The following is a 56090-nucleotide window of genomic DNA, read 5'->3' as shown; positions in this document are numbered from 1 at the left end:
AAATCTTGCCAACTTTGGATATTGTTCGCTTCGAGTTTTTCTCGGCTAAAGCGATCAACATTAGGTGTCAGGTTAATGGCTTTTTCCTCTGCGCTTTCGCGATAATTGGCCGTTCCATAAATTGGCGCCAGTGTCGGTACAGTTTCTGCGTAGGCATAGGCGCTCATGCCACTTAGGAGCAAGATCGCAGGTAGAGTTTTGAGTACAAAGGGAGACTTGTTCATGACAATAAGAAGTTTCAAAAGGTAACAAATAATAATGATATTAATTATTATTTTTATTATAAACAATGGCTTTTTACATACAAACCCTTAAAAAACCATTGAAAGTAGATTTTTATCAAACTCCCTACTCTGAGTAATGACCCCAAGCGACAGTCAAGCGGTCTTAATAACGGCTGCAATCAGCGTAAAATAAGAAACTTCTTAAGTTAACTTAGATTTGCCCTGCCCCTTACAAAAATGTCTTCACAATTATCTTCGGTCCCTACTGCTGCGTCCCCTAAGCAAAATGGCTTTATATTTTTTGTTATCGCCCGCTTGCTTTGTATGTTCGGCATGCAAATTCAGGCTGTGATCGTGGCTTGGCAGGTTTACGATTTGACTAATGAACCGATGTCCTTAGCCTATGTAGGCCTGGCACAATTTATCCCGATTGTCTTGTGCATTCCGATTGCAGGTGATGTAGCCGATCGTTTTAGTCGCAAGACCATTATTATGGTCAGCTTGACTTTAGCGGCCGTTTGTAGTCTTTTATTAATGTTCTTGTCCTATGAAGTACTGATTCACGCAGATCATCAAGCAGAGATTTCAGTACTGTGGTTTTATGTAGTGTTAGTGATTTTTGGAATCGCTCGCTCCTTCTTTACTCCTACTTTTAAGAGTATATTGCCGCAAATTGTTGAAAGAAGTGAGCTAGCCAGAGCAATTTCCAGCACCACAGCGGTAGTCAAAATCGCTACCATTGCGGGACCGGCATTAGGCGGGGTTTTATATACATTGGGTGGTAGCATTAGCTACTTAATTTGTTTTGTGGCCTTTGCCGCCTCAGTCTTGTGTTTTTGCAAGGTGCATGTTCAAGTCGCTTTGCAAAAAGTCGCGCAAGACACTCAGAATATTTGGTTACGTTTTAAAGAAGGTCTAGTTTTTATTAAAGATCACCCCATTGTCTTGGGCTGTATGAGCTTAGATTTATTTGCGGTACTGCTCGGAGGTGTCGTAGCTCTATTACCCATGTATGCCAAAGACATATTGCACACTGATGCCAGTGGTTTAGGTATTTTGCGCAGTGCCATGGCCGTCGGTGAGATAAGTATGGCCATTATCCTTAGTCGGCGGCCGCTAAACCATCATGTGGGTTTAATCATGTTTATCGCTGTCGCTGTGTTTGGCCTAGCCAATTTAGTCTTTGCCATCTCGACCCTATTTTGGCTCAGTGTCACGATGTTGGTAATTGCCGGTGCCGCGGATATGACCAGTGTTTATGTGCGCTCCAATCTTTTGCAATTCTCAACGCCCGATTATATTCGTGGTCGCGTCACGGCCGTGAATATGCTCTTTACCAGCACGTCAAATGAATTGGGTGAATTCCGTGCGGGTACGCAAGCCGCTTGGTTTGGGGTGGTGAATGCTGGTGTAGTGGGCGCCCTTAGCACCTTATTTATTGTGGGTTTCACCGCTATGAAATTTAGTTCTTTACTCAAAGTTCAACGCTTTGAAGACGCAGAAAATCACAATACGCCAACAACGTCTTAATAACTAATCTTAACCACTAAAAAAGGTAGTTAAGCACGCTTAACTACCTTTTAGGGTGATGCCGTCCTATTTATAAGGATTGCATATGACGCCATAAATCAATCACAGGCTCGCTATAATTTAGGGTATAAAAATGCACGGAAGGTACGCCCCCTTTCAGCAAACGCTCCAACATATTAGCAATGACTTCGTGACCAAACTCCCTGATAGCTTGTTTATCGTTAGCGAACGTTTGCAAGCGTAGACGAATCCAACGAGGAATCTCGGCACCACACATTTGCGAAAAATGAGCCAATTGCGTGTAGTTAGTAATGGGCATGATCCCTGGAATGACAGGGATATTGATGCCTTTTTGTTGTAAGCGGTTGATAAACTCAAAATAGGCATCAGCATTAAAGAAGTACTGAGTAATCGCATCCGAAGCCCCTGCTTGAACTTTTTGGATAAAGTAATCCAAATCATGCTGTGGGCTTTCTGCTTGTGGATGGGTCTCAGGGTAGGCCGCCACTGTAATCCTAAACCAATCCCCATAGTGCTTACGTATAAGGGCTACGAGATCACTTGCATAGCGTAAAGAGGTATCACTAAACCCCATACCAGAGGGTAAATCACCTCTTAGGGCGACAACCCGTTTGATGCCCTTAGCCTTATACCCATCGAGAATCTCTATGAGTTCCTCGGCTTCACTACCTATGCAGGAGATATGCGGCACTGCAGCACAACCCACAGAACGTACCAGGTCTACGGTACTGGCGGTACCCTCTCTGGTTGAGCCCCCAGCCCCATAAGTCACACTAATACAGAGGGGATCTAAGGCTTGTACCAGGGCCTGCGCGTTTGACTTCAGACGCTCTTTTGAGGCGGCATCCCGTGGAGGAAAGAACTCAAGACTTACAGGTATCTGTGTGGCGATACCTGTAAGCGCTTGCGTGCTTGGCGTCGAATCGTTAGTAAGATTGGAGTTATTTGTCATTAGCACGAATTAATAATGAAGACAAGAAGCCAGAGACAATGGAGTACACAATTGAACCAAATAAAGCCGTCCAGAAGCCACTGACATGGAAACCACCTAATAACTTGCCGACAAATAAGAACATGAGGGCATTAATGACAAATAAGAATAATCCTAAAGTCACAATCGTAATAGGCAGGGTGAGGATTTGTAAAATGGGTTTAATCAGCGTGTTGACCAAGCCTAAAACTACCGCGGCCAGTAAAGCAGCGCCGAATGAATCGACAGAAATACCTGGAAAGATATAACCAACGATGAGCAGGGCAACGGCGTTCAGAACCCAAGTGATGATGAGATTTAACATATTAAGACCTTGTTCCTTTTTGAGCGAATGACCGCACAGTCGCGGTCATCCTATTCAAATGATTAATAACGGTAATGATCGCTCTTGAATGGGCCCTCTACATTGACACCGATGTAATCAGCCTGTTCTTGGGTGAGCTTACTTAATTTGACACCAATTTTGGCTAAATGTAAACGAGCCACTTTTTCGTCAAGGATTTTTGGTAGTAAATACACTTGACCTTTTTGGTATTTGTCGCCATGGGCAAACAATTCGATTTGGCCTAGCGTTTGGTTAACAAACGATTGTGACATCACAAAAGATGGGTGGCCTGTGGCGCATCCTAAGTTAACCAAACGACCTTTGGCCAAGAGAATGATTTTTTTGCCATCTGGGAAAATCACATGGTCCACCTGAGGTTTGATCTCTTCCCATTCAAGGTCTTCGATACTTTCAACATCGATTTCATTGTCAAAGTGACCAATATTGCACACAATGGCTTCATTTTTCATGGCATCCATGTGTTGACGATTGATGACATGGTAATTACCTGTGCATGTCACAAAAATATCGCCCAAGGCCGCGGCCTCTTCCATGGTAACAACGCGGTAGCCTTCCATCGCTGCCTGTAACGCACAAATAGGATCAACCTCGGTGACCCATACTTGGGCGCGCAAGGCTTGTAGCGCTTGAGCGCATCCCTTACCAACGTCACCAAAACCGATCACCACAGCGATTTTGCCTGCCACCATCACATCGGTAGCACGTTTGATACCATCTACCAAAGACTCACGGCAACCGTAAAGATTATCGAATTTAGACTTCGTAACAGAATCATTGACATTAATCGCTGGGAATTGTAATTCGCCCGTTTTAGACATGGCATAGAGACGATGTACACCCGTGGTAGTTTCTTCGGTGACACCTTTGATTTGTGAAAGACGGCTAGAATACCAGGTCTTGTCTTCGGCGAGTTTGTTTTTGATGGCGGCAAACAACGCTCGCTCTTCGGCGCTTTTTGGATTATCAAGTACAGAAGGGTCTTTTTCAGCTTTGGCGCCCAAATGCAATAATAAAGTGGCATCGCCACCATCGTCTAAAATCATATTGGCTTGTTGATCACCTGGCCAAGAAAAAATCTCGTGGGTATATTGCCAGTATTCCTCGACAGATTCGCCTTTGACGGCGAACACAGGGACACCACTTTTGGCGATGGCGGCGGCCGCATGATCTTGGGTAGAGAAAATATTGCAAGAGCACCAACGTACCTCGGCACCCAAAGCTGTCAGGGTTTCGATCAATACGCCAGTTTGAATCGTCATGTGGATACTGCCGGCAATACGAGCGCCTTTGAGCGGTTTGGAATCGCCGTATTCTTCGCGCGTCGCCATAAGACCCGGCATTTCGACCTCAGCGATGGATAATTCGCGACGGCCCCACTCAGCTAAATTGATATCGGCAACTTTGTAATCAGACATGCAAACTCCTATCGGGTATTGATGAGTTTGCAAAAAAAGAAGCAACAGCAACTCATCAACCTATGATTGATGAGCGCAGTTGGATAATGAATATTGACTTAGTCTACCCTTAAGCCTGGCAGGTGATCCTGTTGCAGCGCTCCTTAAGGGATATGTGTCAAAAATTCTAACACAAAAGCCATTATGACATTCATAATGGCTTCGTAAAACTTGATTAAAATACTTGGGTTTTATTTGATGGCGTTTTTGAGTAATTCGACCTTATCCGTATGCTCCCAAGTAAATTCAGGCTCTGAACGACCAAAATGGCCATATGCCGCGCTCTTAGCGTATAAAGGTCGCATTAAATCAAGCATATCGATAATGCCACGCGGACGTAAATCGAAATGCTCGCGAACCAATTTGGCAATTTCTTCGTCTGGAATAACACCAGTATTTTCGGTATAGACCGTAATATTAATCGGTTCTGCCACGCCAATCGCATAGCTCACTTGGATTTGGCATTGTTTGGCTAAGCCTGCTGCCACGATATTTTTGGCCACATAACGTGCCGCATAAGCCGCCGAACGGTCCACTTTGGAAGGATCTTTGCCAGAAAACGCACCACCCCCGTGTGGGCAAGCACCACCGTAAGTATCAACAATGATCTTACGCCCCGTCAAACCGCAATCACCTTGGGGACCACCAATTACAAATTTACCAGTAGGGTTAATGAGGTATTTAGTATTTGGGGTGAGTAAACCTTCTGGGAAGCAAGGTTTAATAATTTCTTCTATGGCCGCTTCTTTGATGGTCGCTTGAGTGACATCTGGATGATGCTGTGTAGAGAGCACGACAGTGTCGACCTCTTGGGCGACGCCATTGACATAGCGGAAGGTTACTTGTGATTTGGCATCCGGACGCAACCAAGCGATGCGACCGTCCTTGCGGAGCTCGCTTTGGCGCTGCACAATACGATGCGCATACCAAATCGGTGCAGGCATGAATTCTGGGGTTTCGTCGCACGCATAACCGAACATTAAGCCTTGGTCGCCTGCGCCTTGGTTAAGCAGTTCCTCATGGCTGCGATCCACACCTTGGGCAATATCTGGAGATTGCTTATCATACGCGACCAAAACGGCGCAACTCTTGAAGTCGATGCCATAGTCACCATCATCATAGCCGATACGTTTGATGGTATCGCGGGCAATTTGAATATAATCTAAGTAAGCTGTAGTAGAAATCTCGCCCGCGAGCACCACTAATCCAGTATTACATAGTGTTTCGGCGGCAACCCTAGCATTCGGGTCCTCGGCTAAAATGGCATCTAGAACAGCATCAGAAATCTGATCGGCGACCTTATCTGGATGGCCTTCAGAAACTGATTCAGAGGTAAATAAAAACTCGTTATTTTGCGCCATGCTGCAGCGTCCTTAAGAAAAGTAAATAGGTAAAATCGTTATACTGCATTTTGTATAATACATCATTTGATTATATAACTCATAGCCTCCTAAGCAAAGACAACAGCGATGAAGAATGCACTTAAGCGCCGAATCCTCGAGGGGATTTTTAAGTTTATCGGCGGTTTATCCAGAGCCAATCGCGTGCGATTAGGGGCCGTCCTATACAAGGTCGGCGCCTTGTTCCTCAAAAAACGCACCCATATTGTGCGCACCAATCTAAAACTTTGCTTTCCGGATATTTCTGAGCATCAAAGAGAAATTTGGCTGCAACAACACCTTAGAGCCTTGGCGCAGTCCGTGGTCGATCGGGGCCTGATTTGGTATGGCAGCAAAGCGCAAATTTGCGAAGATATTGAGCTCAAGCACTTTGATCGCTTACAAGCCATCGCTGCCAAAAAACAGCCATTTTTAGTGTTGGGACCTCATTTTATTGGCTTAGATATTGCCGCTTCGCGCCTGACCATGCTGGTAGACGAAGCCGCGACCATTTACACACCACAGAGCGATCCGGTGTTTGACGATATTATTCGTCGCGGTCGTGCGCGTTTTAATACTGTGCATTTAATAAGTCGCAAAGATGGTGTGCGTGGCATGCTAAAGTATTTACGTCAAGGCTTACCTGTTTATTATTTACCTGATATGGACTTTGGCCGCCAAGGCTCAATTTTTGTACCGTTTTTTGGTGTGCCAGCAGCGACACTGCCTACCACTGCCGTACTCGCTGACAAATTCAAGGCGACCGTATTACCCGTCCTCACCCATTGGGATCCCAAAACGGGCAAGTATACTGTTGATATTCAAGAACCGCTAGAAAACTTCCCTGGTGATGATAGCACCGAAGCGGCGACGGCTCGCTTAAATCGTATTCTCGAAGAATGGATTAAGCGCGACCCTAGTCAGTATTATTGGGTGCATCGTCGTTTTAAGACGCGTCCCAACCGCGAAGATCCAAAATTCTACTGACATGCAAATATCTCATCGCGCCGTGCTCAAACAACGCCAACTTCCTAGATTCCGCTCACTTGGTCTCAGTCTCAGTGTGCTGGCAGTATTGCTGGGCTTACATAGTACTCGTGTACTTGCTGCGCCACAGAGTCAAGTCGCGCCGAACAGTGATTTACGGAGTGCGCTGGGGCAGCTCACAACTGTCACGGGACAAAGTGGTCAAAACTATCTGCGGGCCGATCGTCCCACCTTAGTTAAGTTCTGGGCCAGTTGGTGTCCTCTTTGCTTAGCCAGTCTACATGAAACCAGCGCATGGAGCAGAGACCAGGATTTTGCGGCTTTTAATATCGTCTCTGTCGCCGCCCCAGGGTACTTCAATGAGTTGCCCTTAGAGCAATTCAAACACTGGTTTGCTGGGGTCGATGAGGCGGACAAAAAAGGCCTAGTCGTCTTGCTCAATGAGGGCGGTCAACTCACCCGTCGCTTGGGTATTGCGGCCTATCCTTCTTGGGCCCTTCTTGATCGGCAAGGCCGCTTACAACGTATCGTTAAAGGTCAACTCAGTAAGGAGCAAGCTCTAGGTTTGCTGACGAACAAAGATTATTCCCTTAAACCCGCACCCAAAAGTTTTTACAAAAAATCGAGTGCATCACAACAGGATTCTGCAACGCTTATGAACACCAAAACCATTTATCTCGCTGGAGGTTGCTTCTGGGGCGTAGAAGCGTACTTTGAGCGTATTCCAGGCGTGGTTGACGCGGTTTCTGGTTATGCTAATGGCAAAAGTCGCCATCCTAGTTACGAAGATGTGGTCTATCGCAACACCGGTCATGCCGAGACTGTCGCCGTCACCTATGATCCAAAACAGATTAATCTGGCGCAGCTGCTCACCCATTACTTTAGGCTGATTAACCCCACCAGCTTGAATCAACAAGGCAATGATCGCGGCACGCAATACCGTACGGGGATTTATTATACTGATACCGCCGACAAAGCGGTTATTAGCCGCGCCTTGGCCGATTTGCAACATCATTATAAAGCTCCGATTGTCGTCGAAAATCAACCGCTAGCGGCCTTTGATAAAGCCGAAGATTATCACCAAGATTATCTTGCCAAAAATCCCAATGGCTATTGTCATATTGATTTACGCCAGGCGGATCAACCCTTGAGTCAGGAGGAATTAAAACAAGTGCAACATATTCAAGACGCCACCCAGACTGATGCCTCCGCACCAAAAAGCCCAGAGCTCACACCGCAGCGCTTTAAAGTGCCGAGTCCCGAAGAACTCAAAAAAACCTTAAGCCCCTTGGCCTATGATGTTACCCAAAACAATGCGACAGAACGCGCCTTTACTAGCGAGTTAGATCATGTTTTTGAGCCTGGTATCTATGTTGATGTGGTCAGCGGCGAACCATTATTCAGTTCCACAGATAAATTTGATTCGGGTTGTGGTTGGCCGTCTTTTACTAAGCCCATTAAAGCCGATTTAATCACCGAGCATAGCGATCATTCTTACAACATGATTCGCACTGAGGTGCGCAGTCACACGGCTAATTCACACTTGGGGCATGTCTTTAATGATGGTCCCAAAGACAAGGGAGGTTTGCGCTATTGCATCAATGGGGCCGCGCTTAAATTCATTCCCAAAGACAAAATGCAAGAAGCTGGTTACGGCGACTATTTGCAGTATGTTAAGTAGTCCTTAAGCATCCACTAGACATGGCCAACAGCCCTCAAGTCTCGCCTCGAACAGCATCTGACACGTTGCCCCTCTCAGGACAAAAGCAGCAGTATCTGCAGCAATGGTTGACGTGGTTAGCCACCGAAAAACGCTATTCGCCCCATACCTTGGCCGCTTATCGGCGCGACCTCATGCATTTACACGAGTTCTACCCCGAACAGGATTGGCAACAGTTACAGCACGACCATATTCGCAGCGCCAGTGCGCGTTTACACGGACGTGACTATAGTGCCACTTCCCTGGCACGTATTGTCTCGTCTTGGCGCTCTTTTTATAAGTGGTTAATTGCCAATCACGGTCTGCAGCATAATCCTGTCCAACACTTGCGCACGCCCAAAAAGCCTGCGGCCTTGCCTAAGGCCCTAGCTGTGGATAAAACTCAGGCATTTTTAGATCAAATGACGCAATTAGCTGGTCATGATGCTCGAGCCATAGAGGACGTGGCTATGTTTGAATTGCTGTATGGTTGTGGTCTGCGTTTGTCTGAATTAATTCAGTTAGACACGCATTACAGCAAAACCAATCAGTATGAATCACAAGGTTGGATCGATTTATCCACTCAGGAAGTTAGGGTGGTCGGTAAGGGCCAAAAAACCCGCATCTTGCCACTGGGTCGTAAAGCGGCCAGTGCCCTTCAAACGTGGTTAAGCAAGCGCGCCGAATTTTTGCATCCACACGCCACTGAAAGTGACCAAATGGCGCTTTTTTTGGGGGCGCGTGGCCATCGCATTAATGCCCGCAGTGTGCAATTACGTCTAAAAGCAGCGGCTCTAAAGACTGGCGCTGATGCGCCCTTGCACCCGCATATGTTACGCCACAGTTTTGCTAGTCATTTGTTGCAGTCTTCGCAAGATTTGCGAGCGGTCCAAGAGTTATTAGGCCATGCTAATATTTCTACCACGCAGATCTATACACGCTTGGATTTTCAGCATCTGGCCAAGGTATACGATCAGGCGCATCCGCGGGCCCACCGCAAAAAATCCAAATAATCACAATGCCGCAAGCTTTATTCTAAATTTTGATTGCTCTGGTAGGCCAAACAGACATAAATAGGCGCATAGGGTTCAGCTTGGGTAATTTCGAGCAAGGATTCGCGGCTTAATTCCAAAATGGCTAAAAAATGCACAACGATAACATCTACAGTAGCACCCTCATCTAAATGCTCCGAAAACAGTGCCGTAAAGTCCATATAACGTTCTGAACTTAAACGCCGCAAAATCTGTGTCATATGGTCACGCACAGATAGTTGCTCTCGGCTGATATGATGTTTGGCATTCAGACTGGCACGTTGCAATATCGCTTGCCAAGCCCGTCGCAAATCGTCAGCATTGACCTCTGGCAATAGGGTTTCGGTGCTGATATCCATCTCGCCATGCGACATAAAAAAGTCTCGTCCTAGTTGCGGTAATTCATCGAGATGTCGCGCTGCCAATTTGATTTGCTCGTATTCGAGTAAGCGACGTACTAATTCGGCCCTCGGATCCTCAACTTCTTCTCCGGTGTCCGCCTTGGTCACTGGCAACAGCATACGAGATTTGATTTCGATGAGCATAGCCGCCATTAAAAGATACTCGGCAGCCAGCTCTAAATTGTGGTGTCTAATCTGCTCGACATAGCTTAAATACTGGTGCGTGACCTGCGCCATCGGAATATCTAAGACATTAAAATTTTGTTTACGAATCAGATAGAGGAGTAAGTCCAACGGCCCTTCAAAGGCTTCCAGAAAAACCTCGAGCGCATCAGGCGGGATATACAAATCCTGAGGCACAGTAAACAATGGCTCGCCATATAAGCGAGCCATAGCAATATTATCTACGGTATTGGGCGTACTGTCTTGACTAGGCTCAGTCAGCGCCCGCAGATCCTGATCTTGATTTGACATAAAAGACAACGTCTAACCTCAAAGTACCGGCACGTATATGAGCCGACAAATTTATGATTGATGATCTGAGGCTCGGTGCTTGTGTACTTGGAGGGGAAACTCAGGATTTATGCTCGTTTTCGTAATTAAGATAAACGTAGGGGCGTTGCGCTACGCGGGACTCTTTGAATTGGTCGAGTTTTTCGGAGTCTAAATAGACATTCCAAAGACGATTGAAACCTTTGACCTGACGTTCATGCGTACCAGGATGATCTTTTTTGTATTGTTTGAGAAATTGAGTGGTTTCGGACTCATAAAAAGGAATACGTTTAGGCATGATAATTTCCGAATGAAATTGCAAGCTGGAGGCCCCAGCCAATCGCTAGTAAGCATCACAGCAAAGTCATGATACGGCTGTATAAATGCTTTAGGTAATCGTTTAATTTTAGCAAATTTCCACGCTTTCTAGTCACAAAGCGTCGACTAATCACCACGACGGAGTCTGAATTTAATGATTTCTTTGAGAATACCAATGACTTCAGTGCGCTCGGCCTCGCTATCAAGCAAAGAGAGCAAATTGGCCACTTGGCGGGTTTGATCCTGTAAGCGCAAACTCGCATTGGTTAATAGGTCGGCGACTTCACAGTTAAATAATTCGGCGATTTCAAAAAGACGTCGCAATGAAGGATCCGTTTGACCTCGTTCTAGACGCGAAACGGCATCATTACCCAGACCTAGTTTTTCGGCGACTTCTGCTTGCGTCAAGCCAGAAGATTGCCGATAACTGGCAATCGTTTGACCTAAATCTTCCAAAGAGTAATTCAGCTTTTCGCTTGTCATCTACAGAGTCATCTCCTTTTGGGTAGATGATAAGTAAAGCCAATAGTGACTAACAGAGCTTGTAATCACGAATCTAATGGTAGTAAGTCTAATTCCTTATTTTCAATTTTTTTATGTTTAAAAAAAATTAAATATTATTTTTAATGTGCTTTTTTATGATTTAAATTACTGATAGTCTCAGACATCAATGGTTACCGACAGCAGCCTTTTGCTCTTATGATCCATCATAGTGTTCGATGGCAAAGCAATGTTAGAATAGAATTTTTTAGAGTTGCGGATGCTTTATGCTCAGTACACCGACAGCACATACAACCAATAACAACATGATTGAATTTCAGCACGTCTTTAAGTCTTATGGCCAAAGTGCCAATGTCTTAGTCGATCTGAACTTTACGATTCAGAACAAGGAATTTGTGTTTATTTCAGGGCCATCAGGTGCGGGCAAATCTACCTTACTCAAGCTTATTGCAGGTCTCGAAAAGCCTAGTCGCGGTCGCATCGCCATTAAGGATCAACGCTTGGATACGATGAGTCCTCGCGAACGGCCTTTTTTTAGGCGCAAAGTAGGTGTTATTTTGCAAGATACGCATTTACTGTATGATCGCAATGCCCTAGAAAACGTCCTACTGCCCTTAGCCGCTATTGGCTGTAGTGCCGATGAGGCGGTCAAACGCGCCCAGGCGGCCCTCTCCAAAGTCAGTTTATTTAACAAACAAAAACTCAATCCAATCGCGCTTTCAGGGGGTGAGCAGCAACGTTTGGCGATTGCCCGCGCTATTGTCAATCGCCCCGCCATCCTGATTGCTGATGAGCCCACAGCCAATTTGGATGATGACAGCGCGCAGCGCATCTTAGAGGTTTTTAGGGACTTTAATAGAGTCGGTGTCACCACGCTCATAGCCTCACATGATCGCAAACTCTTACACTATCATTCCAATCGCACCTTATTGGTGGAACCCGGCAAATTTACAGACTTGGGCAAACACTAATTAGTCATAGGACATTTCATGAAAAGCTGGCTGCAACAACATCTTTATGCCTTTCGCGTTGCTATGCGACGTCTCACGCTGACGCCTTTCTCTTCGCTGACCAATATTATTGTGATTGCCTTTGTGTTAGCCTTGCCATTGCTGGTGAGTGCTGTGATTGTATCTACAGTACCGTTTACACAACAAGTCTCGGTCAATCCAGCGATTTCGCTTTTTATGAAAGACGCCACCAGTTTGCAAGAAACACAGGCACTGGCGGAGAAATTACAACAAAAATATCCCGAACAAATCGTCAGCGCTCAAGTAGTCGACAAACAAGAGGCCCTGGACGACCTCAAAAAATCCCCGTCTTGGGCTGAAGCCATCGACACACTCCAAAAAAATCCCCTTCCACACGCTATTATTCTGACCCTGGCCCTGAAACCAGACGGCACCATCGATGCCCCCATGATTCAAGCGCTCGTGAGTGAAATCACGCCCCTAGAGCCCGTGGATACGGTGCAATATGATAGTGAGTGGCTACAACAACTCAACACCTTGCTACGCTTTGGCATAGTGATCTTGGGCTTATTGGCCACAGGTGTGGCCATTGTTGTCATCGGTACCGTCTTCAATACTGTGCGCATGCAAGCGCTAGTGCAACGTGACGAGATTGCTGTGGCGCGCTTGGTAGGTGCCACCGAGAGTTTTGTACGGCGTCCCTTCTTATATATGGGCGCCCTAACCGGCTTGGCGGCGGGTATTTTAGCGATTATTCTCAGCGCCATCGCCCTGGCTTTTACCAATTATGTGATTACCGATATTTCGCAGCAGTTCAATACAGATTTTTCGATCCATCTACCGCAATTTTATTGGCTCGGTTTTGCGATTGTCATCACTATTATTCTGGCAGCGATTGCGGCTCGTTGGTCAGTCACTAAGTACTCAAGCTTCTAGGGCATGACCGATTTTGTTGACACCCTCTGTGCCTGGCAGGTACAGCATGGCCGCCAGCATTTGCCCTGGCAACAACAGCGTACGCCCTACCGTGTTTGGTTATCTGAGATCATGTTGCAACAAACTCAGGTAGCCACCGTAATTGACTATTTTCAGCGCTTTATAGACCGTTTCCCGACCGTGCAGACCTTGGCTCAAGCCCCCCAAGAAGAAGTGATGTTGTATTGGGCTGGATTGGGTTATTACGCCCGCGCGCGCAACTTGCACAAAGCAGCGCAAATGGTTACTCAAGAACATGACGGTCAGTTCCCCATGCAAGCCGAAGCGCTCATGAACCTACCTGGTATCGGCCGTTCCACGGCTCATGCCATTCTGGCCTTTTGTGATGGACAACGGTTGCCCATTATGGATGGCAATGTGAAGCGTGTATTTTGTCGTTATTTTGGTGTTAATGGCTACCCAGGCAAAAGCGCGGTCGAAAAACAACTTTGGCAATTAGCTTTTACAACGCTGGCACAAAATCCACATGCGGACATGGCCATATATACCCAAGCATTAATGGATTTTGGCTCCATGGTCTGTAAGCGATCGCGTCCTCACTGCCACTCCTGTCCACTCAGTAAAGACTGTTATGCTTACAAGCACCAAGCTCAAGGGCATTTGCCTGAACCTAAACCGCGTCAGACCTTACCGCAAAAACATGTTTATATGTTAATACTACGGGGTGCTGACACTGTGCTGTTGCAAAAAAGAGCGGCACAGGGCATTTGGGGCGGTCTTTTTTCTCTACCAGAATTCCAAAGTCTGCAAAGCCTGCAGGATTTTGTTGAAGAACAAGGATTAGACCCTAATGACTTACAAAGTGTGGCAAGTTTTGAGCATGTGTTTAGCCACTATAAACTACGTATTTCGCCGTACGTGCTCACTAACTCTCAGACCTCTCTACGTGAACCTACGGCCGCTGTCAATCTGCACAACATCAAGCTCAGCGAGCTGGCACACACGGCATTACCCGCCCCGATCAAGACCTTGCTGCAATCATTGTTATGCAATGATGCACTTATTTCTTAGTACTCAATAACGCTTAATGTCTTAAACGCCTCTTATAACGAGCGGCGGGTCCAGGCCCCGTCGCCCCAATAATATGCTCATCATCTTTTTTGTGGGGCTTGTAGTTAGCAATACTCATCAGCATGCCGCTGGCAATGCCGAGCGTAATTAACGCCGTGCCGCCATAGCTCATAAATGGTAGTGGTACCCCAACAATAGGTAAAATCCCCATGACCATGCCCATATTGACAAACACATAGGCAAAAAACATGATCGTGAGAGCGCCTGCCAAAAGCCGTCCGTACAGCGTCTTGGCCTTTAGCGCAATAAAAAAGCCGCGACCAATCAGCAAGGTGTAGAGTAACAATAAGACGATGGCACCATATAAACCCAGTTCTTCAGCATAAACCGCAAAAATAAAGTCCGTGGTGCTTTCGGGAATAAAATTCAGATGCGATTGCGTGCCCATCATATACCCCTTGCCATAAATGCCGCCTGAACCAATGGCAATCATCCCCTGGATAGTATGAAAGCCCTTACCCAGCGGATCCGTGCTCGGATCCAATAAGGTGCATACTCGGTGTTTTTGATAGTCATGCAAAATCACCCAATCAAAATCTGGAGCACACAAAGTTGTTTGATAGGAAATAATTAAGACTAAAAATACCACTAAGGCAATAAAGGCCGGGGTTAATAATTTAAATGACATGCCTGCAAAATAAAGCACCCCAAAACCACTAAATATCACCAATAACGCCGTGCCCAAATCGGGCTGCTTCATAATCAAGAGTGCAGGAATGCCCAATAAAGCCCCCGCCACAATAAAGTCTAGGGTTCTTAATTCTTTGCGCCGTTTATCGAAATACCAGGCCAACATCATAGGCACCACGAGTTTCATAAACTCTGAAGGCTGAATCGATAAGCTGCCCGTCCCTAACCAACGCGTAGCGCCCTTATTGGTAATGCCGACTAATAGCACGGCGACTAACATCAAAATACCAATGCCATAGAGATAGGTAACCAACTTCATCATCTTCGGTACCGGAATCATGGCCACCACCCACATCACAGCAAACGCCAGTACGAAGTTTTGTAATTGCCGTGCAAAGCGCCCTTCAACACCGCCCACGGCAGAATGCATAATCATCATGCCCATGCCGAAAAAACATAGCAAGATTAAAAGCAAAGGAAAATCAAAGGCACGAAAGGCTTTGATGATGAGATTCATGATTTTTACCATCATGGCCAGGTCTCTTCCTTAGAGTTATTACTTTTTTCTTTGACAGCACGAAATAAGCCATAAAACCAATGCATGATACCCGTTTCGCCCTCTTGTTTTTGCATACGTGTCGACTTCAGTGGGTCATTTTCGGTATGTGCTGGCACTTGTGGCTGCGTATTATTTTTAGGGTCATCCAAAATCTCTGGCAAGGGTTCATTTAATTTAGAGTCAGCCTCTGCTATCCCCGGCACATCGATCGCGTCAATATCGGGTAGTGCTTGATCGGATTGCTCCTGCTCGGATTCAGGCAAATCTACAAACAAATTATTGGGACTACCATCCGTCTCAGTGTCATTGTTGTTATTTTTGTTGACGAGCCAATAATCAAATAAGGTCCGCGCCACAGGCGCGGCAACCGTCGCCCCCCAACCACCATTTTCTACAATCAAGGCAATCGCTATTTTGGGGTTTTCAGCAGGAGCATAGCCAATATATAAGGCGTGATCATGCAAGCGCTTATTCAGTGATGCGGCATTATAGCGTGCGCCTTTGAGGCTAAAAACCTGTGCCGTACCGGTCTTACCGGCAGAATGATATTGAGCGCCCGCAAAAGCGCGACGACTCGTACCGCGCACCGTCACTTCGGCCAAGGCTTTTTTGACAATATTGATAGAAGCATCATCGATATCGACCTTGTATTCGGGCTTCTTAACAACTTTTTCATCTTTATTGAGCACCGAATTTACAAGTGAATTGACTAAATGCGGACGGGTATAAATACCGTCATTAGCCAAGGTTGCAATGCCCTGTGCTAGCTGCATAATCGTAAAGGCATTGTAGCCCTGCCCTACAGCGACCGAAATCGTTTCGCCTTTAAACCATGTCTGTTGTTTCGGGTTTTTGAAGGCATGACGCTTCCAGTCAGTAGAGGGTAAGACGCCCACCTGCTCATGATTGAGATCGATACCCGTTTTTTTGCCAAAACCAAACTGCGTCGCAAAATCATGCAATCGATCAACCCCAATCAAGGGACCTAAGCCAAAAAAATACGTATCAGAAGAAACGACCAGGGCCTTGTGCATATTGGTCGGTCCGTACACAGCATGTCCTGCATTGCGGAATTTTTGACCACCATATTCGAAATAGCCTGGGTCTGGCACGCGTGCATTTGGATCGCGCACCTTGTATTTAAGGGCGGCCAGCGCGACGAAAGGTTTATAAACCGAGCCAACTGGGAAAGCCCCTGAAATCGGTCGATCCAATAGAGGATGGTCTGGCGAATCAGCTAAGCGACGCCAATTTTCGACATCAATGCCATCGACAAACAGATTGGGGTCATAGGAGGGTGCCGAGACATAGGCGAGGACTTGACCGTTACGGGGGTCAATGGCCACCAACGCACCTCGTTGCGGATTTTTGGGATTGTTATAGATGGCCTCGGCTTTGCGTTGCAGACCGAGATCAATCGACAAATGCAGATCGTCTCCAGGAATGGGGTCAATCCGTTTGAGAACCCGCACAGGTCGACCAGAGGCGGCGATTTCTACCTCTTCCCAGCCTGTTTGACCATGTAATTGCTTTTCATAACTCAGCTCCAGGCCTTTTTTACCAATGGTATCGGTGCCTCGATAATTGCCCTCTTCACCGTTTTTTTCGAGGTTTTCTTGGTCTTTAGCAGAAATCCTCCCAACATAACCGACTAAATGGGCAGCGGTTTCTTGTTGTGGATATTCTCGCACCCAACGCGCGCGCAAATTAACCCCCGGAAACTCAAACGATCTGGCCGCAAAAAAAGCCGCCTCTTCGTCGGTCAAATTGCTGCGTAGCGTCACTGAGGCGAAGCGTGTAGTGGCATTCATGCGCCGTCTAAAGCGCTTAATATCCCAGTCTGACAAGGGCATAATGGTTTTGAGTTTGTCGATAGTACCATCAATATCCTCTACCTGCCCCGGTGTGATTTCCAAAATATAATCACGATAACTACGAGCGAGTATCTCACCATTTCGATCGTAAATATTGCCTCGTTTGGGCACAATAGGCACGAGCGAGATGCGATTGTGGTCAGAACGTTCGGATAAGCCCTGAAAACGCTCAACCTGCAAGACATAAAGTCGATAAATTAAAATACCAAAACAACTCAAGATAATAATACTGGCCACGACAATACGAAAGCCAAAATTAACGCGCTCTTGAAGGTTGCTTTTATTGAAATTAAACATAAAGCAAATAGCTGCTAGACCACAGCTTTATTGTCATTGCGAGACTGCCAAGGCAGCTTCAGAACTAAATGCACCGCCAACCATAATAAGCAATTGAGCACCGCCGCACTGATCCAAAACCAACCAATCCATTGGCCAGCATGCCATGACAAGAGCATGATTTCGGGAATCTGAGCCAACAAAAACACCGGCAACATATAAATCATTTGCGCCGTCACATTAAAATTCATCATCCGTCCACGCATTTTGAGGACACAATAAATCGTAAGGACATAGGTCAGACTGCTCGTTCCCAACAAAGTGGTGTCTTGAACATCGAGCAAAAAGCCAAATACAAAAGCAGCTACTAAGCCTACGCCACGACCATTGTGGGCCGCCCAAAAGGCCAAAACCACCAATAAAATATCCGGGGTAAAGGCGGTGCGCCATGGCAAGAGTGAAGCCATCCACGCCACAATAATACTAATCCATACATAGATAGGGCGTGCACTAAAAATATATTCTGTACTGCGCAAAGGCTGTAAAGAATTAAGTTGCTTGCGGTGTTGAGCCATCTTTACTACCCTTTTGCAGTGCTGCTATTGTGATGGTTGGCTGGCATAGGCTGATCCTGTGTGGGTTCAGCCTCACTCGGTGGGATAGCCGAATTACTGTCAGATTCTTGCGGTGGGTCTGGATCAGGACTCATATCAGGCCCAGTGAGTAAGACTAAAAAATGACGATAGCGGTCGGGATGTGCAGTGGGTTTGGCAATCGCACTGACAAAACCTTGTGAGGAGTTGTTTTCAACACTGGTGACTTCGCCAATCGATAAGCCCGCTGGATAATACCCACCAATACCGCTGGTCACTAATTTGTCGCCTGGTTTAATATCGACATCCATTGATAAGTAACGCACTTCAAGCCGATTCACTTGATCAGTCCCAAAGACAATAACGCGCAGGCCAGTACGCTGTACTAGCGCTGGAATCGATACCTTCTCGTTGGTAATTAATAGAGCCTCGCTGGTTTTATTATTGACGCGCCGGATTTGACCGACAATACCGCCCTCATCAATGACTGGCATCCCCGGCTTAATACCATTATCCTCACCTTTAGTGAAGATAATGGATTGATTCAGCGGATGCGGAGGTACATAGAGGATTTCTACGGCTTGCGATGGGATATCGACTGAATTTTTGACATTGAGAAGGCGACGCAACTGATTGTTCTCGGCCTCTAGTTGCGAGGCCTTCATGACCAAGCTTGCGCTTTCGATATTGTCTTGTTGTTTGTGACTATGTTGCTTGCGTGCCAGCTCGACGGCTTCGAACCATTCGTTGACATCCATAACAAAATTGCGCGGCCATAGCACCACCGTCTGGACAGGATAGGTTGCTGCAGAGACGGCTCGACGAACCGGATTAAGAACGTTCCAGTTCGAGTCAATAAATATGAATGCCAAGCACAGTAACGTCAGAAAAAAAAGCTTAACTTCTACCGCAATACCGCGCCTGAATAGATGAGGTGATCTTTCTGACTGCATGGCTAAATAATAACAGGGTCAGCATGCTGAACCCTGTGTTTGCTATTTAATCATGGATAAAGACGGGACCGAGCTTATCGAGATGCTCGAGCGCTTCGCCGCAGCCTTTGACCACGCATTGCAATGGGTCATCCGCGACATTGACAGGCAAGCCAGTTTCCTCTTGGAGCAAGCGATCAAGATCACGCAACATGGCACCACCGCCCGTCAACGCAATCCCATTTTCGGCAATATCGGAGCTGAGCTCAGGCGGTGTGTTTTCGAGAGCGTTTTTGACCGCTAAAACGATTTGATTTAACGGCTCTGAAAGCGACTCTAGCACTTCCTTAGAGCTAATGGTGACGGGGCGTGGTACGCCCTCCGACATATTGCGACCTTTGACCTCGATTTCGTGGATTTCGGTACCCGGGAACGCGGAACCGATTTGTTTTTTGATGAGCTCGGCTGTCGGTTCACCAATCAACATCCCATGATTGCGACGGATGTAATTCACAATGGCTTCATCGAATTTATCGCCACCGACACGAACTGAGCCTTTGTAGACCATACCACCCAAAGAGATCACGGCCACTTCTGTGGTACCGCCACCAATATCGACGACCATAGAGCCATCGGCATTAGAGACGTTAAGACCCGCACCGATAGCCGCTGCCATAGGTTCCTCGATGAGATAGACCTCTGAAGCGCCAGCGCCCAATGCGGCTTCGCGGATAGCGCGACGCTCTACCTGAGTAGAGCCGCAAGGTACACACACGATAATCCGTGGGCTCGGTGAAAACAAACCACGAGGATTAACCATGCGAATGAACTGCTTAATCATTTGTTCGGTCACGGTAAAGTCCGCAATTACGCCGTCTTTCATGGGGCGGATGGCTTCAATATTACCTGGTACACGACCTAGCATTTGTTTGGCGGCTTGACCGACCGCTTGAATAATTTTGCGACCATGAGGGCCGCCCTCATGACGAATCGCTACGACTGATGGCTCATCGAGGACAATACCTTTACCACGAACGTAGATTAGAGTGTTTGCCGTACCCAAATCGATTGCCATGTCAGAGGAGAAATAACTTCTTAGAAAACCAAACATTTTATTTTCTTCTTTGGATGGGAGTACAAAAAAACGGTAGTGCAGTTTTAGTCAATACGGTCACTGCACGCCCATGGAATGTATATACGTTAGGCTTATGTGACACTAAAGTTTATAGCATGTCATACAAGACCTGTGAGGATTTAGAACACAATGAGTAGTAAAACCAGCAAAAAGCCTATGTAATCGCCGCCAATCACATCAAATAACACAAAAAGCACACATGTATGGCTATTTTGGCAAACTCTTAAAGCGCTTGCTAATCCAAGTATGAATCCAATTGTGCAATTGTGGTGCCACTTATGAATGTGCTCTTGACTGGACATGTCAATCGCTCTTTAATTCATACTTTTAAATTCATACTGAATCTAACTTCAGTGCAAACTCTTCTTACATAAGCTAAGTTAGATAACTTATAATGATAACGTATTCTATTCATTAAACGGTGATTTTAAAGGCAATATTCTAATTGTTTTTTGTGACAAAAAATACCGTTTTAACATTTAATTACTACCGAAATTTTATGTCTTTAACCACCCAAGAAGTGCAGCATATCGCTCGCTTATCTCGGCTCGATCTGAATGCCGACGAGCAAGCCCAAAGTCGGGATGAGCTCAATCGTCTATTAGCCTTGATTGATGAACTACAAGCCGTCGATACTCGTGGCATCGAGCCCTTAGCACACCCGCTCTCTGTACTCGAACAGGTGCAATTACGCTTACGCGAAGATGATGTCACTGCCGAGTCTGGTGAACAAGTGCGTGACCAACTCATGCGCAATGCACCCGCCAGTAGCCAAGGGCTGTTTTTAGTTCCCAAAGTGGTCGAATAAGCTCCACCAGATTTTTTCCTTTTTTGACTTCGAAGCGTCGCTACTTTTCGTGGTCATTTTTTTGCACAAACTGATATGTCTGTTGATTTTAAATTAGCCTCTCTAGACGATCTTCGTCAGGCGCTCGATCACAAACAGGTGAGCGCTACCGAACTCGCACAAACCGCGTTGCAAGAGGCACAGCGCCTGCAAGATTACAATATTTTCTTAGATATCAACGAATCCGCCACCTTAGCTCAAGCCCAAGCGGCCGACGAGCTCATTAGCAAAGGGCAACAAGGTCGGCTGACGGGGATTCCGATTGCTCACAAAGATGTCTTTGTGACTCAACAATGGCGCACGACAGCTGCCAGCAAGATGCTCGAAACCTACCAAAGCCCATTTGATGCCAGCGTCGTAGAAAGCCTCAAACAAGCGGGCATGGTTACTATTGGTAAGGTTAATTGCGATGAATTTGCCATGGGCTCCGGTAACCAAAACTCCGCTTTCGGAGCTTGCCGCAACCCTTGGGACAAAGACGCCGTGCCTGGTGGTTCCTCTGGCGGTTCTGCAGCCGCCGTGGCTGCGCATATTGTGCCGTTTAGTACCGGTACCGATACTGGCGGCTCCGTGCGTCAGCCTGCTTCCATGTGTGGTATTAGTGGCATTAAGCCCACCTACGGTACGGTCTCACGCTTTGGCATGATCGCTTACGGTTCGAGTTTGGATCAGGCCGGCATTATGGGACGTCGAGCCGCCGATCTCAGTGATATTTTGGATGTCATGAGCCATTTCGACGAGCGCGACTCTACTAGTTTGCAACGCTGCGGTGCGGTCGCTAACCAAAGCGGTCGGGTGCGCCAAGCGTTTGAACACGCCCAGCAACAAATGCAAGCCCAGGGTGACAAGCCCCTCAAAGGTTTACGGATAGGTGTGCCCAAAGAATGGTTTAACCCTGGTCTAAGTGCTGAAGTGGCGACGGCTATTGAGCAAGCGATTAGTCAATTTCAAGCACTGGGTGCCGAGCGGGTCGATATTTCTCTACCGAAAAACCATCTTGCCATACCCGCCTACTATGTGATTGCACCTGCCGAAGCCTCCAGCAATCTTGCACGTTATGATGGAGTGCGCTATGGCCATCGCAGTCAACACTACAAAACCCTTGAAGAAATGACGGCTCGCTCACGTCACGAAGCTTTTGGCCCGGAAGTACAACGTCGCATTATGATTGGCGCTTATGTTCTGTCCCAAGGTTACTACGATGCGTATTACTTACAAGCGCAACGCGTGCGCCGCATGATTGCCGAGGAATTTAAACAGACTTTCACACAGCATTGTGATGTCATTATGGGACCTGTAGCACCCGAAGTCGCGCCAAATATCGGTGCGAATCAGCAAGACATCACCCATGATTGGTTGGCAGATATCTACACGCTCAGCTTGAACTTAGCCGGTTTACCGGGGATGTCTATTCCTTGCGGCTTTGGTGGCCCCCAACAAAAACGCCCGATAGGTTTACAAATCATTGGTAATTACTTTACCGAAGGTCAGTTACTCGCCATCGCCGACCGTTTCCAACAACACAGTGACTGGCATTTACGTTCAGCGGAAGTATAAGTATGAATTGGGAAATCGTAATAGGTCTGGAAACTCACGTCCAGCTTGCAACAAAATCAAAAATATTTTCTGGTAGTAGTACCGCGTTTGGTGCGGCCCCCAACACGCAAGCCAATCTTGTCGATATGGCCTTGCCAGGCAGCCTACCGGTCATGAATCGTGATGCCGTCGAAAAAGCCATTCGTTTTGGCCTCGCCATTGGCGCCACGGTAGCCCCATGGTCGGTATTCGCTCGTAAGCATTACTTCTACCCAGATCTCCCTAAAAACTATCAAATCAGTCAATACGAATTACCAGTGGTACAAGGCGGGAAACTGAGCTTTTTGGTGGGTGAGGACGTCAAAACCCTTAATTTAACCCGTGCTCATCTCGAAGAGGATGCAGGTAAATCTTTACACGATGATTACTTCGGCCCAAACGGTGAACCTGCAACTGGTATCGACCTTAACCGCACTGGCACGCCTCTTCTAGAAATTGTCACCGAACCGGAATTACGCTCGGCCGCTGAAGCCGTTGCATACGCGCGCGCCCTTCACAGCTTAGTGGTGTGGTTAGGTATTTGTGACGGTAACTTGCAAGAAGGCTCCTTCCGTTGTGACGCTAACGTCTCTGTTCGTCCTAAAGGTCAGAAAGAATTTGGTACCCGCACCGAAATCAAAAACGTTAACTCCTTCCGTTTTCTGGAGCGTGCGATTTTGTTTGAAGCCCAACGCCAGATTGAAGTGCTAGAAGATGGCGGTGTCATCGTTCAAGAAACCCGCTTGTATGATGATGTAAATGACGAAACTCGCAGTATGCGCACCAAAGAGGACGCGCATGATTATCGTTATTTCCCGGATCCAGACCTGCCTCCATTGCATATTTCTGACGAGTGGCGTCAACGCGTGCAGGCTGATATGCCAGAATTGCCTGAGCAACGGCGTCAGCGTTACATCGATGAATTAGGATTATCTGCTTATGATGCGGCGCAACTGACGACGCGGCGTGATTTTTCGGACTACTTTGAAGCTACGCTAGCGCAACTTAAACCCGAACAGGCGAAGATTGTTGCCAATTGGATGATGGGCGATGTCAGTGCTACTTTGCATCAACAAGAATTGGAGTTCTCTCAGATCCCTGTGACACCGACGCAATTAGCCGGTTTGATCACGCGAATCACCGACAACACCATTTCCAACAAAATCGCACGCCAAGTATTCCAAGGTATTTGGGAAGGCCAAGGCGATGCCGATGAGATTATTGCCAGCCAAGGACTCAAACAAATCAACGATAGCGGTGCCATCGAGGCCTTACTCGATCAGGTCATCGCTAACAACGCCGATATTGTAGAGCAATATCGTGCTGGCAAACAAAAAGCCTTTAATTCATTGGTCGGTAAGGTCATGAAAGAAACCAAAGGCAAAGCCAATCCTGCTCAGGTCAACGAGTTACTTAAACAAAAATTGTCCTAAGCTCTTTTTAAAGGTCAAACCCATGGGTTTGGCCTTTATTTTGTCCGCTAACCTTGATTGATTATCATTTAAAAAGAAGACGATTATGGCTAAGTCCACACAATTTACCCCTACACTCGCTACTCTCGTATGGTTTGGGGCGGCAGTCGCCGTTACCGAAATAATGACGGGAGTGTATTTTGCGCCGCTTGGCTGGCACCGCGGTTTGGTCGCTATTTTCATCGGCCATCTCATTGGTTGTGGACTATTTTATGCCGCCGGTTTAATTGGTGCACAAACCCGTAAAAGTGCGATGCAGACAGTTCAACTGCCATTTGGTCACAAGGGCGCGGTGTTATTTGCAGGCGCCAATATTATTCAATTGACTGGATGGACGGCGATCATGATTTATGTCGGCGCCCAAGTCATCGATACCATGATGCCGAATCTTTGGGGCCCAAGCAGCTTTGCCATTTGGTGCGTATTAATTGGGTGTTTAGTGATTATTTGGGTCTATGCCGGTTTATGGCGCATTTTCAACAAAATCAACATCCCTGTTTTATTGGTTCTGTTCGTCACCACGGTATGGCTCAGCACTAAAATCTTTAGTGCTGATATGAACGCACCTGCCCCCGCTATGGACCCAATTAGCTTTGGTCAGGCCGTAGAATTGGCGGCTGTCATGCCGTTGACTTGGTTACCTTTAATCTCTGATTACACGCGCTTTGCTACTAAACCCAAACTAACCACCTTTTGCTCAGCGATAGCTTATGGGCTAACCAGTAGTTGGATGTATGCCATCGGGCTAGGTGCCGCATTATTTACGGCACAAACAGAAATTGCCAATATTTTGCTATATGCCGGCATGGGCGTCAGTGCCATTATTATCGTTGTCTTATCGACAGTCACAACCACCTTTTTGGATGCTTATTCCGCTGGTGTCAGTACTGTGAGCATTAAGCCCAAATTGTCCGAAACTCATATTGCGGCACTTGTCACCGTGATTGGCTTAATACTGGCCTTAGCGTTTAAGGCCGATCGTTTTGAGAACTTCTTATTATTTATCGGCTCCGTATTTACGCCGATGATTTCTGTACAAATCGCCGATTATTTTGTCTACAAAAATGCACAAGCACGCGCTGGCATTTGCTGGCCCAATATGCTGATGTGGTTAATCGGTTTCGTGCTCTATCACTTCTTTAATAATGTTTATGCCTTGCCTCTGGGCAATACACTAGGCGTGATGCTGATTACCTTCATACTCAGTTTGGGTAGTGGCTATTACCTCAAAAAGCAGGCGCTAAGCCAAATATAAAGAATTGTCGCGGCGCAATGCCGTTATTTAGAACTGGACTGTAGGGCTTGGGCACAAACATAGGCACTGCTCCAAGCCCACTGAAAGTTATATCCACCCAACCAGCCGGTCATATCCACGGCTTCACCAATAAAAAACAAGCCAGGCTGCGCTTTTACTTCCATGCTGGTTGCATGCATAGCCTGGGTATCAACGCCACCGCGCATGGCTTCGGCCTTTTTGTAGCCAGCACTGCTACAAGGCTGCACAGACCATTGCTTAATGTGTTGTGCGAGTTGACGCAAGGTTTTGTCACTGATTTCTGCCATCTGTGAGGCGGTATTTGGCGCAAATTGCGCTAACCAGATCTGGGCTAAACGTCTTGGTAACAAGCGACTAAGCACGGTCAGCAGCTGTTGCTTGCGGTGTTGCTTAGCCTCTAACAAAATCGTAGCCACATCTTCTGCGGGCGCTAAATCCAAGACAATGTCTGAGCCCGCTTGCCAATAAGACGAAATCTGCAAAATACCTGGCCCCGATAGGCCTTTGTGGGTAAAGAGCACGTCCTCATCAAAACTCTGCGCTTTTTTGTGAGTTCCGTTGCGGATATGGGCGTTGATAGACACACCAGATAAATTAGCGAAGGCTGCCCAATGCTGCGGATCAAACTGCAAAGGTACTAAGGCAGGAGCCACTGGGATAACATTAATAGTAAATTGTTTGGCTAGATTGAGGGCAAATGCACTGGCCCCCAGCTGCGGCATCGCTAAGCCTCCTGTTGCTATCACCAATTGTGGCGTTTTTAGCGTACCGCGCGATGTCTGCACAGTGTAATGGCGGGGTTGCTCATGGTACTGAACGGCATGGATTTTACATGGCATGAGCCACTCTACCTGGTGCTGATTGCACATATGCGACAGCATGTGGATAATGTCCTGACTTGAATTGTCACAGAACAATTGACCCTTGTGCTTTTCATGCCAAGAAATTTTATATTGCTGCAATAACGCAAGAAAATCTTGTGGGCCAAAGACGCTCAAGGCATAGCGCGCAAAACGCGGATTGTTTGACACATAGTGCTGCCAAGTGGCCCCCAAATTCGTAAAATTACAGCGTCCTCCACCAGAGATACGAATTTTTTCGGCTAATTTGCTTGCATGATCTAGCAATAAAACGTGCAACCCCCTAGCCGCCGCCTGCGCCGCGCACATCATACCTGCCGCGCCAGCGCCAATGATAATGGCATCGTATTGGCTTAACTGTTTCACTGTAATACCGTCACGCACGTTACGCAGCTATTGATCAATGGCATTTTCGAGTAAGCAATCAACATAATAACGACCATTGCCATCCTCATTTTCTTCGTAACCTAAACCATGAATAAAGGTTTCAAAACCTCGAAAATTCTTATTAAATTGCACGGCAAACTGCAAATAATCAACAATGGTTTTATTAAAACGCTCGCCTGGAATCAATAGTGGAATGCCAGGTGGATAAGGGGTTAATAAAACACCAGTGATGCGCCCTTCTAAGTCCTCAATACTGACGCGCTCAATCTCACGGTGCGCCATCTTATTAAAGGCATCGGAAGGTTTAAGGGCCGGTACCATCTCGCTTAAATAAACCTCGGTGGTCAGGCGCGCCACATTGTGTTTTTTGTAGGCTTCATGCAGCATTTGGCATAAATCACGCAAACCATAGCGTTCGTATTGCCGGTATTCCTTACAAAAATCAGGCATGCTGCGCCACATCGGTTGATTACGGTCGTAATCGTCTTTGAACTGCTGCAAAGTAGTAAGGAGCGTATTCCAACGTCCTTTAGTAATGCCGATAGTAAACATAATAAAAAATGAATACAAACCGGTTTTTTCGATAACGATACCGTGTTCGGCCAAATACTTACTCACAATCGCCGCTGGAATGCCTTTTTCTGCAAACTCGCCATCCATGCCTAAGCCTGGGGTCACAATGGTGGCCTTGATGGGATCGAGCATATTAAAGCCTGGCGCCACTTTGCCAAAGCCATGCCAATCTTCGTTTTCGTGTAAGAGCCAGTCCTCTTGCTCGCCAATGCCATCATGCACTAAACGCTTCGGCCCCCAAACTTTGAACCACCAGTCATCCAAACCATATTCGGACGCGACTTTACGCATAGCCCGCCGAAAATCCAAGGCCTCTGAGATGCTTTCTTCGACTAGTGCCGTGCCGCCGGGCGGCTCCATCATCGCTGCCGCGACATCACAAGAAGCGATAATGGCATACTGAGGTGAGGTCGAGGTATGCATTAAATAGGCTTCATTAAAGACATTGCGATCTAGCTTGCGGGTTTCAGATTCCTGCACAATAATTTGAGACGCTTGCGATAAACCGGCCAGCAGTTTATGTGTCGAATGCGTGGCATAAATCATGGCATCCTTGCTACGAGGTCTGGAGGGACCTATCGCATGCATATCTTCATAGAATTCATGAAAAGTCGCATGCGGAATCCAGGCCTCATCAAAGTGCAAGCTGTCGCAAATGCTACCGAGACGCTCCTTAATCATCTCGACATTGTAGGTAATACCATCATAGGTACTTTGGGTAATGGTCAAAATTCTGGGTTCTTTATTCTTGGCATGGCGGGCTAGAGGATTCGCCTCGATTTTTTTGTAGATATTTTCGGGTTCAAATTCCTCGAGTGGAATGGGACCAATAATCCCTAAATGATTGCGTGTTGGTCGCAAAAATACGGGAATAGCACCAATCATGGTAATGGCATGCAAAATTGATTTGTGGCAATTCCGGTCAACTAGGACCACATCACCATCGGCAACATTACCGTGCCAAACAATTTTGTTGGATGTCGAGGTCCCATTGGTCACAAAAAAACAGTGATCTGCATGAAATATCCGTGCCGCATTTTTTTCGGACTCGGCCGAAGGCCCGGTATGATCCAAAAGCTGACCGAGCTCTTCGACGGCATTACAGACATCGGCACGCAACATGTTTTCGCCAAAAAACTGGTGAAACATTTGCCCCACAGGGCTTTTGAGGAAGGCCACACCGCCCGAATGCCCTGGGCAGTGCCAAGAATATGAGCCATCTTGAGCATAATTTACCAAGGCCTTAAAAAATGGCGGTGGCAAGGTCGCTAAGTAACTGCGCGCTTCACGAATAATATGCTTGGCGACAAACTCAGGTGTGTCTTCAAACATATGAATAAAGCCGTGCAGCTCTCGCAAGATATCGTTAGGAATATGTTGTGAAGTGCGAGTCTCTCCGTATAAATAAATCGGTATATCTTCATTTCGAAAACGCAATTCACTAATAAAGGCCCGTAAATTGCGAATGGCCAAAGCCACATCTTCTGGGGAATCCACATCGAATTCCTCATCATCAATCGACAAAACAAAAGCACTGGCACGACTTTGTTGTTGTGCAAAAGACGTGAGATCGCTATAACTGGTGAGTGCTAACACTTCGACGCCCTCGGCCTCAATGGCATCGGATAATGCTCTGATCCCAAACCCAGAAGCACTTTGCGAACGAAAGTCTTCATCAATAATGACAATAGGAAAACGAAATTTCATGACTGTTTAGCCCTTAAGTTTTAGGTAGCGTCACCCCTGTTTGGTGTTGATATTTGCCACCTCGGTCCTTGTAGGAAGTCTCGCAGACTTCATCGCTTTCAAAGAACAGCATTTGAGCACAACCCTCGCCGGCATAGATTTTGGCGGGCAATGGCGTAGTGTTAGAAAACTCAAGCGTGACATGCCCTTCCCACTCGGGTTCTAGCGGCGTGACATTGACAATAATGCCGCAACGCGCATAGGTGCTCTTACCCAAACATACCGTCAAGATGCTACGTGGGATGCGAAAGTACTCCACCGTGCGAGCCAAGGCAAAAGAATTCGGAGGAATTATACATATATCCCCTTCAAAATCAACAAATGATTTTTCATCGAAATTCTTAGGATCCACCACGCTCGAATTAATGTTAGTGAATATTTTGAATTCACGCGCACAACGGACATCATAGCCATAGCTGCTAGTGCCGTAGCTAACAATTTTTCCGCCATTGATTTGACGCACTTGACCTGCCTCAAAGGGCTCAATCATGCCTTGCGCCGCGGCTTGACGAATCCAACGATCATTTTTAATACTCATTTTTATGCTCGCAACGTAGAAATTATTACCTCTCAAAGAGGATTCACAGTTAGTCTTTAAAAAAACGACGGAACAAATACTCGATACCATTGACCGTACCGACCTTGATATCGGCATTATAAAACGGTGAGAAGCGATAACTAGCACGCACGACCGTACCTGTACCACTCAAAGCTTGCTCGATATTGGCCCAAATCTCGGTACTGAGTTTTTTACCAATGGTGAGAAATTGGTTCTCAACGTTTTGGCTATCATCATAGCTGGTACTATCCGCCACGGTTTTTTTCGGCAAAATCGAACCTGTATTGCCAATATCCCCCGTGCGGATGGCTAATTCATCAATACCGAGTTTTTGGTAGAACGGTTCACCACCGCCCACAATGGAACTACCCACAGAGAATAGCAAAGACAAATCGGCGCCATTACTATCCGGACCTCGACCCATAATGAGCCAGGAGAGTTTTTCAACATCACTCACCTCAGGTTCTGAGACCAAGGAAATTTTCGGCCGCTTAGCACTGCCTTGTACCCTTACCCCAGCATTCACTTCTAGACCAGTACGCATCGCCGTGATATTGAGTACTGGATTGGTTAAATCACCGGTAAATGACACTGAGCCGCGCCGAATTTGCAGGCGTTGACCGTAGGCCTCGATAGCCCCCCCACGGGTATTGAATTCACCAATCCCGGTGAGACGGTTATCGTCCTGAACCACATTAATCGCGCCGCGTAAACCTGAATCTAGACCAAAGCCCACAATATAGAACCGTGGCCCCAGATCAACAGTAAAGTCCAGATCCAAATCCATCGGGCTGGCCTTAGGTTCCTCGGTCTGGTTTTTGTCAACGATCTCTACATCTGAATCCAAGCTCGGGGCTGTACCCTGAATATCGATACTAGCCCAGCCCGCATCGGCGACGATTTTGCCTTTGACATCAATATGCGGCAACTTAATGCTAACGTCGGTGTTACCACTCATCATGGCATAGCGATCACTACGTTGCATCACTGGGTAATGATCCATATTGACATGGAACTCACCACTCTTTTCTTTGAGGTTCCAGTGACCGTTGGCATTTAAACTACCTTGTTGGGCGACTTTATTCTTTTCTATCCAAGTCCGTGTACGCCACTCAACTGGGCGGATGCGCAACACACTTGGGAAGTAGATTTTTTCGATCACAATGTTATTGCCATTGAGGGCGACGTCAGCCGTACCATTGAGGAGTCGAATACCGTTTTCAACTTCAATAATTTTGAGGTCACGCGCTTGTACCTTACCGCTAGGCAACCATTCCTTGCCCTTGTGCCGCACGTCGACATCTAAATCGACACGGCCGCCCAACTGCACCACATCCTTCACAAAAGGTGAGAGTGCCGCCAAATCGCCAATGCCACCTTTGACATGGGCGCGGGTGCGATCATCCAACACAGGTTTGAGACCATTCAAGAGAGAGACTGCATGTGCCTGTAGCTGACCGCGTTTGCCAATATCAATATTGAGATCCAAGCTCAGATCACTATGCTCGCCCCGCGGCGTGGCGCTGAGTTTGACATCAGCCTTTTTGAGACCCAAAGGGAAGGGTTGGGGAGCAGGCACCGCAAAATCGCCGTGCTTGTAAGTTATCGCCGCTGCCCCTTTCAGCTGCTGATTAAAGGCAAAATCCCAATTAATATCAAAACTCGCGGGATCAATATGTACTTCTCGGGTTTGTTTTAGGACGACACCACTGTCAGGATCACTTTTCTGAGCTTCACCCCCAAAGGCTTTTTGTAATTCACGCACGACGTTACGCGGGAATTTAAGCCCTAAAATCTTACCCTTAGTATCCCACTTACCTTCTCCGCCTTTCGTGCCATCTTGCACTACGTCAAAATAGTAATTGCCAGGCAAGCCAACGCGAACTTTCGAGGCACCAATATCCCATTGCGGCTGATCCCCTTTACCCACGGGCGCCAATTTAATTTGGGTTTTTTGGTTTTGCAAAATTGAAAAACCCGCATGCTTAACGTCAACTAAGTCAATGGAACCATGCCAGCCCTCAATATCGCCGTCAATCTTGCCCCAACCACCTTGCATTTTGAGGTGTGCATCGATAGGCGCTTTGCCTATTTCTTGACTATTGCCTTGCTTGAATTGACTGCTTAAATCAAAGGTATAGTCACTTAAAGAGCCCACCAAATCCAAGTTCGCTTTGACGGCGCCTGGAATATCTGGCCAGAACTGCGATAGTTGGGGTGCATTCACAGACAGGTTAAATTTATCTGCTTTATGACCAAAACTACCGCTAGATTTGATCACATTGCTGCCTAATCGTAAGTTAATATCGCTTTTTTGCAAGACATAAAAATACGGCGTTTTAAAAAACTCCTGATTCATGGCCGCGTCTTGTTTGATCTGAATATCAAAATTACCCACCAAGGATTGACGATTCCAGCGGCTGTCATTACCAAAGTTGCCACTGAAATTCGCAAAATCAAACTGACCCTGGCGCATATTAGCCTCAAAATTGATGTCGCCGTTGATTTGACCAGGCGGCACAGCCCCATCACTGAGCTTTTCGAGCTTAAAGCCATGCGTTTTAAGATGGCCTTTGATATAGGAATTAGCAAAACGAGCTAAACGTTGGCTTTGCAGACGGCGAGGTTGTGGCGACTCATCGCCCTCGGTATCATCACGGGTCTGATTTACTGTTTCGCTCTCTGCGACTGTGCCCTGGCTGGCTTGCGCCTTCGCTTCGGCTTTAGCGAGCAAATCCGCGGCTTTTTCAGCGCCATGATGCACTTTTGTATCACTGATAACATCCAAGTCAATCATGGCATTGTCGGGCAATTTAAGGTCTAATTTAGCGAGGTCTACTAGCATTGGATTGCTAGGATTAAATTGCACATGACCATCCAGTACGGAGTGCGGACCTTTACCCTTGAGCGTGATGTCTTGCCCCGCTAAACCGTGCTGTGAACGTTGCCCCCAAGGTTTCACCTGCAAGGCAAGCTCACTGAAGTCCACCACGACAGGCAAATCAAACGGCCAATTGCCTTGTGCGCCTTGGCGCTGGAGACTAAGCTCTGCCGTTATAGCCTTATCTTTATGCAGCTGCCATTGACTATTGAGCTGCAGTTCTTGGCTAGGAGCCACCTTCGCTGGCGCTGCCACTATTTTCGCTGTACTCAGACTCTCGATCATGGCTTGCAAATAGTGATACAAAGGCATGCTTAGCACCAGCCCTTCAATCGAACCGGCGCTATCTATTGTTTGATTATGACCCTGACTTTGTTTGAGGTTTATAAAGGCCTGGCGCTTATCGGGGTATTGCAAGCGCAATTGCGTATCACCCAAGGACCAATCGATATCGTGCTTTAGGGCATCTTGCTTAAAGTCAATAGCTAAGCCGTTTTTGCTCTGCAATTGCAGTGCTGTGCCGGCATAAGAGGCGGCTAACTGCTCAAGTGTCCCCTGCCATGATGTTTGGGTCGTATCGAGCTGAGCCTTGCCCGCTAACGCCAGATTGAGATTTAAGGCTTGCTGTTGTTTGCTTGAGGCCGGGAATAAATCATATTTACCTTTGAGTTTGAGTGCATGTTGCGCGATATTACCGCTCAAATCCAACGCTACATTCGCCTGCCCCTTTATATCGGGCCAAAGCTGTCCTAATTGCGGCAAATCCAGCTGCAGATTCAAATGATCCTGCGGCTGACCCCAGCCCCCTTTGCCTTGAATGTGGTTGTCGGCAATGCTTAAATCAATATCGGTATCGTGTAAACGCAGCGCTTGCAGATTGACGTGGCCTTGATATAAAGGCGAATCAATCACAGAAGGTAATGGCAACACTCCTTCTAAATCCACTTGGCTGGCGAGCTGCCCAGACATCGCCTTACCCTGCCAAGTGCTGCCTTCCTTCACTAGGTAATCGAACTTAAGATCCTTGATTTCAGCGCCTTTGAGCAAATGACTCTGCAAATTGAGGTCACCATTAAGATGCGTACTTGGCAATAAACCTAGACTTAAGGTTTGCAAATTTAGCCCTTGCATTTGTGCCTGCGTTTGCCACACTTGCCATCCTGCCTCTCCGGTGTGGGGATCTTGAGCAATATTTGCTTTGAGAGACGATTGATCACTAAACTGCAGATCGATATGCCCTTGATTGACACCTAAAGCAAACTTAGGGGGTAATTCAAGCGCTATATCTACGTTTGATTTAGGTCCTTGCCCCTGAACCTGTAGTTGCAACAAAGAATGCGCAAAATCTAGCGTTTGTTCTTGTAGCGTAACGTCTAGATTTTGTAAATCCAGCGGTATGCCGTTTTGGATCGGCAACAGGCTATCGCCTGATGTCCGTTGTAGATTGACACGTAAATTAAGTTCAGGCGCTTGTGTAAATTGCCATTGACCGTTGTAACTGACGTCTTTAGCCGAGGCCTTATTAGTGCGATTTGCCTCGGTCTTAAAAGGTAATCCGAGCTGGTGCATAAAATCACTGGTCAGCACCAAGTTCTCAAAATTACCTTGGCTTTGCCAGTGCCCTTTCTCTAAGCGCGTACCTTGGTGCTGTAACAGGCCCTTATGCTGTTTGTCTATGCTGAGACTAAACTGACTTGGACTGATGGCTAATTGCATAGGCGCAGTCGCACTAGCCGCTGCATAATCGATATTGAGGGCTTGTTCTTGTTGCAACGCTAGATTGGCATGATTGACATCTAGATCGTGTAATTGGCCACGCCAAGCTAAGCGGCCTTTTGGATTCTGAGCCTGACCATTGGCATGCAGAGCCAGTTTCAGAGGCGCTTGGCCGAGGTCTTTGCTGTTTTTGCCGCTATCATAAGACGCTTTTAGATCTAGCGCGTGTTGCGCAAAGCCCCCTTTAAGGTTGATATCTGTCCTGGCATGACCACTTAGCGTCGGCCAAAAATTGTTCAATTGTGGCAAATTTGCTTTGAGCGTCAATACATCCTCTGCTTGTCCTAGTTGGCCGTTAGCCCGCAGATTGTTGTTACCTAATTGCAAATCGATGGCCGCTTGCTTGAGCCGTGCTTTCGACCAATCGGCGTTGTTAAGTCGCGCCTGCTGTTGAACTTGATCTTTTTGATCTTGGTGTTCTTGTTTTTTGTCGACCGTCTCACTCTGAGCGCTGCTGACGGCTGGATAGACCTGCGACAGATCAAGATCAAGATCAATATTGCCAGCTAAGTTCTCTTGATTCCAATGACTGCCTTTGTCAATATCAGCCTTAAGTTGCAAGCCTCTAAGATGTTGCGCATTAGCTCGAGTCGTAAACTCAATATGACTGCTTAAAGCACTGTCTTCTAGCACGCGATCAAGTTTTAGATTTTGCGTGACAATCTCGCCCGCTAAGGTCTGTTCACCTTGAGCATCGGTTTGACTATGAATATCTGTCAGGAAATGGATATGATTGGCCGCCCTAAAATCGATATTAGCGCCCGTCAACACTAGCGGTTGCTCCAGTCCAAGGCTAAGCGCGGCCTTAAGACTAGCGTTTTGGCCTGAGCCATTTAATCGAATTTTTAAGTCATTTAAATCGCCAGTCACTTGCGTCTGTAATTGCAAATCACATTGCGCTAGCATTAACGAGCTAGATTGACTAAAAAGACTATTGACGCACACCGGCGAACTGGCTTTATCACTCGCCACTTGGGTATCAAGTGTGATATCCATCGGCCAAGGTGCACCCAGTTGCCCAAGCTTAACTAAACCTTTCAGATTGGCCTGTAAATCATCATTGTCAACTTGTAAATGGTGCAGATCCAGCTGCGCACCCTGGTCGTTGATCACTAGATCGCGCGCATCAAAGCGACTCAATTGCACCGGCAAATGACCGCCTTCTGTATTTTGCAAATCAAAACTATTCAAGCGGGCGCTTTTGACATGAATATCTATCGGTAAACTAAGGGGGTCCTCATCCTCCGTCGTGTCCTCGCTTTGTTCGTTAACAGGCAACAATTGCAGGCTCAGGCTGTCAATATGCATACGCTCGACTTCAAGCGTCAAGCCCAATAATTTGCCCCAATTGATTTCCAGGTCCACATCGTGCGCCGCGACATTTATCGAAGGCATATTAAGATTAAGCGAGTCGAGTTTGACACCTTTATAGATATTGCCTTCTAGTTTGCCAATATTACCGCCAAGCTGCCCCATGACGGTGTTCAGCAACCAATAACTACCGCTATTGGTTGCCAACACCCATGCAAAAAAAGCCAACAACAAAATGGGGATTAACAATAAGGTCCGTTTGCGTTTTAGAAACGACCAATTAATGGCTTTAAACTTCATTAAAATGCAATTCCCATGGAAAAGTGCAAGCGTAAGCTATGCTCATGCTGACCGTAGGCTATATCTAAGAAAATCGGTCCGGCCGGTGTTTTGACACGACCACCGACACCGTAACCGACCACCGGTAATAATTGACCAAAGCTATCGCCTGCGTCACCGGCATCTACAAAGGCCGCCACCCCGAGCATATCGTTAAAATAATGGGTATATTCGGCACTCCCCACATACATAGCACGAGCGCCCACAGTCGCATCTCCCGACTCATGACCACGACTTAAATAACGATAGCCACGCACCGTGCGGGCACCACCGACTCGATAACCAAAATCATCTGGTAAGCGCGTGTCATCCGATGCTTTGACGTAGCCAATCTCACCCCTTAAGCTGAAATTATCGCGCTTAAATAAAGGGAACCAGACTTGAGCCCGAAATCCGACACGCGCAAAGGCTTTACGTTCACGTACATCGCTACCAATACCCAAATCCAAGGCTTCTAGATTACCACTGCGCGGGTCAAATTTATCATTCACATCCCGACGCAATAAATTCCAGGTCGCCACGACGGAGGGCAAGGTATATGTTGGCACCTCATCGCGATCGACCCGATCCATGGCCGCCACAACACTCCAAAGCGATTCAAATTCTACATTGCTTTGGGGATCAAACTTAAACTCGTGCTTACGGCGCCAACCTAGTCCCAAACGCGTGATTTCTTCGTCGTTAATGTCGGAGTGCCGTGCGACTAAGCCAACACTATCGACAGTGCCATCATAATTGGGTGGTAAGTAAAAATCTAAATAGGCACGTTGTTCTTTAAAACCCGCGCTCACGCCTGTTTCTAGGGAAAAAGGTTTATGAGCGACGATATTTTGGCGATACGTGCCTTCGACCCTCACAATATTGACATCATCAATCCCCGCGGCTGCTCTAAAGAGACGCGCTGGCGCTTCAGTAACATAAACATTGATGGGTAGCTCAACTTCATCTTGCTTGTAGACTTCGGCCCCCGGTGGTTTGCGCAAGGACACAAAGGCTCCGCGAAAAAAGTTGGTATTCATCAGGTTTTGTTGCCATTCATCGAGCTGAGCTTGCGTAAAACGATCACCTGGTTTGTATTTGATATAGCGTCGAATTAGGCTTACGGGTACCCGACGCAACCCCAAGACTTCAATATTGCCGAGTTTTACGGCTGGGCCGCTATCAACCACGGTTTTGAGATCAACCGCTGAGAGCTCTGGGTCGACACTGGCATGTGTTTCCATCATGCGTGCTAGGTAAAAGTCTTCGGCCTTAACATTGGTAATCAAATCGGATTTAGCATCCGACCATTTTTTGTTCACAAAACCATCACCAATGGGCAATTTCCAGTCTTTGCGAAGTCCTTGCAGACGTTGTTCATAACCGGATTTGCTGATGCGACCGACAAATTGATTATTAACTGTGCGGATTTTGGATTGTTGACCTGGCTGGATACTAACATCCCATGTTTCGCCGCCAATATCCTCACCGACTTCGAGTTTGACCTTAGCATCAAAATAGCCCTGGGTTTGCAATGCGGTGACAATCGTATCGTGGCCTTTACGACGAATCCTAAAGGCCTCACGCGCATCTGCATCGGCGTCGCCAATTTGCCGTAATACGGCTTGCACACCTTTATTGACCACCTCAAGGGTTTGCGTACTTAGGCCACTAGGATTGATGATGACCTCGGGTATTTGCGCACTGCCCTTATCCCCATCTTGGCCATCTGAGGTTTGCCAAATACTGCTATCTCCGCCTTCCTCAGGGGCCACGACATTAAAAGGCCAAACCCCTGCCAATTCCTTAGGGAGATTGGACTTAGAGGTTTTTGGCCGCGCTTGCTTGGCAGCGCTTGGATCAGGGCTGACTTCGTCAGCATATACTGCGTTTTTGCTAGCACCCGACTCTGCCTTAGCTGTGGTCGTCGGTACCGTGTCTGACCAGGCCAAGCTGCTTGGCAAGTACAGACACAAAAGGAGCTTTAGGTAGGATTTTTTGGCCAACATAATTTTTTGGTCAATTAAACAGACTGCACCACGACTTTAGGGAAAGCACCAGAATGGTCGATGGGTAAAGTTGCAATTTGCAAGGCGACTTTGTGAGCGATGGTTTGGTAAATCTTGGCCGCTTCTGAATCTGGATCAGAAATTACAGTTGGATTACCGGAATCCGTTTGCTCGCGGACATCCCTGGTGAGTGGTAAATCGCCTAACCAAGGCACATTCAGTTCTTGAGCCATTTTACGACCTCCGCCATGACCAAATAAATGCTCTGTATGACCACAGTTAGGGCAAGTAAACATGCTCATATTTTCTATGAGACCCAAGACAGGCACATCTACCTTATGGAACATCAAGACACCTTTGCGCGCATCAATCAAGGCGACGTCTTGGGGCGTGGTCACAATTACAGAACCTACCACAGGAACTTTTTGTGATAAGGTTAACGCAATATCTCCCGTACCAGGTGGCATATCCACCACTAAATAATCAAGATCGGGCCAAGCCGTTTGTTGCACTAATTGGTCCAGTGCTTGTGACACCATCGGTCCGCGTAGAATCGCTGGCGCATCGCCGTCAATCAAAAAGCCGATTGAATTGACCCATATGCCATGTGCTGACCAAGGTTGCATCTTACTATTGACCACTTTGGGTTTACCCTCTTTGACCCCCAACATAAGTGGTTGGCTTGGACCGTAAATATCGGCGTCGAGCACGCCCACGCGGGCACCTTGCTTAGATAGGGCCAAGGCCAAATTAACAGCGGTGGTGCTTTTGCCCACACCGCCTTTTCCTGAGGCCACAGCGATAATATTTTTGACCGTCTTGAGCGGCTTAATGCCCCCTTGAACTACGTGAGTTTTAACCCCATCTATAATCTCAATATCCAGCTCTACATCCTGTTGTTGAGCTAGGTTCTGGATTTGTTCGATGAGCGCCTTTTTGTGCTCATCACTCATAAAAAAACCAGGCTGAAATTTAAACTTAAGTCGTTTGGACTTAATGAGTCCAAGAATTTTTTTACCAGTCTGAAAATCGTGCACTTTGATTTTTTGACCAATCAAAGCGTTCGTTAACGGATCTTTAAGGTTTTCTTGTAAAAGTTTTACTAAGCTTTCAAGATTTTCCATTAATAAAGGCTCCTGTTTTTCTCATTAGGTAAAATAGATATCTTAACGCTAAACTGGATTTTAATCCGAAATAGCCACTTCCCGTAGGAGATTATTGCATGTCAGAGTTTCTACAACGTTTGCTCCAAGCCATTGTCTTTTTTGTGGTCACGCTGATTGGCTTAACGATGGCATTTATTTTTATTATTAGTGCGGTAATTGCCGTGGCGATTCTATTTGTGGTCAATAAGCTACGCGGCAAACCTTTTTCGGCCCAAAGCTACTGGCAAAAAACTCGCCATAAAGCCAAACAAACGAGTCATTTTGGGGAGCGCTTCAAGCACAAAGATCAACGCATCAAAACCATTGATCCCTCTAAGGTCACCGACGTCGATTTGCACGAGATTCGCTAGGTACAAAAGCGGGCATTTTAGTACGAAACCCGTTATTGAGCAGCAATTTGCTAAAATTATTCTTTTAAAACTTTTTTGAAATACCGTTATATGTCTAGAACTTTTTTTGTCACTACCGCCCTACCTTATGCCAATGGCTCTTTTCATATTGGCCACATCATGGAATACATTCAAGCCGATATTTGGGTACGGGCTCAGCGTATGGCGGGTAATACAGTCCATTTTGTGGGCGCTGACGATGCACACGGCGCGCCCATCATGCTCAAGGCCGAAAAAGAAGGCATTACCCCTGAGCAACTGGTTCAAAATATCGCCGCCGAAAGGCCACGCTATCTCAACGGTTTTCATATTAAGTTTGATCACTGGCACAGTACGCATAGCCCCGAAAATACAGCCATCGCCCAAGAGGTTTATCGCACTCTCAAAAACGCTGGTTTCATTAGTCAGCGTCAGATTGAACAATTCTTCGATCCGGTCAAAGGCATGTTCTTGCCAGATAGATACATTAAGGGTGAATGCCCAAAATGCCATGCCAAAGACCAGTATGGCGACTCTTGTGAGGTCTGTAGTACGGTGTATGCCCCAACCGAACTCATTGACCCTTATTCCACACTCAGTGGTTCCAAACCTGTCCTGAAATCATCAGAGCATTTTTTCTTTAATTTATCGGACCCGCAATGTGTAGAGTTTTTATTGGATTGGACGCAGGGCGATAACCGTTATGGCATCAAACGCCTGCAACCCGAAGTACTCGCCAAAACCCGAGAGTGGTTGGGTAGTACGCTCGAAGACAGCAAACTCAATGATTGGGATATTTCTCGTGATCAACCCTACTTCGGGATTCCAATCCCAGATGCGCCTGGCAAATATTTTTATGTTTGGCTCGATGCACCTATCGGTTATCTAGCTTCACTCAAGGCCTACTGTGATCGTCAAGGCATCGATTTTGAGCAATTAATGGATCCCAACAACGATACCGAACAAGTGCACTTTATTGGCAAAGATATTGTCTATTTCCATGCTTTGTTCTGGCCAGCGATGCTGAAGTTCTCTGGACGCAAGACGCCAGATAATCTCTGTGTGCATGGTTTCATCACTGTTAGCGGCGAAAAAATGTCCAAAAGCCGCGGCACAGGGATCTCGCCACTGCGTTATTTAGATCTCAATATGAATCCTGAGTGGTTACGTTATTACCTCGCCGCTAAGCTTAACGCGCGTGTCGAAGATATTGACTTTAACCCCGATGACTTTGTGGCGCGCATCAACGCTGATCTTATTGGCAAATATATCAATATCGCTAGTCGCGCCAGTAATTTTATTAGTCGTCATTTCAATGGACAATTGGCGTATCAGAATCCGCAAACCATACAAGAGCAAATCGCTCAAGTCACAGCGGATGTCGAAAAGGACTTCCATCAGCGCGAATATGCACGTGCCATCCGCCACATCATGAGTTTTGCGGATAAGCTTAATCAAGCCTTTGATAATGCTAAACCTTGGCTACTCGCCAAAGGCATTAGCGAGGCTGACGCTGCCACCAAGGCCCAATTACAAGATATTTGTTCTACCGCTTTGGCCGGTTTCAAGGCCTTATCCGTGATGCTCACACCGGTATTACCGGCACTCTCAGAGCGCATTAGTCGCGAGCTCTTCCCGCAAGAGCGTGGTTTCGTCTGGTCCGATGCCACCCAATTACCAAGCCATATCGAGCCTTTCAAGCATTTAATGCAACGGGTTGACAGCGCCATGCTAGACGCGCTCTTTGAAGTCCCCGAAACCGCTGCCGAAGACATTCAACCCGGTGGCGAAGCGATTGCCGAAACCATCGACATCAAAGACTTTGCCAAGGTTGATTTGCGCATTGCCAAAATCATCGACTGCCAACAGGTTGAAGGCTCTCATAAATTATTGCAATTTACGCTTGATCTCGGCGAAGGCAAGTATCGCAATGTCTTTAGTGGTATCAAATCCATGTACGAACCGCAGGATTTAGTCGGCAAACTGACGGTAGTCGTCGCCAATCTGGCGCCTCGCAAAATGCGTTTTGGCGTCTCTGAGGGCATGATTCTATCGGCGTCACACGCTGATCCTAAGCATAATCCAGGCTTATACGTGCTTGAACCGTTCCCAGGTGCCGAACCAGGCATGCGTATTCACTAACACCAAGGTCGTTCTATGTCTGAACAACAGCAGACTCCCAAATTTGCCTCTGCACCTAGCGGTAAATTTGGTCGTATTCGTAGTTTTGTACACCATCGCTCGCACCTGAGTCCCGCCCAAAAAAATGCCATGGACGAGCTCATGCCCCAGTGGGGCCTAGCCTTCCAAAAAACGTCATTGGATTTCGCACAGGTGTTTGCGCGTCAGGCACCTACCATTTTAGAAATTGGTTTTGGTATGGGTGAAAGCACCCTTAAGATTGCACAAACACGTGCAGATGAAAATTTTATTGGGGTTGAAGTCTACAATGCTGGGGTGGGGGCTTTGTTGCGCAAAATTAAAGCGCATGACGTCGAAAATATCCGCATCATTCAGCATGATGCCGTCGAGGTGCTCGAACACATGATAGCGCCTCAAAGCCTGGATGGCGTACATATTTATTTTCCCGATCCCTGGCCCAAAAAACGCCATCACAAACGACGCCTCATCCAAGCTGATTTCGTGGCACTCTTAGCCACCCGTCTCAAACCAGGCGGCTATCTGCATTGTGCCACCGACTGGCAAGATTACGCCGAACAAATGCTGGCCGTGCTCAATGCCGAACCCTCCCTACAAAATAAGGCCAGTGACAATGGCTACTCAGTCAAACCTGATTACCGGCCACAGACCAAGTTCGAGACCCGCGGATTACGACTCGGTCACGGCGTTTGGGATCTCGTCTATAGCAAGCGGAAGCCTTAATTCTTGAGGTCGAGCATTTCTTTGATGGTCGACATCGGAATATAGCCATTTAAACGTCTGCCATTTTCAAAGAAAATCGCCGGTGTGCCCTGCACTTTATAGGTTCGACTCAATTCTAAATTCGCTTGTAGTGCACTGATATCGCAGTCAGCGCTGGCTTCGGGAAGATCCTTATGGGCAATCATCCAGTCTTCCCAGGCTTGCTCTTTGTTCTTAGCGCACCAAATTTGTTTGGATTTAGTAAAAGAATCCGGTGACAAAATGGGAATCATAAAGGTATATACCGTAACGCCGTCAAGTTTTTTGAATTCCTCGGCAAGTTTCTTGCAATACGGACAACTGGGATCCTCAAAGGTAATGATTTTCTTTTTGCCATGCGGATCGCCCAGTTTAAGGGCATTCTGCAACGGTAATTTAGAAAAATCCTTAATTCCACCAATCATCGTCATACGCTCAGAGGTCAAGTCCTTTTGGGCCTTCACATCCACTAAACGGCCTGCCATCACATAATCGACGGCCTGATTGGTATAAATCAGACTATCACCCGTCTGCACCTCATATAACCCTTTAAATGGGGTAACCTCAACGCCATCGACTTCAATATTAAAAGCCTTTTCGACTTTGTGTTTGATCGCATCCGTGGTGCTATCGGCCCAAGCTAAAGGACTCGCTATCGCGCTCAATACGCCTGCACTAAAAAACAAGGATCCATATTTTCTAAAAAAAGACAAAACCAACTCCGTTTTATTGACAACCTCACGTCGACGTTGCAACGAACGCCAAAAGATGTGAGTAAATTAACTAATATCGCCTGCCGCTTTTTTGAGTAAAAGCTGTTTAACAATAGGCATGCGATTGACCACTGACATACCAAGGTTACGCAACATGACAATCGGCACTTCGGTATGTCTAAATAGGCCGTGCAAACCATGCGTCACAAAACGCATTTGCCAAATCGCCTCGGCGCGTGCAATCCGATAACGTTGCAAGATTCGGTAATCCCCCGGTTCGCGGAAAGACTCACGTTCAGCAATTAAGCGGCATAAGACTTCGACATCATTTAAGCCTAGATTCAAGCCTTGTCCTGCGAGTGGATGAACTCGATGAGCAGCATCCCCCACCAGGGCGATTTTGTTGGCTATCATGCCTGAGCGCTCCAAGGTCAGAGGAAAGCCAAGCAAACGACTGCGCACTTTTAAGTCACCCAATTGACGTCCACAAATCGCATTCAAGGCCAAAGGCAGCTCCGTGGCTACCTGCTCAGTTGTTTTTTGTAACCAACGATGAGCCATACTATCAGGGGCAGACCAGACCATGGAAACTTGATGGCCCTGCGCGGTATCGGGTAATGGTAAAAAGGCCAAGACTCCATGCTCACCGAACCACTGAAACGCTGTGTTATTGTGTGGCTTCTGTGTCGTCAGTTGCAATACCATACCGGTATCATGATAGTCCTGCTTATGATATTCAATATCACCCAGTTGCCGAACAGTGGACTTAGCACCATCCGCACCAATTAATAAACTGCACGTTACTGACAGGCCCTTGGCAGTAATGACCCGTCCATCCAAGAAATGCTGCACAGTATCTTGAATGTGCTGTACTCCTGAGTATTGCAAGGCTCTATATAAAGCATATTCAATCTCACCAGACTCGCATATCCAGGACAAAATAGTTTCCTCTGTGTTTGGCTCAAGCGCCACGAGCCCCCCCTGATCGCCATACACTTGCATATGTTTGACCGCTGTAAGACGCTGCTGTGGCAACGTGGACCATATGCCTAAGTGTTGCAAAAACGTTTTAGAGCTTTGTGAAATGGCATAAATACGCGGATGATAATCCTGACCAAGATCGTGTTTAGGCGCAATCTCTGGAGCCAATAGGGCGACCTTCAGGGATTGTTTGGCTAGCTGTAGAGCGGTCGCCATACCCACAATGCCCGCACCACATACCACGACATCATAGTGTTGTTGAGAAGTTTTCATCGTGCCTCCGGTGCCCCTGCGTCTTTAGGCCATAAAAGCCAAACTTGGGAGTTTTGTTTCATGCGACCTGCTTGTTCGCCTGCCTTAGTGCCACTACCCCAAAAGAAGTCAACCCTGGCCGCGCCCTTGATCGCTGCGCCTGTATCTTGCGCCATCACGACTTTTTGTAGCGCTTGTTGACTCGCAGGATAGGTCGTCGCTAAAAAGATCGGCGTCCCCAGAGGGATATAGTTAGGATCGACAGCAACCGCCCGCTGCGCGATCAAAGGAATGCCATAGGCCCCTTTGGGACCTGCAACATCGTCACTAATCGCTTCTTCTTTAAAAAAGACCATGGCATGATTGGCATTGAGCATTTCTTGGACGCGATTCGGATGATTTTGCGCCCAAGCTTTAATATTTTGCATGGAGGCTTGACTGGCCGACATTTCGCCTTGTTGTGCCAACCATTTACCAATTGAGGTGTAAGGGTGGCCGTTATGATCGGCATAAGCTAAGCGAATCTGGCTACCGTCATCGAGCTCAACCCGCCCCGAACCTTGCACTTGTAAAAAGAAAGCTTCGACAGGATCATGCAACCAGGCAATGACAGGGATTTTGTTGGGATTTTTGGCAATCTCGGCCCGACTATCATAAGGCACGACTTTGCCATCGACGACTTTGCCGCGAACGCGTTTGCCAACAAGCTCCGGATATAAATCGCCAAGGTCAATGGTCAATAAGTCATCAGGTTTGCCATACATAGGCCACTGATATTCACCACCCTGGTGTCTTGAACCTTTGACGACAGGCTCATAATAGCCCGTCACTAAGCCTTGACCGGCCAACTGCCAAGGTTGTAGATAATCCTCTAAAAACTGCTTGGCCTGAGCGGCATCAACTTGATCGCCTTTTTGTGCCACGGCGGCACAAACAGCTTGCCAAGCTAGCGGCTTGGCTCGAGCAGGAATGGCCTTAGATCCAGAGACTGGACGCATTAAGCCTTTGCAATTGTTATAAAGCGCCAACCATAGGTTTTGCGCATCATCCGCTTGCCAGCCGGGAAGGTCACTCCAATTAGCCTGCTGGTAATGGCCTTGCAAAGCCCGTGGCGCCGTGTCATGGAAGTGTCCCGGCTCAGGTACCGATAAAGGGGCATGTAAGTCAAAAGCAGCTTCTGCGGATTGACTCGAACCGGTGTCGTTGTGGTTGCTGCAAGCGGCTAAGCCAGCGACGCCAGCGACTAGCAGCCATTGCCAACGTTTCATATGCAAAATCCTTGTAAATTATCTAAAGGCAATAGGTCGTATTCAGGCCGTGCGCAACAGTGCCTCAAGCAGCACCTGATTGTGCCGCTTAAACGTGAGCTCTGCATTTTGCTCAGCTAGCCTTCTTTTCGTAAATTCTAACCATTATAACGACTCTGGCATCTAACACCGATACAGTCGCAGCGTTTTTAGTGATTGCAGGCACTTGCTATGATCCAAAGCAAGATTTGTCAGCCTTTAGTGATTATCCTTTAGTAATTACCCTAGGGCACAGGATCTGGCTTTGCAAATTTTACAAATGGTTAAATAAAATACTGCGTCAAGAAAAATAATATGGAGTTTTTGCAGATGGATTTGCTGCCGATGAAAATAACCTTCGGGGTTTATTTAGCATTTGTGCTTTTGTTAGGCGTAGTGGCCTATTTTGGCACTAAAAATTTTGGTGATTATATTTTAGGAGGTCGTAGTCTCGGTAGTTTTGTGACTGCCCTCTCGACGGGTGCTTCGGCCATGTCGGGTTGGCTCTTTTTGGGTTTACCTGCTGCAGTAATGGACTCAGGGCTTTCAATTGTATGGATGGGGATTGGTTTACTGACCGGTTGCTATTTGAGCTGGTTATTAGTGTCGGCACGACTACGCATGCAGACCGAGTACTGCAATGATGCGCTCACCATTCCCGAGTTTTTTCACTTCCGTTTTGGCGCCAAGAGCCCCTTATTACGCTGCGTAACTGCCATTATTATTCTGTTTTTCTTTACGATTTATTGCGCCTCAGGGGTTGTCGCTGGAGCACGACTATTTCAATCCCTATTTGATGTCAGCTACACCACAGCCGTCTGGTTAGGCGCCGGAACCACTATTTTTTATACCTTTATTGGTGGCTTTTTAGCTGTGAGTTGGACCGATACCCTACAAGCTTCTCTCATGTTTTTTGCATTAATTGCAGCACCGATCATGGCCTATCTCGCGCTAGGTGGCGCTGAGGAAGTCAGTACCGCCGTTCATGACTATGCGCTTGCCAACCCCGATTTTGATATCTCTATGTTTAGTGTCAGTGCGGTCAGTGGCATTAGTGCGGTCGCATGGGGGCTTGGTTATTTTGGTCAGCCTCATGTCTTATGTCGCTTTATGGCGATTAGTTCAGTCAAGCAACTGCCACAAGCGCGACGCATTGGCATGGTTTGGATGATTATCTGCTTTGTCGGTGCCATTACGATTGGTTATCTAGGGGTCGCCTACTTTCACGTCTTTAAGGAACAAGCCGCTTTACTCAATAACGACTCCGAACGTGTCTTTATTGTATTTTCTCAGGTCTTATTCAACCCATGGATTGCCGGCATTATCCTCTCTGCTGTATTAGCCGCCATCATGAGTACCTTAAGCTGCCAATTATTAGTGTCCTCTAGTGCGATCACCGAGGATCTGTACAAAGGCTTGATTCGTCCCAATGCCTCTGAACAAGAAAAAGTCTGGTTAGGTCGTCTCATGGTCCTGATTGTGGCTGGTATTGCGATTTATCTTGCCCGCGACCCTGATAGTCGAGTGCTCGGTCTAGTCTCCTATGCCTGGGCTGGCTTTGGTGCCGCTTTTGGTCCAATTATCTTATTATCAATTTTTTGGCGTGGTATTTCCAACACAGGCGCTTTCTGCGGCATGGTTGCGGGAGCCGTTGTCGTCGTTCTGTGGAAACAAGAAGTGGACAGCCAACTCTATGAAATCGTGCCAGGCTTTATTGCTTGCTCTGTCGTGGCGATCATAGTTTCTTTAATCAAAAAACCTAGCCATGAAGTCACAGAGAAGTTCGATCTAAGTAATCAGGCCCTCCTGGACGCTCGCAAGTCTTAGTCATTATCGATGCCTGACTTATCACCTGTTGCGACCATCTATTACCTATAGAGAGCGCAACAGGTTTTTAGCAGTTAAGTGGAGGCGACATCCCGCCCATCACAACTGGTTTCTCAGTGCCTACCTACGAATCTATATTCTTGTTACAGTGAATCTGGACATTGATTCGGTTTGCTTTACAAGAGCGCCCCTTGCCCACACTTAAAGATTAGGCTATTACACACAATCCTAGTATTAACCCTAAATAAGAACGATTCGCTTTAATTTTTACAATTTGTTAAATAAAATAACGGCACTTAAAAAATACAAAGGAGTTGAGTCATGGATTTATTGCCCATGAAAATTACCTTCGGGGTTTATCTAGCCTTCGTGCTTTTACTAGGTGTGATTGCCTACTTTGGTACCAAAAACTTTGGCGACTACATTCTAGGAGGTCGTAGCTTAGGTAGTTTTGTCACGGCACTTTCAGCCGGCGCCTCTGATATGTCAGGTTGGTTGCTAATGGGTCTACCGGGCGCTGTGATGGCTTCTGGATTCTCATCGGCTTGGATTGGCGTCGGTTTATTACTGGGTGCTTATCTGAACTGGATTTTCGTTTCCGGTCGCCTGCGTATTCAGACTGAATATTGTAACGATGCTTTAACCATCCCGGAATTTTTCCATTATCGCTTTGGGGCCAAAAACGCTTTATTGCGTTGCGTCACCGCCATCATTATTTTGTTCTTCTTTACCATTTATTGTGCGTCAGGGATTGTTGCCGGTGCGCAATTATTCCAATCCTTGTTTGAAGTTGATTATTCAACAGCACTCTGGTTGGGTGCAGGCGCCACGATTTTTTACACCTTCTTAGGGGGTTTCTTGGCGGTCAGCTGGACTGATACCTTACAAGCGTCGCTCATGTTCTTCGCCTTGATTGCTACTCCTATCATGGCTTATTTAGCCTTAGGCGGCGCCGACGAAGTCTCTACCGCTGTGCATGATTTTGCTAGCGCCAATCCGCAATTTGAACTCTCTATCATGAGTACTAGTGCCATCAGTATTATTAGTGCATTGGCATGGGGCTTTGGCTATTTTGGTCAACCTCATATTCTTTGCCGCTTTATGGCCATTCACTCAGTTAAACAATTGCCACGTGCTCGCGCCATCGGTATGACGTGGATGTTAATTTGCTTATTGGGTGCGACGGCTGTTGGCTACCTAGGCATCGCGTATTTCAATATCCATCCCGGCCAAGCCGAACTACTGGATGACAACACCGAGCGTGTATTCTTAGTGTTCGCACAAGTGCTCTTTAACCCTTGGATTGCCGGCATTATCTTATCAGCGATTCTTGCCGCCATTATGAGTACCTTAAGTTGCCAACTACTCGTGTCTTCAAGTGCGATCACAGAGGATATCTACAAAGGTTTGATTCGTCCTCATGCCTCCGAAAAAGAAATGGTATGGTTGGGTCGCCTCATGGTCTTAATTGTTGCCGCTATTGCCATCTATATTGCTCGTGACCCAGAAAGCCGTGTGCTTGGCTTAGTGTCCTACGCTTGGGCAGGTTTTGGCGCCGCTTTTGGTCCTATCGTCATCTTGTCTGTGTTCTGGCGTGGCATCTCTAATGCCGGTGCTTTCTGCGGTATGATTGCGGGTGCGGTCGTCGTTGTCTATTGGAAAGAAGTGCTCCAAGGCGATCTCTATGAAATCGTACCTGGCTTCTTTGCTTGCTTAATCGTCACTATCATTGTGTCTAAGATTAAAAAACCAGACCCAGAAGTTACTAAGAAATTCGATTTAGCCAACCAAGCGCTAATTGAAGCCAAAAAATCTTAGGCGTCAAGCACCCGCCTCTATAACGACATAGAGGCTTGCGTCTAAATCCAAAAACCTGTTGCTGTATAAGCAACAGGTTTTTTTGTGCGCACAAAAATAGATTCAAGGAAAAACTCAGCTGAACGCCTAAATCAGCAAAATAATGCTATGCTGAATCGATTAAGTTCGGGGTCCAGACATATGACAACAATGTGGATTTGCTTTGCGCTGGCGGCTTTATGTGTGGTGATAGAGCTGCTCACAGGAACCTTTTATTTCCTAATCACTGCATTTGCCTTAGTAATGACGGGTTTATTTTCTCTACTGGGACTAAGCCTGTATTGGGATATTGCCGTATTTTGTGCGGTGATGTTAGTGGGTGTGATGGCCTTGCGCAAATCTTCGCTCTTCCAACAAAAAAAAGATGCCTATAATCCAGATTTTAATATCGATATAGGTTCAATCGTGGACGTCCAGCAATGGCAAGCGCATGGCCAGACGCATGTTAACTTTAGGGGCGCGGTATGGCAAGCACAATTCGATGGTAATCCCCAAAATGCGGTGCCCGGCCCCCACCAGATCGCAGCGATCCGCGGCATTGTGCTGATTCTTAAACCTCTCAACACAGGACGGTAACTATGACTGAGTTTGATCCATCAAACATTTTTTGGCTAATTTTCATCGTATTAGTCATTCTTTTTGCCAAAAAAGCCATTCTCATTATTCCGCAACAAAGTGCTTGGATCATCGAACGGCTTGGTAAATACTCCCGCACCTTAAGTGCCGGCCCAAAATTTATCATCCCTTTCATTGATCGTGTCGCTTACAAACACTCACTCAAAGAAATCCCCTTAGATGTCCCTAGTCAAGTGTGTATCACTAAGGACAATACACAATTACAAGTCGATGGCGTCTTATATTTTCAAGTGACAGATCCGACCAAGGCTTCTTATGGCTCCTCAAATTATGTATTCGCAATTACCCAATTAGCCCAAACGACATTGCGCTCTGTCATCGGTAAAATGGAGCTCGACACGACGTTTGAGGAACGTACACTCATCAATGCCAGTGTGGTTTCTGCACTCGATGAGGCCGCCACCAACTGGGGGGTCAAGGTCTTGCGCTATGAAATCAAAGACCTCACACCACCTACAGAGATTTTGCAAGCGATGCAGTCACAAATTACAGCAGAACGCGAAAAACGCGCATTAATTGCTGCCTCTGAAGGTCGTAAACAGGAAAAAATCAATCTCGCCATTGGTGAGCGTGAGTCATTTATCGCTCGATCCGAGGGTGAAAAACAGGCACAAATCAACAATGCCCAAGGTCAAGCCGAAGCGTTAGTGACCGTCGCACAAGCCACCTCCAAGGCCATTTATGAAGTCGCTTCAGCTATTAACCAACCAGGGGGTCTCGAATCTGTTAACCTACGGGTGGCCGAAGATTACATCAAGCAGTTCGGTGAACTTGCCAAACAAGGCAATACCATGATCATTCCGGCCAATATCGCGGATGTTGGTAGCATGGTCGCCTCAGCCATGACGGTCATTAACAAGACCAAACAGCAAAAAGTCTCTTAATTAGCATGCGCCAAGCCAAATTATTACGTATATTCAAGCAATACTTTTGGGTCCCCATTTGTCTAATCGTATTGCTTTGTATGGCTTTTTTCTTGTACAGAAATCTATTGTCCCCTTCTTTTGCGCCGACTGAGAGCAATGATCAGACCGCTCGAGACCAAGCATTAGGAGAGATGCAAGAGCGTTTAGCACTGCAAAATCTCGACGATAAAGCCGAAAAAGGCGATGTGCTGGCGCAGCTGACATTGGCCAATATGTATAACTATGGTTATGGGGTGCCTCAGGATTATAGTCAGGCCTTGCATTGGTACACAGAGGCCGCTGAACAGAATAATGCCACCGCACAATTTTATTTGGGCACGCTTTATAACCAAGGCAAAGGCGTCAAAATAGATAACCAGACGGCCGCTAAGTGGTATCACTTGGCGGCATTACAAGGGCTCTCTCAAGCTCAATACAATCTGGGGGTCATGTATCTGAGTGGCTTAGGGCTCAACAAAAGCGTCAACGATGCCTTTTATTGGTTCAGTCTAGCCGCCGTCCAAGGCGATGCGCTATCCCAATACAATCTAGCCACCCTCTATTACAAAAATGAAGATCTAGATAAGCACAATCAAAACGCGCTGTATTGGTACGAATCGGCGGCTAAGCTAGGCCATGCTCAAGCCCAATTTAATGCGGGAGCCATGTACGACGAGGGCCGTGGCACTGAGAGCAATTATGATCTGGCCCGTAAATACTATTTACAAGCCGGTTCACAAGGCGTCCCCCAAGCGCTCAATAATCTTGGCCTGCTCTATGAGCAAGGCAAAGGGGTGCTTCCCCAACCAAATCGCGCCCTCTATTACTACAAAAAGGCCTGCGAACTTAAATTTCAAAAAGCGTGTAGTAATGCCACAGAGCTCAGTGGCAAAATCGCTCCTGACAATTTTTCTGACGAATAAAAAAGCTAGCACTTGCGCTAGCTTTTAAAGAGGAATGAAGGCCTTCGATCAAGCACATAGGCCGGCCCAACCTAAACTCAGACCCTTAAAGTCATGGCCGCTTATAGTATTTTCTGGGTGAGCTGGACTTATCGGTGCTCTCTTGTCCTGTGCGAAATTTACTCGCGGTTTTTTTGTGTTTGGTAGCTGTACTACCTTTGTGCGTGAATCTCGGCTTTTTAGCGTCTTTGGAGGCAGAATTCGAGGCACTATGAATAGCGCTTTTACAGGATTCCTCGACGGCTTGACCGTTTGCTCTTCTATGTCGCGAACGACGATAAAGTCCTGATTTGCTGTCGGTTTTTTTGGAATGACCTGAGCGCTTCTGAAAATCACGCACCAACTTAAGGTCAAGCTGGATTCGCAATTCTTGCAGAGCACGAAGGTAGACTTGATGCTTGAACTCAATCACCAAATCTAAAGGCACCCAATAGGTACTCCAGCGCCAGGCGTCAAACTCTGGATGTGATGTAGCGCGCAAACTGATTTTGGACTCATGCGCCATCAGACGCAACAAAAACCAAATCTGCTTTTGACCATGATAAATACCACGCGAATCCCTTCTGATATAGTTATCGGGAACGTTATAGCGCAACCAATCTCGAGTGCGTGCCAATATTCTGACATGCCCAGGCTTCAGACCCAGTTCCTCGTATAATTCGCGATACATCGCCTGCGTCGGATTCTCTCCGTAATTAATACCTCCTTGCGGGAACTGCCAAGAATTTTCTCGAATACGCTTAGCCCAAAAAACCTCGTTTTTCTGGTTTAATAAAATGATACCCACATTAGGACGGTAGCCTTGGCGATCAAGCACGGCAACCTCCATTCATAATACAATCATGTTTTGATTATACTTACCTTTACAAAAGAAAAACTATGCTCGCTTCGAAATTTCATATTAATACCCTCAAAGAAGCTCCAGCTGAGGCAGAAATTACCAGCCATAAGCTCATGCTACGTGCCGGCATGATTCGCAAACATGCGGGCGGCATCTATACTTACATGCCTTTGGCGCTTAAGGTCCTGCGCAAAATAGAAAACATTGTGCGCCAAGAAATGGACAGTGCGGGTGCTATCGAACTACTGATGCCGGTGGTGCAACCTGCAGAACTATGGATGGAAACTGGTCGTTGGGAGCAGTATGGTCCAGAGCTCTTGCGAATTAAGGATCGCCATCAACGCGATTTTGTATTACAACCCACCTCCGAAGAGGTCATCACCGACATTGCACGTAATGAGATTCATAGCTGGCGCCAATTGCCTTTGAATTTTTATCATATTCAAACCAAGTTTCGGGATGAGCGTCGCCCACGTTTTGGTTTGATGCGCAGTCGTGAATTCATCATGAAAGATGCTTACTCCTTTGACCGCGATGCCGAAGCGGCAGGCAAAAGCTATGACGCAATGTATCAAGCGTATTGCAATATTTTCTCACGCCTAGGTTTAGACTACCGCGCTGTTGCGGCAGACAATGGCTCCATTGGCGGTGATCGCAGTCATGAGTTCCAAGTGACCGCCGATACAGGGGAAGACGAAATCGTCTATAGCAGTGCCAGTAATTACGCGGCCAATATTGAATTAGCGCTGGCACCTTGCCTGATCGCCGAGCGAGCTGACGCCCAAGAACCGCTACTCGAGGTTCATACCCCAGGTGCCAATCGTTGCGAGATCGTGGCCGAGCAATTAGGTTTACCGCTTTCACAAACGGTCAAATCTGTGGTCTTTTATGCCGAGCCGGCGCCAGCCGCCAAAGATAGTCAAGCTCAGGCAGGCCAAGTCGTGCTTTTATTAGTGCGTGGTGATCATCAAGTCAATGAAGTCAAGGTCAGCAAATTAGCGATTTTTAAACATGGCTATCGCTTAGCGACCGAGGCCGAAATTATCGAGCATTTTGGCAGCAAACCAGGCTTTTTAGGCCCTATAAACACCGTCAAGCCAGTCACCATTATTGCCGATAGTACCGTGGCCAATATGAGTGATTTTGTGTGTGGGGCCAACCGTGAGGATTATCATGTGCGCGGTATTAATTGGGGCCGCGATTTGGCTGAGCCTGTGGTTGCTGATATTCGTAATGTGGTCGCTGGCGATCCCGCCGCTGATGGCAGTGGAGGTGTGCTTAAGATCCAACGTGGCATCGAGGTTGGCCATGTCTTTTATTTAGGAGACAAATACTCCAAGAGCCTAAATGCCACCTTCCTCAATGAACAAGGTAAACCTGAGCCCTTACAAATGGGCTGTTATGGTATTGGTATTAGTCGTATCATGGCCGCCGCTATCGAACAAAATAACGACGATAACGGCATTATTTGGCCGATTGCTATGGCTCCATTTGAAGTGGTCATTTGTACCATTGGCTGGGATAAGAGCGAAGAAGTCAAGCAACAAGCCAGCGCGCTTTACGACTTCTTGCAGCAGCAACGAGTGGATGTCATTCTTGATGAACGTGGCGCCCGTCCTGGGGTGATGTTCTCAGAATGGGAATTAATTGGTATACCTATCCGCATCACTATCGGTGAGCGTGGTCTCAAAGAGCAAATGGCCGAAGTCCAAGTCCGCGGCCAAGCACAAAGCCGCAAAGTGGCTCTCGCCGATTTACAGCAAGAGGTTATGTCTCTCTGCCAAGCGCTTCGACCAAGCAGTCACTAGGCAAGATGCAACAGCAAGACCAGCCTTATGCTTATTATGAACAAGGCAAGCGGCGCAAAAATAAACGGTTTTTGATCTTTTTGATCCTCAGTTTATTGTTGCATGGTCTGCTTGTCTTGCTGTTTTTACTCAATACCGACCGTCATCCAGTGACCCCACAACCCGTTGAATTAGAGTTGTGGGAACCCCCGCCTGAAACCGTCGCGCCGCCTGAGCCGGAACCAGAACAAGAGACACCTAAACCTGAGCCTAGCCCGGCGTTTGATCTATCACAGTTGACCAGCGAAGAGATTAATAATCACAATCGCCGTGATGATAGCGCGCAGAAGACGGAGGCTAAGGCGCAGCGTGATAGCGATCCTGAACAAAAGGACAGCCATCAATCTGAGACCCATGACGAGTCTGCCCCACCTCAAGATAATCCCCAAACCACTCAGGATGATGCAGACAATGAAACCGAGGCGTTGGAGTCTGAGCAAACGACACAACCCTCAGCAGCAGAGGCTTTCGAAAGCGAATTAGCCCTCAGTCAAGCACGCCAAGAACAGGCCGACAAAATTCGTCAGCAGTTCATGAGCCAAGCTGAGGCCAAAAAACAGATCCAGCAAGCCCAGCGTCAGAACCGAGCCAAACGCCAGCCTAGCCCGAAAGGCAAAGGCGGCATGCAAATCAAGGGCGGCGTTCATGATGAATATTTAAGCAAAATCAATAAATGTGTCTCACCTTATATGTACTATCCGAACCAGCGACAATTACGCGCGGGCGTCAGAGTCCAAACGAATCGTGCGGGGCTCCCTGTCAGCGTGAATATTATTACGAGTTCAGGCGATCGCCACTTTGATCAAGCAGTCATCCAAGCCTTTACCCAATGTAAACATTATCCGACTAAGCCCGCTAATTTACCGGGTCCGGCCAATATCATTGAGCTCTATTACTCCTTTGAGCACAACTAAGAATTTGTTTAAAAAACAGCGCTAAGTAATTGATTTTTACAATTGTTCACGGTTTTTTATGCAAATCTGCGGTATTTTTGGACTATTCAAAGTACAATATTTAACTTTGTTACAGTATTTTTATTTATGACTCAAAGCAAGGAATTTAGCCACCGTGTGCGTATTTATTACGAAGACACCGATGCGGGTGGCATTGTGTTTTATGCTAACTATCTTAAATTCTTTGAGCGCGCACGCACTGAATGGTTGCGTCAGCTAGGGGTCAATCAATCACAACTGGCACAGAGCCAACAACGCATTTTTATTGTGGTCAGCACCGAGCTTAAATATATATCACCTGCTCGTCTCGATGATGTTTTGACAATCCATAGTCGCATCACCAAGGTCGATAAAGCTTCAGTGATTTTTGAGCAAACCGCTTATTGTGATGAGCGCCTCCTTAACCAAAGTGCTATCCGCGTTTGTTGTGTCAACTCACAAACCTTTAAACCCGCTGCTATCCCCCAAGATATCAGGTCCTTATTACTTTCTGTACAGGATAATTAAGCTATGCCTCCAGTCCAACAAGAAGACATGTCTATTTTTAGTCTCATTGCTAATGCCAGCTTACCCGTGCAAATCATCATGTTGATT

46 protein-coding genes and 1 riboswitch (1 of these 47 running past the window's edge) are annotated in these 56090 nt (G+C 46.9%); of the genes, 23 read left to right on the top strand and 23 right to left on the bottom strand.

Translation table 11 applies throughout. The annotated features are described in order from the left end of the window. A partial coding sequence (locus tag Q335_RS10265) for a hypothetical protein (RefSeq protein WP_038369387.1) occupies window positions 1-224 on the bottom strand: 224 nt, incomplete at its 3' end. Between the two features lie 237 nt (window positions 225-461). Here Q335_RS10265 and Q335_RS0104565 point away from each other — a divergent pair. After that, on the top strand, window positions 462-1754 hold the full coding sequence (locus tag Q335_RS0104565; RefSeq protein ID WP_028357628.1) for an MFS transporter: 1293 nt from the start codon (window positions 462-464) through the stop codon (window positions 1752-1754). Window positions 1755-1824: 70 nt separating this feature from the next. Here the strand turns inward: Q335_RS0104565 and metF are convergent, their stop codons facing one another. The 4 genes from metF to metK form a co-directional block, all read right to left on the bottom strand. Continuing rightward, on the bottom strand, window positions 1825-2727 hold the full coding sequence (metF, locus tag Q335_RS0104560; RefSeq protein ID WP_084493544.1) for a methylenetetrahydrofolate reductase [NAD(P)H]: 903 nt from the start codon (window positions 2725-2727) through the stop codon (window positions 1825-1827). Then, entirely contained in the window at window positions 2717-3070 is a 354-nt protein-coding gene (locus Q335_RS0104555; RefSeq protein WP_028357626.1) for a phage holin family protein, read from the bottom strand. The genes metF and Q335_RS0104555 overlap by 11 nt, the downstream gene beginning before the upstream one ends. A gap of 62 nt (window positions 3071-3132) precedes the next feature. Further along, window positions 3133-4527 (bottom strand): adenosylhomocysteinase, encoded by a 1395-nt coding sequence (gene ahcY, locus Q335_RS0104550; RefSeq protein ID WP_028357625.1) that lies wholly within the window; start codon window positions 4525-4527, stop codon window positions 3133-3135. A gap of 64 nt (window positions 4528-4591) precedes the next feature. Continuing rightward, window positions 4592-4678: riboswitch (S-adenosyl-L-homocysteine riboswitch) on the bottom strand. 79 nt (window positions 4679-4757) lie between these two features. Further along, window positions 4758-5927: a methionine adenosyltransferase gene (metK, locus tag Q335_RS0104545; RefSeq protein ID WP_028357624.1), complete on the bottom strand. Its 1170-nt coding sequence runs from the start codon at window positions 5925-5927 to the stop codon at window positions 4758-4760. Window positions 5928-6035: 108 nt separating this feature from the next. Between metK and Q335_RS0104540 the strand changes: the two genes are divergently transcribed. From Q335_RS0104540 to xerC, 3 genes are read left to right on the top strand one after another with little or no spacing between them, the layout of a single operon-like run. After that, window positions 6036-6932: a lysophospholipid acyltransferase family protein gene (locus tag Q335_RS0104540; protein WP_028357623.1), complete on the top strand. Its 897-nt coding sequence runs from the start codon at window positions 6036-6038 to the stop codon at window positions 6930-6932. Window position 6933: 1 nt separating this feature from the next. Then, window positions 6934-8613 (top strand): bifunctional peptide-methionine (S)-S-oxide reductase MsrA/peptide-methionine (R)-S-oxide reductase MsrB, encoded by a 1680-nt coding sequence (msrAB, locus tag Q335_RS09245; protein ID WP_038369386.1) that lies wholly within the window; start codon window positions 6934-6936, stop codon window positions 8611-8613. Between the two features lie 20 nt (window positions 8614-8633). Then, the gene (gene xerC, locus Q335_RS0104530; RefSeq protein ID WP_084493543.1) at window positions 8634-9644 is read left to right on the top strand and encodes a tyrosine recombinase XerC; all 1011 of its coding nucleotides are present in this window, start codon (window positions 8634-8636) and stop codon (window positions 9642-9644) included. A gap of 17 nt (window positions 9645-9661) precedes the next feature. On the opposite strand, the gene Q335_RS0104525 is transcribed toward xerC, so the two are convergent. The 3 genes from Q335_RS0104525 to Q335_RS0104515 form a co-directional block, all read right to left on the bottom strand. Beyond that, window positions 9662-10537, bottom strand: a complete 876-nt coding sequence (locus Q335_RS0104525) for a segregation and condensation protein A (RefSeq protein WP_028357621.1) — start codon at window positions 10535-10537, stop codon at window positions 9662-9664. Window positions 10538-10637: 100 nt separating this feature from the next. After that, window positions 10638-10853: a DUF3460 family protein gene (locus tag Q335_RS0104520; protein WP_028357620.1), complete on the bottom strand. Its 216-nt coding sequence runs from the start codon at window positions 10851-10853 to the stop codon at window positions 10638-10640. Window positions 10854-10999: 146 nt separating this feature from the next. After that, window positions 11000-11356 (bottom strand): helix-turn-helix domain-containing protein, encoded by a 357-nt coding sequence (locus tag Q335_RS0104515; RefSeq protein ID WP_028357619.1) that lies wholly within the window; start codon window positions 11354-11356, stop codon window positions 11000-11002. A gap of 323 nt (window positions 11357-11679) precedes the next feature. On the opposite strand from Q335_RS0104515, the gene Q335_RS0104510 reads away from it, so the two are divergent. From Q335_RS0104510 to mutY, 3 genes are read left to right on the top strand one after another with little or no spacing between them, the layout of a single operon-like run. Continuing rightward, window positions 11680-12345, top strand: a complete 666-nt coding sequence (locus Q335_RS0104510; RefSeq protein ID WP_028357618.1) for a cell division ATP-binding protein FtsE — start codon at window positions 11680-11682, stop codon at window positions 12343-12345. Window positions 12346-12363: 18 nt separating this feature from the next. Continuing rightward, window positions 12364-13281, top strand: coding sequence for a cell division protein FtsX (locus Q335_RS0104505; RefSeq protein WP_028357617.1), 918 nt, complete (start codon window positions 12364-12366; stop codon window positions 13279-13281). 3 nt (window positions 13282-13284) lie between these two features. Then, window positions 13285-14352: an A/G-specific adenine glycosylase gene (gene mutY, locus Q335_RS0104500; protein ID WP_028357616.1), complete on the top strand. Its 1068-nt coding sequence runs from the start codon at window positions 13285-13287 to the stop codon at window positions 14350-14352. Between the two features lie 13 nt (window positions 14353-14365). On the opposite strand, the gene rodA is transcribed toward mutY, so the two are convergent. From rodA to Q335_RS0104475, 5 genes are read right to left on the bottom strand one after another with little or no spacing between them, the layout of a single operon-like run. After that, window positions 14366-15571, bottom strand: a complete 1206-nt coding sequence (gene rodA / locus Q335_RS09240) for a rod shape-determining protein RodA (RefSeq protein ID WP_084493568.1) — start codon at window positions 15569-15571, stop codon at window positions 14366-14368. Further along, a complete protein-coding gene (mrdA, locus tag Q335_RS09235; RefSeq protein WP_084493542.1) occupies window positions 15571-17772 on the bottom strand; it encodes a penicillin-binding protein 2 in 2202 nt (733 codons plus the stop codon). The genes rodA and mrdA overlap by 1 nt, the downstream gene beginning before the upstream one ends. A gap of 14 nt (window positions 17773-17786) precedes the next feature. Then, window positions 17787-18326, bottom strand: a complete 540-nt coding sequence (gene mreD / locus Q335_RS0104485; protein WP_028357615.1) for a rod shape-determining protein MreD — start codon at window positions 18324-18326, stop codon at window positions 17787-17789. Window positions 18327-18331: 5 nt separating this feature from the next. Next, on the bottom strand, window positions 18332-19297 hold the full coding sequence (gene mreC, locus Q335_RS09230) for a rod shape-determining protein MreC (protein ID WP_084493541.1): 966 nt from the start codon (window positions 19295-19297) through the stop codon (window positions 18332-18334). A gap of 46 nt (window positions 19298-19343) precedes the next feature. Further along, complete coding sequence (locus Q335_RS0104475; protein ID WP_028357614.1) at window positions 19344-20387, bottom strand: rod shape-determining protein; 1044 nt, start codon at window positions 20385-20387, stop codon at window positions 19344-19346. A 523-nt stretch (window positions 20388-20910) separates the two neighbouring features. Between Q335_RS0104475 and gatC the strand changes: the two genes are divergently transcribed. The 4 genes from gatC (at window position 20911) to cytX (ending at window position 25560) form a co-directional block, all read left to right on the top strand. After that, complete coding sequence (gene gatC, locus Q335_RS0104470) at window positions 20911-21219, top strand: Asp-tRNA(Asn)/Glu-tRNA(Gln) amidotransferase subunit GatC (RefSeq protein WP_028357613.1); 309 nt, start codon at window positions 20911-20913, stop codon at window positions 21217-21219. A 75-nt stretch (window positions 21220-21294) separates the two neighbouring features. Continuing rightward, window positions 21295-22815 (top strand): Asp-tRNA(Asn)/Glu-tRNA(Gln) amidotransferase subunit GatA, encoded by a 1521-nt coding sequence (gatA, locus tag Q335_RS0104465; protein WP_028357612.1) that lies wholly within the window; start codon window positions 21295-21297, stop codon window positions 22813-22815. A 2-nt stretch (window positions 22816-22817) separates the two neighbouring features. Then, the gene (gatB, locus tag Q335_RS0104460) at window positions 22818-24266 is read left to right on the top strand and encodes an Asp-tRNA(Asn)/Glu-tRNA(Gln) amidotransferase subunit GatB (protein WP_028357611.1); all 1449 of its coding nucleotides are present in this window, start codon (window positions 22818-22820) and stop codon (window positions 24264-24266) included. 85 nt (window positions 24267-24351) lie between these two features. Then, a complete protein-coding gene (gene cytX / locus Q335_RS09225) occupies window positions 24352-25560 on the top strand; it encodes a putative hydroxymethylpyrimidine transporter CytX (protein WP_038369384.1) in 1209 nt (402 codons plus the stop codon). A 23-nt stretch (window positions 25561-25583) separates the two neighbouring features. Here the strand turns inward: cytX and Q335_RS0104450 are convergent, their stop codons facing one another. The 6 genes from Q335_RS0104450 to apbC are packed head-to-tail and all read right to left on the bottom strand — an operon-like array spanning window position 25584 to window position 39125. Then, window positions 25584-26807: a BaiN/RdsA family NAD(P)/FAD-dependent oxidoreductase gene (locus Q335_RS0104450; RefSeq protein WP_425393510.1), complete on the bottom strand. Its 1224-nt coding sequence runs from the start codon at window positions 26805-26807 to the stop codon at window positions 25584-25586. A gap of 27 nt (window positions 26808-26834) precedes the next feature. Beyond that, window positions 26835-29108 (bottom strand): arginine/lysine/ornithine decarboxylase, encoded by a 2274-nt coding sequence (locus Q335_RS0104445; protein WP_028357609.1) that lies wholly within the window; start codon window positions 29106-29108, stop codon window positions 26835-26837. Window positions 29109-29121: 13 nt separating this feature from the next. Then, entirely contained in the window at window positions 29122-29685 is a 564-nt protein-coding gene (gene dcd / locus Q335_RS0104440) for a dCTP deaminase (RefSeq protein ID WP_028357608.1), read from the bottom strand. Between the two features lie 49 nt (window positions 29686-29734). Continuing rightward, entirely contained in the window at window positions 29735-35974 is a 6240-nt protein-coding gene (locus Q335_RS0104435) for a translocation/assembly module TamB domain-containing protein (protein ID WP_028357607.1), read from the bottom strand. Then, window positions 35974-38001 (bottom strand): autotransporter assembly complex protein TamA, encoded by a 2028-nt coding sequence (locus Q335_RS0104430; RefSeq protein WP_051532296.1) that lies wholly within the window; start codon window positions 37999-38001, stop codon window positions 35974-35976. Before Q335_RS0104430 ends, Q335_RS0104435 begins: the two co-directional genes overlap by 1 nt. A 14-nt stretch (window positions 38002-38015) precedes the next feature. Beyond that, the gene (gene apbC, locus Q335_RS0104425; RefSeq protein ID WP_028357605.1) at window positions 38016-39125 is read right to left on the bottom strand and encodes an iron-sulfur cluster carrier protein ApbC; all 1110 of its coding nucleotides are present in this window, start codon (window positions 39123-39125) and stop codon (window positions 38016-38018) included. Between the two features lie 98 nt (window positions 39126-39223). On the opposite strand from apbC, the gene Q335_RS0104420 reads away from it, so the two are divergent. From Q335_RS0104420 to trmB, 3 genes are all read left to right on the top strand, one after another. Further along, the gene (locus tag Q335_RS0104420) at window positions 39224-39517 is read left to right on the top strand and encodes a hypothetical protein (RefSeq protein ID WP_028357604.1); all 294 of its coding nucleotides are present in this window, start codon (window positions 39224-39226) and stop codon (window positions 39515-39517) included. 90 nt (window positions 39518-39607) lie between these two features. After that, on the top strand, window positions 39608-41677 hold the full coding sequence (metG, locus tag Q335_RS0104415; protein WP_028357603.1) for a methionine--tRNA ligase: 2070 nt from the start codon (window positions 39608-39610) through the stop codon (window positions 41675-41677). A gap of 15 nt (window positions 41678-41692) precedes the next feature. After that, entirely contained in the window at window positions 41693-42418 is a 726-nt protein-coding gene (gene trmB / locus Q335_RS09220; RefSeq protein ID WP_051532295.1) for a tRNA (guanosine(46)-N7)-methyltransferase TrmB, read from the top strand. Here the strand turns inward: trmB and Q335_RS0104405 are convergent. From Q335_RS0104405 to mltA, 3 genes are all read right to left on the bottom strand, one after another. Further along, a complete protein-coding gene (locus Q335_RS0104405; protein ID WP_156929888.1) occupies window positions 42415-43149 on the bottom strand; it encodes a DsbC family protein in 735 nt (244 codons plus the stop codon). The two genes, trmB and Q335_RS0104405, sit on opposite strands and share 4 nt — an antisense overlap. 66 nt (window positions 43150-43215) lie before the next feature. After that, window positions 43216-44403, bottom strand: a complete 1188-nt coding sequence (locus Q335_RS0104400) for an FAD-dependent oxidoreductase (RefSeq protein ID WP_038369382.1) — start codon at window positions 44401-44403, stop codon at window positions 43216-43218. Continuing rightward, window positions 44400-45650, bottom strand: a complete 1251-nt coding sequence (mltA, locus tag Q335_RS0104395) for a murein transglycosylase A (RefSeq protein WP_028357600.1) — start codon at window positions 45648-45650, stop codon at window positions 44400-44402. Before mltA ends, Q335_RS0104400 begins: the two co-directional genes overlap by 4 nt. A 363-nt stretch (window positions 45651-46013) precedes the next feature. Here mltA and putP (Q335_RS0104385) point away from each other — a divergent pair, with 363 nt between their 5' ends. The 5 genes from putP (Q335_RS0104385) (at window position 46014) to Q335_RS09215 (ending at window position 51816) form a co-directional block, all read left to right on the top strand. Next, entirely contained in the window at window positions 46014-47495 is a 1482-nt protein-coding gene (putP, locus tag Q335_RS0104385; protein WP_245588279.1) for a sodium/proline symporter PutP, read from the top strand. A 321-nt stretch (window positions 47496-47816) separates the two neighbouring features. Next, on the top strand, window positions 47817-49313 hold the full coding sequence (putP, locus tag Q335_RS0104380; RefSeq protein ID WP_038369381.1) for a sodium/proline symporter PutP: 1497 nt from the start codon (window positions 47817-47819) through the stop codon (window positions 49311-49313). A gap of 180 nt (window positions 49314-49493) precedes the next feature. After that, window positions 49494-49928 carry an NfeD family protein gene (locus Q335_RS0104375; RefSeq protein ID WP_169733497.1) on the top strand — a complete coding sequence of 145 codons (435 nt, stop codon included), beginning with the start codon at window positions 49494-49496 and terminating at the stop codon, window positions 49926-49928. Between the two features lie 2 nt (window positions 49929-49930). Further along, on the top strand, window positions 49931-50872 hold the full coding sequence (locus tag Q335_RS0104370; protein WP_028357596.1) for an SPFH domain-containing protein: 942 nt from the start codon (window positions 49931-49933) through the stop codon (window positions 50870-50872). A 107-nt stretch (window positions 50873-50979) separates the two neighbouring features. After that, entirely contained in the window at window positions 50980-51816 is an 837-nt protein-coding gene (locus tag Q335_RS09215) for an SEL1-like repeat protein (RefSeq protein WP_169733496.1), read from the top strand. A 91-nt stretch (window positions 51817-51907) separates the two neighbouring features. Here Q335_RS09215 and Q335_RS10120 read toward each other — a convergent pair whose 3' ends face one another. Next, on the bottom strand, window positions 51908-52672 hold the full coding sequence (locus Q335_RS10120) for an RNA pyrophosphohydrolase (RefSeq protein ID WP_084493567.1): 765 nt from the start codon (window positions 52670-52672) through the stop codon (window positions 51908-51910). A 62-nt stretch (window positions 52673-52734) separates the two neighbouring features. Between Q335_RS10120 and Q335_RS0104355 the strand changes: the two genes are divergently transcribed. The 4 genes from Q335_RS0104355 to tolQ all read left to right on the top strand — a co-directional run. Then, the gene (locus tag Q335_RS0104355; RefSeq protein WP_028357595.1) at window positions 52735-54504 is read left to right on the top strand and encodes a proline--tRNA ligase; all 1770 of its coding nucleotides are present in this window, start codon (window positions 52735-52737) and stop codon (window positions 54502-54504) included. A gap of 5 nt (window positions 54505-54509) precedes the next feature. Further along, the gene (locus Q335_RS0104350) at window positions 54510-55457 is read left to right on the top strand and encodes a cell envelope integrity TolA family protein (RefSeq protein WP_028357594.1); all 948 of its coding nucleotides are present in this window, start codon (window positions 54510-54512) and stop codon (window positions 55455-55457) included. A 126-nt stretch (window positions 55458-55583) separates the two neighbouring features. Further along, window positions 55584-56003 carry a tol-pal system-associated acyl-CoA thioesterase gene (ybgC, locus tag Q335_RS0104345; RefSeq protein WP_028357593.1) on the top strand — a complete coding sequence of 140 codons (420 nt, stop codon included), beginning with the start codon at window positions 55584-55586 and terminating at the stop codon, window positions 56001-56003. A gap of 3 nt (window positions 56004-56006) precedes the next feature. Further along, window positions 56007-56090, top strand: partial view of a protein TolQ gene (gene tolQ, locus Q335_RS0104340; protein ID WP_028357592.1) — the 5' end (the start) only. The gene runs 600 nt beyond the window's last position; 84 of the gene's 684 nt are visible here — the first part of the coding sequence; its start codon is at window positions 56007-56009; its stop codon lies beyond the right edge, outside the window.

The organism is Brackiella oedipodis DSM 13743 (assembly GCF_000621025.1).
Classification (GTDB): domain Bacteria; phylum Pseudomonadota; class Gammaproteobacteria; order Burkholderiales; family Burkholderiaceae_B; genus Oligella; species Oligella oedipodis.
The sequence above is the reverse complement of the archived record's forward strand: the minus strand, read 5'-3'. Positions and strand labels throughout refer to the sequence as shown.

Coding starts and splice junctions, on each gene's coding strand:
- Q335_RS0104565 (WP_028357628.1), top strand. CDS start 462: ATGTCTTCACAATTATCTTCGGTCCCTACTGCTGCGTCCCCTAAGCAA.
- metF (WP_084493544.1), bottom strand. CDS start 2,727: ATGACAAATAACTCCAATCTTACTAACGATTCGACGCCAAGCACGCAA.
- Q335_RS0104555 (WP_028357626.1), bottom strand. CDS start 3,070: ATGTTAAATCTCATCATCACTTGGGTTCTGAACGCCGTTGCCCTGCTC.
- ahcY (WP_028357625.1), bottom strand. CDS start 4,527: ATGTCTGATTACAAAGTTGCCGATATCAATTTAGCTGAGTGGGGCCGT.
- metK (WP_028357624.1), bottom strand. CDS start 5,927: ATGGCGCAAAATAACGAGTTTTTATTTACCTCTGAATCAGTTTCTGAA.
- Q335_RS0104540 (WP_028357623.1), top strand. CDS start 6,036: ATGAAGAATGCACTTAAGCGCCGAATCCTCGAGGGGATTTTTAAGTTT.
- msrAB (WP_038369386.1), top strand. CDS start 6,934: ATGCAAATATCTCATCGCGCCGTGCTCAAACAACGCCAACTTCCTAGA.
- xerC (WP_084493543.1), top strand. CDS start 8,634: ATGGCCAACAGCCCTCAAGTCTCGCCTCGAACAGCATCTGACACGTTG.
- Q335_RS0104525 (WP_028357621.1), bottom strand. CDS start 10,537: ATGTCAAATCAAGATCAGGATCTGCGGGCGCTGACTGAGCCTAGTCAA.
- Q335_RS0104520 (WP_028357620.1), bottom strand. CDS start 10,853: ATGCCTAAACGTATTCCTTTTTATGAGTCCGAAACCACTCAATTTCTC.
- Q335_RS0104515 (WP_028357619.1), bottom strand. CDS start 11,356: ATGACAAGCGAAAAGCTGAATTACTCTTTGGAAGATTTAGGTCAAACG.
- Q335_RS0104510 (WP_028357618.1), top strand. CDS start 11,680: ATGATTGAATTTCAGCACGTCTTTAAGTCTTATGGCCAAAGTGCCAAT.
- Q335_RS0104505 (WP_028357617.1), top strand. CDS start 12,364: ATGAAAAGCTGGCTGCAACAACATCTTTATGCCTTTCGCGTTGCTATG.
- mutY (WP_028357616.1), top strand. CDS start 13,285: ATGACCGATTTTGTTGACACCCTCTGTGCCTGGCAGGTACAGCATGGC.
- rodA (WP_084493568.1), bottom strand. CDS start 15,571: ATGGTAAAAATCATGAATCTCATCATCAAAGCCTTTCGTGCCTTTGAT.
- mrdA (WP_084493542.1), bottom strand. CDS start 17,772: ATGTTTAATTTCAATAAAAGCAACCTTCAAGAGCGCGTTAATTTTGGC.
- mreD (WP_028357615.1), bottom strand. CDS start 18,326: ATGGCTCAACACCGCAAGCAACTTAATTCTTTACAGCCTTTGCGCAGT.
- mreC (WP_084493541.1), bottom strand. CDS start 19,297: ATGCAGTCAGAAAGATCACCTCATCTATTCAGGCGCGGTATTGCGGTA.
- Q335_RS0104475 (WP_028357614.1), bottom strand. CDS start 20,387: ATGTTTGGTTTTCTAAGAAGTTATTTCTCCTCTGACATGGCAATCGAT.
- gatC (WP_028357613.1), top strand. CDS start 20,911: ATGTCTTTAACCACCCAAGAAGTGCAGCATATCGCTCGCTTATCTCGG.
- gatA (WP_028357612.1), top strand. CDS start 21,295: ATGTCTGTTGATTTTAAATTAGCCTCTCTAGACGATCTTCGTCAGGCG.
- gatB (WP_028357611.1), top strand. CDS start 22,818: ATGAATTGGGAAATCGTAATAGGTCTGGAAACTCACGTCCAGCTTGCA.
- cytX (WP_038369384.1), top strand. CDS start 24,352: ATGGCTAAGTCCACACAATTTACCCCTACACTCGCTACTCTCGTATGG.
- Q335_RS0104445 (WP_028357609.1), bottom strand. CDS start 29,108: ATGAAATTTCGTTTTCCTATTGTCATTATTGATGAAGACTTTCGTTCG.
- dcd (WP_028357608.1), bottom strand. CDS start 29,685: ATGAGTATTAAAAATGATCGTTGGATTCGTCAAGCCGCGGCGCAAGGC.
- Q335_RS0104435 (WP_028357607.1), bottom strand. CDS start 35,974: ATGAAGTTTAAAGCCATTAATTGGTCGTTTCTAAAACGCAAACGGACC.
- Q335_RS0104430 (WP_051532296.1), bottom strand. CDS start 38,001: ATGTTGGCCAAAAAATCCTACCTAAAGCTCCTTTTGTGTCTGTACTTG.
- apbC (WP_028357605.1), bottom strand. CDS start 39,125: ATGGAAAATCTTGAAAGCTTAGTAAAACTTTTACAAGAAAACCTTAAA.
- Q335_RS0104420 (WP_028357604.1), top strand. CDS start 39,224: ATGTCAGAGTTTCTACAACGTTTGCTCCAAGCCATTGTCTTTTTTGTG.
- metG (WP_028357603.1), top strand. CDS start 39,608: ATGTCTAGAACTTTTTTTGTCACTACCGCCCTACCTTATGCCAATGGC.
- trmB (WP_051532295.1), top strand. CDS start 41,693: ATGTCTGAACAACAGCAGACTCCCAAATTTGCCTCTGCACCTAGCGGT.
- Q335_RS0104400 (WP_038369382.1), bottom strand. CDS start 44,403: ATGAAAACTTCTCAACAACACTATGATGTCGTGGTATGTGGTGCGGGC.
- mltA (WP_028357600.1), bottom strand. CDS start 45,650: ATGAAACGTTGGCAATGGCTGCTAGTCGCTGGCGTCGCTGGCTTAGCC.
- putP (WP_245588279.1), top strand. CDS start 46,014: ATGAAAATAACCTTCGGGGTTTATTTAGCATTTGTGCTTTTGTTAGGC.
- putP (WP_038369381.1), top strand. CDS start 47,817: ATGGATTTATTGCCCATGAAAATTACCTTCGGGGTTTATCTAGCCTTC.
- Q335_RS0104375 (WP_169733497.1), top strand. CDS start 49,494: ATGACAACAATGTGGATTTGCTTTGCGCTGGCGGCTTTATGTGTGGTG.
- Q335_RS0104370 (WP_028357596.1), top strand. CDS start 49,931: ATGACTGAGTTTGATCCATCAAACATTTTTTGGCTAATTTTCATCGTA.
- Q335_RS0104355 (WP_028357595.1), top strand. CDS start 52,735: ATGCTCGCTTCGAAATTTCATATTAATACCCTCAAAGAAGCTCCAGCT.
- Q335_RS0104350 (WP_028357594.1), top strand. CDS start 54,510: ATGCAACAGCAAGACCAGCCTTATGCTTATTATGAACAAGGCAAGCGG.
- ybgC (WP_028357593.1), top strand. CDS start 55,584: ATGACTCAAAGCAAGGAATTTAGCCACCGTGTGCGTATTTATTACGAA.